We start from the raw sequence: 57,671 nt of genomic DNA on the forward strand, positions 1-57,671 counted from the left end.
ATGCAGATTCTTGGGGTTGTCGACATGGCCGCCCCAGTCCTCCCAGGTTTTGCCGCCGTCACGGGTGCGGAAGATCAGGTTGTAGGCACCGATGACAAAGCCATTGCCGGACTTGTCGAGCCAGATGTCGAAAAACGGCTTGTCAGGTCCGTCCTGCAGCAGGAAGCCTGCCTGGCGCTGCGCCTTCTCGTCGCCACTGGCCTGTGCCTGGGTATAGGCCAGTTGTGCGGCCTGAATGCCATCGAGCTGCTTTTTCCAGCTTAGACCGCCATCTTCAGTGCTGAGTACCACGCCCATGTGGCCGACGGCCCAGCCACGTTTGTCATCGATGAAACGCAGCGCGGTCAGACTGACACTGATGGGTGTGCTGGCCTGGGTCCAGCTTTGTCCATCGTCGTCGGAATAGAGCACGATACCGCGTTCACCGACGGCAACAATGCGCGAGCCGGCGCGCGTCAGGGCGAGCATCGCAGCGAAGGCTGCGCGTTTCGATTGCAAGGCAGGCGCGTTAAGTGCAGCGGGCGCCGCAGTCGTCTGTGTCGCTGTTTGTGTCGCTGTTTGTGCCATCGAAGCGTGCGCCGTAGCGGCGAGCGCCAGGCTGCCGGCTAGCATGCTGGCATGAATAATCGTTTTCATCTTGTGTCCTGTGCTTGACGGAAAGCCCGAAGAAAATCTCTTCGATATTTCCGTCAAGACTGCGTGGCAGGGTTCAACGGGCGCCGAGGTTGGCGAGTTCTTCAGGCGAGAAGAACTTCTCGGTCAGCTGCGGGTTAGGGCTGGCCTGGCGGTTGAGGCCGTTGGCTGCTGCGTTGAGGTAGTAGCCTCCGCCCAGCAGGTTGTACGTACCCCAGTAGACGTTGCCGTAAATGGCGGGAACCTCGGGGGCCTGCACGGTCAGGGTGTAACTCATGCGCCACAGCTGACCTTGTGCATCCCAGCCATCGAGCAGGATGATCTGCCAGCTGTCTTCATCGAAGTAGTACTTGCGCTTGGCCACGACATGACGTTTGCCCGGTGCGAGGGTGGCTTCCACCTCCCAGACCCGATGGAGTTCCCAGCGCACCTCCTGCGGATTGAGGAAGTTCTTGCCGATCAGATCCTCAGGCTTGGCGGAGGCCGCGCGGTTGTTGTTGTAGGGAATCAGCAGCTCCTTCTTGCCGATCAGCTTGTACTGGTGACGATCAAAGGGGCCGAATTGCATGAAGGCCTCGTCGAAAAAGCCCATCCCCGAAGTCACCGAGTCCGGCGTGTCGTACGAAACGGAAGGTGCGCGGCGCACGCGACGCTGGCCGACGAGGTACTGCCAGATGCCGCGAGCATGTGCGGCATCGGTGGTCTCGTGCACCAGGATCGCTTCGCCCGCCTTGGAGGCGGGAGCACTCTGCACATAGCGGCCGTACTGGTAGAAGCCCTTGAAGCTTTCCAGGCTGCCCTTGCGATCGTAATAGGGGAACAGGGAGTTCTGTTCCCCCTCGCTGACCAGGGAAATATTGCCGTCAGCCGTAACCATCCAGCAGCGCGATGGATGACTGGCGGATTCACCCTTCCAGGCGAGGATGTGGTTCCACATCACTTCGTTACCGTTTTGCGGAATCGGGAAGGGAATGCCGCCATAGGCACCGCTGACGCCAAAGCCCTCATCCGTCAGCTTGGCGCGTGTGGCGTTCTGGAAGGTGTTGTCGTAGACCCACTGCGGTGCGGCAGCGCTGCGATGCGTCGGATAAACGTTGAGCTTGAAGTCCGGATACTTCTTGAGCAGGCCTTTGACGCCGTCGCTGAGCTTGTCGACGTACTTGTCCATATTCTTTGCATCGACGCTGTAGAGCAGCTTGTCGTCCGCATAGAAATCGGGGCGCGGCGTGCCCGATTTATAGCCGGCCGGCACTTTGGTGTAGCCACCCGTCCACGCGGGGATGGATCCGTCCTTGTTCGCTGCGCGCTCAGCACCCATCGGCGTCAGCGTGGTCTTGAGTTTTGCCGCCTCGTCCGCACTGACAGCGCCATAGGCAGGCATGCCGATCAGGGTGCCCAGCAAGGCGATGGCAATAGATTCCTGAAATTTCATGATCTTGTCCTCGTTATTCTCAGAAGCTGCGCGACACATTGAAGGTCACGTAGTTGCGGTCCCACATGGTCTGGCTGAAACTGCCACCGCCGATGCTGGTGCCGTGTGCGCCGATCCAGCGGTGGTAGTTGAGGCCGCCCTTCCACACATTGCGGTAGGTGAAGTTGACGCCGGTGTCGATGGAGCCGCCGTTCTCTACCCATCCGACATACACCCGCGAGCGATTGAAGTCGCGTGACCAGACGATGGGGAAGGACAGGTCCAGTCCGTCAAAGACCTGGAAGTAATCTGCCGTGAAGGCCACGGTCAGTCGTGCAGCGCTCTTGTCCGTGGTGCTGTCGATGGCCGCAGCGTTCTTCTTGACGCTCATGACCGTATGCCAGTCCAGCTGGGTGGCCAGGGAGCCACCGTCGCGCAGCAAGGCATTGGGCTGAAAGAGGTGAATGTCCACCAGGCTGGCATGTGCCGTACGCCCGACGGCGTAGGCCGGATTCTTGTCGTTGTCGTAAGTGCTCCAGCCGGCCGGGATGGTCTGTACGATGGCCAGGCCACCGGTCAGAGGCTGGTTGTCGCGTATCGATGTTTCCAGCGAAACGTTGTCACCCCACAGCACGGTGCTGGCGGACGCGCCATAGGTGCGGATGTCCTGCTGATACACCAGGCGATAGCTGCCGCGCACCGGGTCCAGATAAGCCGCCGACGGCGTTTTGTCGTGATAGTTGGCCGCATAGAGGCCCAGTTCCACGTCGACGCTGTCCGGCTTGTAGCGCATCTGCATGCCCCACTGACCGCTGTCGCGTGCGCCCTGGTCAGCGTCGCGCGGGAACAGCCCACCTGCGGGCGTGCTCAGCAGCGCTTGTGCGCCGTCGCCCATGAAGTCGTTGGGTGAGAGGAAACTGCCGGCAGGAAAGAAGGGCGATTTGTGCCACTTCAGCTGGTAGTAGCTGCCGACCGAGAGCTTGTTGTTCAGTTGCAGAGTGCCGGACACTTGTTCGGTCGGCAGAATGAATTCCTTGACCTGCGCACCCGGCACCGTGGCGGCCTTGACGACATCCACCGCACCTTGCGCATTGGCAATGCCGTTGCTGCCGGACATCAGCGTCTCGCCGTACACCACGGCATGACGACCAAGCGTGATACGACCGGGCATGTCGGCCACGTCGCCCTTGAAGAAAATGAAGGCGTCCATCAGACGGCTGTCGCCGCCCACTGCCTTGGTGGTGCCGGGGCTGAAGTCGCTGGCGCCGACGGTGCGATTGTGTGTGATGGTCGTACTGTTGTCGTTGCTGCCTTGATAGACATCGTCATACCAGCCGGCAACACTCAGGCGACCGCCGACATCGTTGCGCGTGACATCCAGCTCGCTGCTCAGGTCGAGGCGACGTGAGGCGATGCCTTTCTTGAAGTTGCGATTGCCGTCGCCCGACGGGCTGGCTGTTTGTTCCGCCAGCTGACCGTTGTCGGGATTGCGTGTGCGGTAGATGGTGCTGAATTTGAGCGTGTTGTCCCAGCGAATCTTGAAATCTGAATCCCCGGTATCGAACTGGAAGGCCTGGCTGGCGGGCATGGCGAAACATGCCGCAAGCGCCAGACCGATGCGGCTTGGTTTGATTCTCAACATGGTTGTCTCCTGTTGGTGTTTATGCTTTTGTAGTTTTGTGTTTCAAGCGCTGATGAGCAGGATCGGTTTGATCGTTCTCCCTGTCTCGCTATCGTGGATAGCCTCGTTGATCTGTTCGAAGGGATAGAAGCGCACCATCCGTTCGAAAGGAAATTGGCCGGCCAGATGCATCTGGATCAGCTGCGGAATGAATTTCTCCGGATCGGCCGAACCTTCAACGATGCCGATCAGCCGCCGCCCGCCGCTCATGAAATGCACCTCGTCCAGACTCAGCTCGGTGCCCATTGCCGAGGCGCCCAGAATCCCGCAGGCGCCGCGTGGCGCGAGACTCAACACGGCATTGCGAATCACCGCTGCAATGCCTGTTGTGTCGAGCGCGTAGTCAAAGCCGTAGCCGCTGATTTCGGTCAAAGCCTTGACCACGTCGTCACGCTGCGGGTTGAAGGTATGGGTCGCGCCAATGCTGCGTGCGAATTCCAGACGTGAATCCTGAGTGTCGACCGCGGCAATGACACTTGCGCCGATGGCCTTGGCGGCCATCAGGGCAGAGAGTCCGACCGAGCCTGCGCCAAACACCACAAAGCGCTTGCCCGGTTTCACTTTCAGCGCGTTGATGACGGCTCCCGCACCGGTCTGGATGCCGCAAGCGAGAGGCCCCAGCAGTTTCAGATCGGCGTCCTTCGATACCTTCACGACATTGCGTTGATGACACAGTGCGTAAGTTGCGAAGGAGGACTGGCCAAAGAAGTTGCCGTGGACGCATTCCCCGTGCTGGCTCAGCGCGCTGCTGCCGTCTTCACGCGTGGCAAAGAAATTGCGCGGAAAGAACTCGTGGCAGTAGGCGGGCTCGTGTTCCTCGCAACTCGGGCAGTGCCCACAGGAGTTGAAGCTCATCACCACATGATCGCCCGGCGCCACCTTGGTCACCGCGGCACCGACGCGCTCCACCACGCCCGCACCCTCATGCCCGAGCACTACGGGCATGGGTGTGGGCAGCAGGCCATCGCGGACCACCATGTCGGTGTGGCAGACGCCTGTTGCCACCACGCGCACCAGAATTTCAGTGTCGCGTGGTGCTTCGAGCTCCAGGCTTTCCAGGCTTAGCGCGCACCCACGGTCACGCGCAACGGCAGCTTTGATCTGCATCAGCGCCCCCGCTTAAAAAGGGTAGGGGTGGGCGGCTGTTTGCACGGTCACCCAACGCAGCTGGGTGAAGTTCTCCCATTGCGTGGTGCCGCCGATATTGCCGCCATTACCCGAACAACCACGTCCGCCAAAGGGGTTGCAGACTTCGTCGTTCACGGTCTGGTCGTTGATATGCAGCATGCCTGAATCGATCCGCTCGCCCAGGCGCATCGCGCGACCGACATCGGCGGTGATAATGCCGGCGGACAGACCGTACTCGGTATCGTTGGCGATGCTGATCGCTTCATCATCGTCAGCAAAGCTGATGATGCTGGCGCAGGGGCCAAAGACCTCTTCGTGATAGACACGCATGCCCGGTTTGACATTCGACAGCACAGTCGGCTTGTAGAACAGGCGCTCATAGGTACCACCGGCTTCGAGCTTGGCACCCGCCTTGATACTGTCGTGAATGATGGCGTGGGCGCGATCGCGCTGGCGTTCGCTGATCAGCGGGCCGAGTGCGACCTGCTCGGTCAGCGGATTGCCGACCGGCAGATGGCTAGCCTTCTCGGCGAGTCGTCGCGTGAATTCAGCGGCGATGCGCTGATGGACCAGGATGCGGCCCGAGGCCATGCAGATCTGACCTTGATGGAGGAAGGCACCCCAAGCGGCATTGCTCGCAGCGATATCAAGATCGGCATCATCGAGAATGATCAGCGGGCTCTTGCCGCCCAGCTCCAGAGACACCTTCTTGAGCTGCTTGCCAGCTTTCTCGGCAATCATGCGACCGACAGCGGTGGAGCCGGTGAAAGCGATCATCCTGACTTCGGGCGCATCACACAGCGCGCTACCGGGTTCAGCGCCGCCGGGCAGAACGTGCAGCACACCTTCGGGCAAGCCGGCTTCTTGCAGGATCGTGGCAATGATCAAGCCACCGCAAATTGGCGTCTGCGGGTCCGGTTTGAGCAATACCGCATTACCAGCGGCCAGTGCCGGGCCGACGGCGCGCATCGACAAGACCATCGGTACGTTGAACGGCGAGATCACACCGACGATGCCGTGTGGAATGCGTTTAGCATAGCTCATGCGGCCTGTCGTACTCGGCAGAACATGGCCCTGGATATCGTGCTGCATGCCGGCGGCGAGATTGAAAATCTCGATGGTTTCGCGGATCTCCAGCTGGCCTTTGGGAATGATCCCGCCGGTCTCACGCACCACCCAGCGCGTCATTTCATCGAAATGCGCTTCGAGCAGCTGCGCAGCACGACGAAAGATCGCGGCACGTTCGCGTGGCGCCGTGTTGGCCCACTGCTTCTGTGCAATCTCTGCCTTGCGGACCGCTGCGGTGACGTCAGCCGCCGAGGCCTGGCCCACTTCTGCGAGCAAGTCTCCGCTTGCTGGTTCGTGTACCGGCAAGATGCCACCCGATGCGGCCACCCACTGGCCGTTGAAGATCTTGCCCTTCCATTGCTCCGGGTTGAGCAGATGCAGTGTCTTTTCTTGCAGCATGAGTATCTCCTGTTGTGGTTATGGTCTTGCAACTTGTGTCCTCATATCGCAATCGCTGTGCCACACCGGCCTCGGGTTCGCTGTGTTGCACTGCACTTCTTTGCTTCGCGAAGCTGGCTGCGGCATTGCGCTGCATGGGGCAGATCAGATCTCGCGGTGCAGCACGAAAACGCGCGCAAGGGGAAGTGCTGATTTTTAAAGTTCGCATTGACGTGTATCAATGCACTTACGAATTTCATGAATTCACTTTGGAGAGCTGTGTGAGCGAGAAGCGTGTTTCCCTGGCGGACGTGTCGCGTGAAACCGGTGCGGTCCTGGCAGCCCGCCACAGGGAGCAGAGTGATGAATCGCCGAGCCTGCGCGACATCACCGAATGTCTGTTTTTTTCACCCGGCGATGGGCGCATCTGGCTCAACGATCAACGCATGGTGCTGATGCGCAACAGCACGCTTGGCGTGATCCGCAAGGAATTGATCGCCACCCTGGGCTTGGCGCGTGCGCGTGGACTGCTGACGCGTGTCGGCTATGCGGCCGGAGCGCGTGACGCTGAGCTGGTGCGCGAGCACTGGCCGGCTGCAGATGCTTTGTCGCAGTTCATGGCCGGTACGCGACTGCATGCGATCGAGGGGATGGTCAAGGTCGAGATGGTGCGTCTGGAAGTCGATGCGCAACGCAGCAGCTATTACGGCGAATTTCTATGGCATAACTCCTGCGAGGTGGACGAGCACGTGGCGGCCTACGGCATCGGCAATGAGCCGGCCTGCTGGAATCTGACCGGTTACGCCATCGGCTATGTCAGCACCCTGTTCGGCAAGCTGATCGTGTTTCGCGAAGTGGAGTGCCGCGCCGCTGGCAGCCGTGTGTGTCGTGTGGTCGGCAAACCGGCTGAAGAGTGGGCCGATGTCGAGGAGGATCTACGCAACCTGAGCGCCGAGAGTTTCGTCAGCAGTGAGGTATTTTCAGCTTCGCTGCGCTCGCCAGCGCAGGCGGCCGAGCTGCCTGCAGCGAGTGATCCCGGCACGGATGGACGTACGCAGATGGTCGGCGTATCGGCTGCGTTCAATGCCGCGTGCCACATGCTCAGGCGCGTCGCACCAACGCAGGCGACGGTGTTGTTCACCGGTGAGTCAGGGGTCGGCAAAGAGCTGTTCGCCAGCATGTTGCACGAGATCAGCAATCGCGCCAGCAAACCCTTTGTCTCGGTCAATTGCGCGGCGATTCCCGAGACGCTGATCGAGTCTGAATTGTTTGGTGTGGATCGCGGCGCCTTCACCGGCGCCACGGTGTCGCGGCCGGGCCGTTTCGAACGCGCAGATGGTGGCACTTTGTTTCTCGACGAAATCGGCACCCTGAGCATGGTGTCGCAGGGAAAGCTGTTGCGTGCCTTGCAGGAGGGTGTCATCGAGCGCGTTGGTGGCGCGCGTGAAATCAAGGTCGATGTGCGTGTGATCGCCGCCACCAATGTCGATCTGCAGGAGGCGGTCAAGCTCCGTCATTTCCGCGACGATCTGTTCTTCCGTCTGAATGTCTATCCGATCCATCTGCCGCCTTTGCGCGAGCGCCGTGACGACATCCCCTTGCTACTGAGCTATTTTCTGCGCCGCTATTGCCAGCGTCATGGTCGTCAGCTAGCTGGCTTTACGCCTCGCACGGTACGTGCGCTGCTCAACTACGCCTATCCAGGCAATGTGCGCGAGCTGCAGAATCTCGTCGAGCGTGGGGTGATCGCGGCCGAGGATGGCGGGCTGATCGACATCACCCATATCTTCCGCAGTGAACAGGTGGCGCTCGACGCGCTGTATTCAGTCGGTCAGGATGGCGCGCTGGACAATGCGGCCGACGCCGTGATGAGCGCGGCGGAGGGCGGGGAGGGCAATCTGAGCTTTCTAGAGCTGTTGCTCAAGCACCGGGGGCAAGATGGTCAGGGTATGTCGCTGGAAATGTTCGAGCAGCGCGTGGTCGAGGAAGCGGTTGCGCACACCCAGGGTAATCTTGCCGCAGCCGCTCGTCTGCTGGGCATGTCGCGCGCCCAGCTGGCTTATCGCATGCAGAAACCATGACGCCAAGTCATGACAGGTCGCGCTGTTCAGCTGAGCAGCGCGGCTTGCTCCTTACGCGAACGTCGCGGCGGCTCAAACAGGCATGCACACGGCATGCGCATCTGCAGGCTGTCACCCAGGCGCTTGCTATGACTGCGCAGCCAGGCAGCCAGCGGATTGCCGCTGTCGCTAGCGGGCAGACCTTGTACCGGTAGTAATAGCTGGCGTCCAAGTGGCCATAGCAAGCGCGCGAGCTGACGGTCCAGATAGTCGCTCAAGCGGGTCCCAGAGGTTTGCCTGTCTGGTGGCGTGGCACAGGACTCGGTGATCTCCACGCGATTCAGAAGCGCCTGAAAATCCGGCAAAGCGTGTTCCACCGCCGGGTCCGTGCCCTGTGTCCGGCGCCAATTCTCCAGCCAGAAAAGATAGGCCGCCTGCTGCAGGGCCGGCGTCAAGCCGTCGAGACCGATCCGTGTGCGCGCACGATGCAGGCCCGTTGCCAGGCACGCCAAGGCATAGCAGGCCTCATCTTCACTGAGGCCCGTGGGCAATCCGCGCAGAATTTGCAGATGAGCGTTTTGCACGGCGCGGGCAAGACGGTCCAGATCCTGTCGTGCCAAGCCGTAATCAAACCAGCGCCAGAAGTGCGCCAGCATGCATTCCTGCTGATTGGCGGGGCCTTCCGCATGCGTGCTGCGAGCGCGCAAGCTCAGCAGCATGCCGCCTTGTGATGGCGGGCGGCGGCAAGGCATTCCTTCGGCATAAGCGAGATTGACGAATAGCTCGTCGCCATCCCTCAAAGCGCCAAGCGCCCACAGCCGCGCCGCATCGCGCTCGGCGGAAAGCCGCGCAATCTCGCGCGATACCCAGTGGTATGCGTGAGCGGCTTCGCGCTGACCGAGCGCCTTGGGTGGAAGCTGCGCTGTCGAGTTGCGATGGGGCATGGCGATCTCCGTCCAGAAGGGGATGTTGCGCCAGCTCAGGCGGCCTGGCGCCTGCTGCCACGATAGGCCGTGTCGATACGAAGATGGCCGTGTGCGGGCCGTGAGACACAGGCGCAGAGGCTGCGATTCTCTGCCTTCTGCTTCTCGCTCAGGAATACGTCGCGGTGATCGATGGGCGCATCGCAGCCCAGCACATCAAGCGCGCACAGGCCGCATTCACCACGGCGACAGTCGGCCATGACATCCACGCCGGCGTGCTCCAGCGCAGCGAGCAGGGTTTGATGGGCGGGAACGTCCAGTGTCAGGCCCAGGCGCGGAATGCTGACGGTGAATGGCGCATTGGCGTAGTGACCACTGCTGGCAAAGGTTTCGTAGCGGAGTTGCCCCAGTGATCGGCCTGCCTTTTGCCACGCGCTGCGCGCTGCTTCCAGCATGGTGATGGGGCCACAGACGTACAGTTCGGCGTCCTTGGGTGTGCTGGCCGCAATTGCGTTCAGATCCATGCGCTGACCGAGATCGCTGATATAGAGCTCGAGTCTCTCGCCCAGCCATTGCCGCAGCGCTTGCGCGAACACCGCCTCGGCCTCACTACGCACCGCGTAATACAGGCGCACCGCCTTGCCTTGTGTCGCCAGAAAATGCGCCATGCTAACAATCGGCGTGATGCCGACCCCGCCTGCAACGAGGGTACAGGCGGGAGCAGTAAAGCCCAGTTCAAACTGGTTGCGCGGCGCGGAGATGACGAGACTGTCACCCGCTTGCAGCGACCACATGTAGCGCGAGCCGCCCATACCCGATTCGATTTTCTTGACCGCGATGCGATAGCTGCCATCGTTACGCCCGAGCTCGATCAGCGAGTAATGACGAAGCTCTTCGCGTCCATCGACGACAACGCGCACCTGGATGTGCGCGCCGGGTGTCCAGGCGCGCGCACCACCTTCCACTGCCAGTTCAAAGAGGCGGATGCTGGGACTCAGATCTTCGGTGTGCACCAGTGTGGCGGTGTACCACTGCGGGCTGTTGTTCATCTTCATTGTCCTTGTGTCGGGGTGCTGCGGATCAGCGACGCGCCGTGCATCTGCTGCCGGGCGGTTTGGTCGGCGAGCACCAGTTCGAGATTCTTGCGTGCACTGCGGGCGTGCTCACGCATCAGAGGTTCGGCACGGGCCGAGGAGCGGCTGAGTAAGGCGTCGAGAATGTCCCAGTGCTGCGCCTGGGCCTGACGCAGTATCTCCAGCGAGCCGGGTAGATGCGATTGCACCTCGACGAATGCCGAAGGCGAGGCGAAGGGCAGGTTGAGGATCTTGTCGAGTGTGTTGTCGAGCATCGCGCTGTCTGCTGCGGCCATGATGAGGGCATGAAATCGCCCATTCAGCGCTGCGTAGCGAGACAGATGTGTGCCGCCGGGGCTGCTCTCGGCGAGCAGACTCTCAATCTGCGCCAGACATTGACGCATCTGTGCCTGCAACTCAGGGCTCACCCCCCGTTCAGCCGCGCGCCGCGCCGCCAGGCCTTCCAGCGTGCCACGAATTTCAATCGAATCGAAAACCTCGTCTTCGCTGAAACTGCGCACCACGAAGCCGGTCGCCGAAGCGGGCTCCAGAAGCCCTTCTTCGGTCAGGCGCAGCAGCGCCGAACGGATCGGCGTGCGTGACACTTGCAGACGTGCCACCAGTGATAACTCGGTCAGGCGTTCGCCTGCCTGCAGCTCGCCACGCAGGATCATTTCGCGAACGCCTTGAACGGCGCGCTCGGTTTGATTGCTTGTGGCTTCGAGCGGGAAGCTGCGGATCTGTGTGTCAGCCGCTAGCTCCTGGATTGCGTCTTGGCGTTTGTTCATCGCGTCACGCTGCGAATCGGAATGATCGGCGCGCTGTCCTTGCTTTCCGCCGCAATCATGCGATCAATCTGGCGTCGTGCCCACATCGCACCGGCATCGATGTTGAGGTTGTAGAACTCGCGGTCCGGGTAATCGAGAATCGCACGTTGCTGCGCTTCGACCACCACTTCATCTTCGCCGAACACGCGCGTCACGCTCTCGCGCAGCCATTGCGTCAGGCCTTGGTCGTGCAGGTTGTAGTTGCGGCAGAAGGCCCAGAAGTAATGGCAAGTGGTGTCGGTTTCCGGCGTGATGGTGTTGAGCACGTAGCCGTTGACGCCTTGCGAGCGGTCGCCTTCCGGCGCACCGGTGCCAGAGGGCGCAACGCCGACATCGATGGCTACCGTGCAGGGAGCCTCGAAGTGAACGATCTGCCAGCGATCACAGCGCTCGACCTTGCCATTCTTCTTGTGCAGCTGATAGGCCCAGAACGGCGGCGGATCGACATCGGCCATCCAGCGCGTGACGACGGCCTCGCGCTCGTCGTGGGTGGCTTCGAACGGCGCCTCGGCCACCGCGCGCTGCCCAATGCTGGAGCCGTGCACAAAGGTCTCGTGGGTCAGATCCATGAGGTTGTCGATGACCAGGCGGTAATCGCATTTGGCATGAATAACCTTGCCGTCGCCAACCCATTCCGGGTCCTGGTTCCAGTGCAGATCGGGCACTTTGGCGGGATCAGCCAAGGCGGGATTGCCCAGCCAGATCCAGATGAAACGGTGCTTTTCAACCACCGGGTAGGCACGCACGCAGGCCGAGGGATTGAGGGTTTCCTGCGAGGGCATGTGCACGCAGCGGCCCGCGGAGTTGTAGATCAGACCGTGATAGCCGCAGACGACGTTATCACCATCCAGATGGCCCATCGAAAGCGGCAGCATGCGATGCCAGCACGCATCTTCCAGCGCCACCACGCTGTCATCGCTGCGGCGGTAGAAAACCAGTTTCTTGTTGCAGATGGTGCGCGGCATCAGCGCACGACGGACCTCAATGTCATACGCAGCGGCGTACCAGGCATTGAGCGGAAAAGTCTGGGGCATGATCATGTCTCCTTGTTGTGTGTATACATTAGTTGCCGTTCAAGCCAAAAAATAAGCCGGGTTTTCCCTCATTAACGCAAATTTGTATACATTCAATGATGCTGCCGTGTCTGGATCACCCGGAGCGATTCAGTACAAAGAGCACAGAACCTTGTTCCAGAAACGCTTGTTCATGCTTCTTCCTGTACAGGCCCAGGCGTGCTGTACAGGCACCTTCAGCTCTGAATCACCGTGAAGGAATGGGCATGAATCTGCATCAGCTGGAGTACTTCATCCGCGTGGCAGAGCTGGGCAGCTTCAGCAAGGCGGCCGTGGTACTGGATGTCGCGCAGCCGGCGCTGTCGCGTCAGGTGCGCTTGCTGGAGGCGGATCTGCGCACCACCTTGTTGCTGCGCAATGGCCGTGGGGTCACGCTCACCGAGATGGGGCGCCTGCTCTACGAACGCGCCGCCGACATCCTGCAAGCCGTCAGCAACATGGGGGAAGAGATTGCAGCCCAGCGCGACGAGCCGGTAGGGCAGGTGGTCATCGGCCTGCCACCGAGTCTTGGCCGTATGCTGGCCGTGCCCCTGGTCGAGGCGTTTCAGCGCGAGCTGCCCAAGGCGCGTTTGAGCATTGTTGAAGGGCTCACCACACATCTGGTGGAATGGCTGGCCAGCGCGCGCGTCGACCTGGCCTTGCTGCATTCGCCTGAGGCCAATCCGGCCATCGATATCGCGCCGGTGATGCGCGAGCGCCTGGGCCTGGTCGCGCCAATCGATTACCGGAGTCCGGCCGGCGCTGAAATTCCGCTGTCGCAGCTGGTCGAGCTGCCTTTGGTGCTGCCCGAACGTGCTCATGTCTTGCGCCGCCTGCTCGAAACCCGTCTGGCACAGGCAGGGCTCAAGCCTGAGGTGCGGCTTGAAGTGTCCAGCGTGCCATCAATCCTCAGTCTGGTAAGTGCCGGTTACGGCTATGCCGTGCTCACACGTTCAGCGCTGGCCGCCAATGGCCAGCAGCATGCCTTCTCGTTTCATCCACTGTCTGAACACGATTTGTGCAGCACGCTGTGCCTGGCCGTGCCAAGTCGAAAACATCCGACGCCCTTGCTGCGACGCAGTCGTGAAGTGCTGGCCGGACTGATGAGCGAACTGCGCGAAAAGCTCGGAGGCGAGGCCGAGCTGTCTCGCTGAGCTATAGCAAGTTGATATAGCAACTAGTGCGCGGATCCCCTTGGTCAGGCATGACACGCCCACCAGAATGAGCCCATTGATTCCGGAGGCTGCATGGACCAACTCGTCACCGAACGCCCTGCATCTACCTTGCGCAAAGCTTCGCGTGGTGGGCAGATCGCCATTCCCTGCTGCTTCATGCGCGGCGGTACCTCGCGTGGTCCGTTCTTCCGCGAAGCCGATCTGCCCGCCGATGTGGCGACGCGTGATCGCGTCCTGCTGGCAGCACTCGGCTCGCCGGACAAGCGCCAGATCGATGGTCTGGGCGGCGCACATCCGCTCACCAGCAAGGTTGGCATCGTGCGTCCGGGCAAGATGCCGGGCGTCGATCTGGACTTCCTGTTTGCCCAGTTGCAACCAGAAAAAGACAGCGTCGACACCACCCCCAATTGCGGCAACATGCTGGCTGCCGTGGTTCCCTTTGCGCTGGAGTGCGGCATGTTGCTGCCACAGGGCGAGTACAGCACCTACCGCGTGCTGACCCTCAACACCGCCATGCAGTGCGACATCACCGTGCACACCCCGCAGGGCAGGATGAACTACGCAGGGCCTGCCCGCATCGACGGCGTGCCGGGTCACTCGGCACCGATCACCATCAACTTTCTCGACACCGCTGGCTCGGTGTGCTCGGGCCTCTTGCCGACAGGCCGGGTGCTCGACGAGATCGACGGCTTGCGCGTGACCTGTATCGACAACGGCATGCCCCTGGTGATCCTGCGCGCAACAGATCTTGGCAAGCGCGGTGATGAAAGCGTCGCTGAGCTGAATGCCGACGAAACACTCAAGGCGCGCATCGAACGGCTGCGTATCGCCTGCGGTCACGCCATGGGTCTGGGGGATGTAAGCAGCAAGAACTACCCGAAGATGACCCTGGTCGGCCCTCCGGCGGCGGGCGGCACGATCAGCACACGCAGCTTCATTCCACACGTTTGCCACGATGCCATTGGCGTGCTGGCGGCCGTGACTGTCGCGACAGCCTGCGTGCTTGAAGGATCAGTAGCCGCCGCTGTTGCGCGCCCGCAAAGCGGGCGTACGCGCAGCGTGTCGGTCGAGCATCCCAGTGGCGAATTCTCGGTCGAACTCGAACTTGATCCTGACGATCCGCAGCACGTGCGGCGCGCTGCCTTGTTGCGTACCGCACGTCTGATCATGCGCGGCGAAGTCATGGTCCCCGACTCAAGCTGGCCGGACGCCTAGCGCGGCGACAAACAAAAAACCAATATCAGGAGACAGATGTATGGACGTGAGTATCCCCAAGCGCACCCAGGTGGCGATCATCGGTGCCGGGCCCGCAGGATTGTTGTTGGGCCAGCTTCTCTATAAAGCCGGTATTGATAACGTCATTATCGAGCGGCAAGCACCCGCCTATGTGCTGGGGCGCATCCGCGCCGGCGTGCTGGAGCAGGTGAGTGTCGATTTGCTCGATGAGGCGGGGGTGGGTGAGCGCATGCATCGCGAAGGCCTGGTGCATGAAGGCTTCGAGATGCTGTGGGAAGGACGCCGCCACCGCATCGACATGAAGCAGCTCACCGGCGGCAAGAAAGTCATGGTCTACGGCCAGACCGAGCTGACCCGGGATCTGATGGAAGCACGCCAGGCCAGCGGCTTGCCGACGATCTACGAAGCCAGCGATGTGGCTTTGCACGATATCGCAGGCACGCATCCGCACGTGAGCTTTGCGTATCAGGGCCAATCTCATCAGCTGGCCTGCGATTTCATCGCCGGGTGCGATGGCTTTCATGGCGTCAGCCGCGCCAGCATTCCGCGCAATGTGATTCGCGAATACGAGAAAGTCTATCCCTTCGGCTGGCTGGGTTTGCTGTCTGACACGCCGCCGGTTTCCGACGAGCTCATCTACGTCAACAGCCCGCGCGGATTTGCGCTCTGTTCGCAGCGCAGCCGCACGCGCAGCCGCTACTACCTGCAGGTGCCACTGACCGAACGCATTGAAAACTGGAGTGACGAGGCATTCTGGCAGGAGCTGCGTCTGCGGCTGGACGATGAGGGACGCGAGCGTCTGATCACCGGCCCGTCACTGGAGAAGAGCATTGCTCCGCTGCGCTCCTTTGTCTCCGAGCCCTTGCGTTTCGGCAGCCTCTTCCTCGCTGGCGACGCAGGCCACATCGTGCCGCCGACGGGCGCCAAGGGACTCAATCTGGCGGCGACCGACGTCAAGTATCTGTCGAACGCCTTCATCGAGTACTACCAACAAGGCAGCCTCGAGGGCATTGATACGTACTCCGAGCGCTGTTTGCGACGAATCTGGAAAGCCGAGCGCTTCTCCTGGTGGTTCACCTCGCTGATGCACAGCTTCCCGGAAGACGGCCCGATCAGCTCGCGCTTCCAGGAGGCCGAGCTGGAGTACGTGCTGCACTCCGAAGCTGCCGCGCGCTCGATTGCCGAGAACTATGTCGGCTTGCCGCTCGATTTTGGCGAGGAGGCCTGAAACGCTGACCTGAGAACGCATACAAGCCGGTCACGCTGAGCTGCCGCAGAGCAGCCGTCGTTGCTGGCCCCAGGCAGGCGCATGTCTGCCCCCAACCCCAGGAGACACATCATGACCCACAACAGCAAGCTTGATGTACAGCAGTTCCTCGACGCGCATCCGGTATCGAATTTCCAGTGGCGACTGTTCGCCTTTTGTTTTGTCATCATGTTGCTCGATGGCTTTGATACCGCTGCCATCGGTTATGTCGCTCCGTCCTTGATCGGCGAGTGGGGCATCAGCAAGGCGGCTTTGTCACCGGTACTCAGCGCAGCCTTGTTCGGTCTGTCGTTTGGCGCATTGATGGCGGGGCCGCTGGCGGATCGCTTTGGTCGCAAACGCCTGATCTGTGCCTCGGTCGCGCTGTTCGGCGGGGCCTGCCTGGTTTCTGCGACAGCAAGTTCGCTGGACGAGCTGGCTGTCCTGCGCTTCATCACGGGTCTCGGTCTGGGCGCAGCCATGCCGAATGCAATTACCTTGATGAGTGAGTTCGTCCCCACGCAGCGCCGCAGCCTGCTGATCAATGCCATGTTCTGTGGCTTTCCGCTCGGCGCAGCGCTGGGCGGCTTCCTGGCGGCCTGGATGATTCCGCATTGGGGCTGGCGCAGCGTGTTTGGTCTCGGCGGTGTTACACCCTTGCTACTCCTTGTTTTCTTGCTGCTGGCCATGCCTGAATCGGTTCGCTACATGGTCACACGCGGCTTCGCGGCAGAGCGTATCCGCGCTGTGCTGCGCAAGGTCTCGGCCAGCCTTCCTGCGGACGCCGAGTTCGTGCAGGCGGAAGCTGCGCCTGCCTCAGCGAAGCAGGGCGGACTCGGGCTGGTGCTGTCGCGCAGCTATCTGCTCGGCACGGTGATGCTGTGGATTGCCTACTTCATGGGCCTGGTCATCTTCTACGCGCTGATCAACTGGATGCCGCTGCTGCTCAAGGACACCGGCATGCCTGCTGCACAAGCCACATTGATCACCGCGCTGTTCCCGCTGGGCGGCATAGGCGCTTTGTTGAGTGGCTGGTTGATGGATAGACACAATGCCAATCGGGTGGTGGCGATTTTCTATGGCATTACCGCGCTATCGGTATTCCTGATCGGTCAGGTCAGCGGACAGACTGCCTTACTGGTCCTCGTGGTACTGGCGGCCGGCGTATTCATGAACACTGCGCAGTCCTCCATGGGCGTGCTGGCTGCGAGTTTCTACCCGACGACCGGGCGCGCCAGTGGCGTGGCATGGATGCTCGGTATCGGTCGCTTCGGCGGGATTGCCGGCTCCTTCCTGGTCGGCATCCTGGCACAACGCCAGTTGCCGCTGAGCGCCGTGTTCTCGGTCATCGCCATCGCCGGCGCATTGGCCGCGCTGGCCCTGGTGATCAAGCAACGTGCCGAGCCGGTACCAAGCCAGCAAGGCAATGCCGGCTTGAGCCCCATCGCGCTCGGTGAGGGCTTGAATGCGCACTGAGCTGCGCAGGACCGATCCGCACAACAACATGTCTCATTACTCCGACAGAACATCATGATCATCGATATCCACGGTCATTACACTACCGCGCCGAAGTCGCTGGAAGCCTGGCGTAATCGTCAGATTGCCGGGCTCAAGGATGCCTCGCTGACACCTTCGGTAGCTGAGTTGCAGATCAGCGACGACGAGTTGCGCGAGAGCATCGAGCAGAACCAGCTGCGCTTGATGAAGGAGCGCGGCGCCGATCTCACCATCTTCAGTCCGCGCGCCAGTTTCATGGCACATCACATCGGCGACTACCAGACTTCCGCGACCTGGTCGGCGATCTGCAACGAGCTGTGCTATCGCGTTGCCGAGCTGTTCCCGGAGCACTTCATCGGAGCGGCGATGCTGCCGCAAAGCCCGGGCGTGGATCCGAAAACCTGCATCGCGGAGCTTGAGCGCTGCGTCAAGGACTTCGGCTTTGTCGGCATCAACCTCAACCCGGACCCGTCCGGCGGGCACTGGACCAGCCCGCCGCTGACCGACCGGCATTGGTATCCGATCTACGAAAAGATGGTCGAGTACGACATCCCCGCGATGATCCATGTGTCGACCAGCTGCAATGCCTGCTTCCACACCACCGGCGCGCACTACATCAATGCCGACACCACGGCGGTGATGCAGCTGATCCAGGGCGATCTGTTCAAGGACTTCCCGAGCCTGCGCTTTGTCATCCCGCACGGCGGCGGTGCCGCGCCTTACCACTGGGGCCGTTACCGGGGGCTCGCGCAGGAGCTCAAGAAGCCGCTGCTCGACGAGCACCTGCTCAACAACATCTTCTTCGATACCTGCGTCTATCACCAGCCGGGCATTGATCTGCTAACCCGCGTGATTCCGGTGAAGAACGTGCTGTTCGCCTCCGAGATGATTGGCGCCGTACGTGGCATCGATCCGCAAACCGGGCACTACTACGACGACACCAAGCGTTACATCGAAAGCGCAGCGCTCACTGCTGAGGAGCGGCACGCGATCTACGAAGGCAATGCACGGCGCGTCTATCCGCGTCTGGATGCGGTGCTGAAATCAAAGGGATTGTGAGGAGTACAAGCATGTACGAACTGGGTGTGGTGTATCGCAATATCCAGCGCTGCGAGCGCAGCACGGCCGATGCGCTGGCGGCTTTCGGCTCGGCCACGGTGCACGAGGCGATGGGCCGCGTCGGCCTGATGAAGCCCTATATGCGGCCGATCTACAGCGGCGCGCAGGTGTCCGGTACGGCTGTCACGGTGCTGCTGCAGCCGGGGGACAACTGGATGATGCATGTCGCGGCTGAACAGATCCAGCCGGGTGACATTGTCATCGCGGCGGTCACCGCCGAGTGTACCGATGGCTACTTTGGCGATCTGCTGGCGACGAGCTTCCAGGCGCGCGGCGCCCGTGGCTTGGTGATTGACGCTGGCGTGCGCGACGTGAAAACGCTGGCAGAGATGGCCTTCCCGGTGTGGAGCAAAGCCATTTCGAGCAAGGGCACGATCAAGGCCACGCTCGGCTCGGTGAACGTTCCGCTGGTCTGCGCAGGCGCCTGGGTGAATCCCGGTGATGTCGTCGTCGCGGATGACGATGGCGTGGTCTGCGTGCCGCGCGCGATGGCGGTTGCGACGCTGGACGCTGCGCGCGCGCGCGAAGCCAACGAAGGCGAAAAGCGCGCCCGGCTGGCCAGCGGTGTGCTGGGTCTCGACATGTACAAGATGCGTGAGCCACTGGCAAAAGCCGGCTTGCGCTACATCGATTGAGGGCGCCATGAGCAAACCCACTACAGGCCACTTCGAGAAAACTGCCGGCTGGCTGGACTGGTATAGCGCACCCAGCAAGCCAGGTTTCCAGCTGCCGCCGGGCAGCGTCGATGCGCATTGCCATGTATTTGGTCCGGGCGCGGAGTTTCCCTATGCTCCGGAGCGCAAATACACGCCCTGCGATGCCAGCAAGCACCAGCTGTTTGCCTTGCGCGATCATTTGGGTTTTGCTCGCAACGTGATCGTGCAAGCGACCTGTCACGGTGCTGATAACCGGGCCTTGGTCGATGCCTGTCGGGCGGCGCAGGGCAGGGCGCGCGGCGTGGCGACCGTCAAACGCAGCGTCACGGATGAGGAACTGCAGACGCTGCACGACGCAGGGGTGCGCGGCGTACGCTTCAATTTCGTCAAGCGCCTGGTCGACTTCACGCCCAAGGACGAGTTGCTGGAAATTGCCAACCGGATTGCCAGGCTCGGCTGGCACGTGGTGATCTACTTTGAAGCCGTGGATCTGCCCGAGCTGTGGGACTTCTTCACTGCGCTGCCGACCATCGTGGTGGTCGATCACATGGGCCGGCCTGATGTCAGCAAGCCTATCGACGGGCCGGAGTTCGCGCTGTTCCTCAAGTTCATGCGCGAACATCCGAACGTGTGGAGCAAGGTCAGCTGCCCGGAGCGACTCTCGGTCGCCGGGCCGCGTGCACTGGGCGGCGAGCAAGCGGCCTATCGCGACGTGGTGCCGTTCGCGCGGCGCGTCGTCGAAGCGTTTCCTGATCGTGTTTTGTGGGGCACCGACTGGCCACACCCCAACCTCAAGGACCACATGCCTGACGACGGCTTGCTGGTCGATTTCATCCCGCACATTGCCCCGACTGCCGCGCTACAGCAGAGCTTGCTCGTGGATAACCCTATGCGCCTTTACTGGCCGGAGGAGGTTTAATGTGCTTCAGCAAGACTGGCTTAGCCAGCATGTTGGCGATCTGGCAACAGGCCACACGCCGCACCTCAAGGAGACAAGCATGCCACTCGAAAAGCCTTATCAGGATGTTCCCGGCACCATCATCTTCGATGCCGACCAATCGCGTCTGGGCTATTGGCTCAACCAGTTCTGCATGTCCTTGATGAAGGCCGAAAATCGCGTCCGCTTCAAGGCCGATGAACGCGCCTATCTGGACGAATGGCCGATGAGCGAGGAGCAGAAACAGGCGGTGCTGGCGCGCGATTTGAACTGGTGCATGCGTACCGGCGGCAACATCTATTTTCTGGCCAAGATCGGTGCGACCGATGGCAAGAGCTTTCAGCAGATGGCCGGCAGCATGACCGGCATGAGCGAAACGGAGTACCGCAACATGATGATCAGCGGTGGTCGCTCAGCCGAGGGCAACCGTTATCTCGGTGAGCAGGGCGATGCTCAAGCGCATCGTCAGCCGCAAGGCAGCGCGGCGCAGAAGGGGGCGGCGTAAATGGCACGCATCACCGCATCCGTCTATACATCGCATGTTCCCGCCATCGGCGCGGCACTCGATCTGGGCAAGACTGAGGAAGACTATTGGAAGCCGGTGTTCGCTGGTTACGAATTCAGCAAACAATGGATTGCCGAGCAGAAACCCGATGTCATTTTTCTGGTCTACAACGATCACGCCACGGCCTTTTCGCTCGATCTGATCCCGACCTTCGCGCTGGGCACCGCAGCCCACTACAAGGTCGCTGACGAAGGCTGGGGGCCGCGACCGGTGCCCGATGTCGAGGGCCATCCGGTTCTGGCCGCGCATATCGCGCAATCGGTGATCCAGGACGATTTTGACCTGACGCTGGTCAATCGTATGGAGGTCGATCACGGACTGACCGTGCCGCTGTCACTGATGTTTGGTCAGCCGCAAGCCTGGCCCTGCAAGGTGATTCCCTTGGCGGTCAACGTCGTGCAATACCCGGTGCCCTCGGGCAGGCGTTGTTTCCAGCTCGGTCAGGCGATCCGCAAAGCGGTCGAATCCTTTGATGAAGATCTCACTGTGCAGATCTGGGGCACCGGTGGCATGAGCCACCAGCTGCAAGGCGCGCGCGCCGGCCTGATCAATCGTGAGTGGGACAATGCCTGGCTCGACGCGCTCATCGCAAACCCCGGCGCCGCAGCGCAGGTTCCTCACATCGATTATGTACGTGAAGCGGGTTCGGAAGGCATCGAACTGGTGATGTGGCTGATTGCGCGCGGCGCCATGGCTGACGTGAGCGGTGGCGCTGCGCCTCGGGTCCGGCACCGTTTCTACCATGTCCCGGCTTCCAATACGGCCGTCGGCCATCTCATTCTGGAGAATTGATATGTCATCTACCATCAAGATCGCCCTGGCCGGTGCCGGCGCCTTTGGCATCAAGCATCTCGATGCCTTGCGCAATATCGCTGGCGTCGAAGTGGTCTCGCTGGTCGGGCGCCGCCTCGACGCCACACAGGAAGTCGCCGACAAGTACGGCATTCCGCACATCGCCAGCGAGCTTGCCGATAGCCTCGCGCTCGCCGAGGTGGATGCGGTGATCCTGTGCACGCCGACGCAGTTGCACGCCGAGCAGACCCTGCAATGCCTGCGCGCGGGTAAGCATGTACAGGTCGAGATTCCGCTGTCTGACAGCTGGCGCGACGCGCAAGCGGTACTCGCCGCCAGCCAGCAAGCCAGCAATCTGGTCGCCATGGTCGGTCACACGCGGCGCTTCAATCCCAGTCATCAATGGGTGCATCAGCGGATCACCGCGGGGCAATTCAAGATTCAACAGATGGACGTGCAGACTTATTTCTTCCGCCGCAGCAACATCAATGCGCTCGGTCAGGCGCGCAGCTGGACCGATCATCTGCTGTGGCACCATGCCGCGCATACCGTGGATCTCTTCGCCTACCAGTGCGGCAGTCCCATCGTGCAGGCCAATGCGATCCAGGGACCGATCCATCCCGAGCTGGGCATCGCGATGGATATGTCGATCCAGCTCAAGGCCGCCAATGGTGCAATCTGCACGCTCTCGCTGTCCTTCAACAACGATGGGCCGCTGGGCACCTTCTTCCGCTACATTGGTGACACCGGCACCTACATCGCGCGCTACGACGATCTCTTCACCGGCAAGGATGAAAAGATCGATGTCTCGGCCGTCGATGTGTCGATGAACGGCATCGAGCTGCAAGACCGCGAGTTCATCGCCGCCATTCGCGAAGGACGCCAGCCGAATGCCTCGGTTGCTCAGGTGCTCGATTGTTATCGCGTGCTGGGCGAACTGGAAAAAACATTGGCCTGAACGCCGCACACACCAACAAGGACTCAACAGGATGCAGACCCGCAAGCTCGGCCCCTTCACCGTCTCCGCCATCGGTTTGGGCTGCATGAACCTCAGCCATGCGTATGGCCATCCTGTGGACGAGGCTGAAGCGACGCGCCTGCTGCTGCGCGCGCTCGATTGCGGTGTGGACTTCCTCGACACCGCTGCGCTTTACGGTTTTGGCGCCAATGAAAGCCTGCTTGGGCGCGCACTCAAGGGCCATCGCCAGCGCTTTGTGCTGGCCAGCAAATGCGGCATGACCGGCGTCAATGGCAAGCGGGTGATCGACGGTCGGCCGGCGACCATCAAGGCCACTTGCGATGCTGCCTTGCAGCGCTTGCAGACCGATGTCATTGATCTGTACTACCTGCATCGCCTCGACTTCGCGGTACCGATCGAGGAGAGCGTCGGCGCACTGGCCGACCTGGTGCAGGCCGGCAAGATCCGCGGCATCGGCTTGTCCGAAGTATCGGCAGTAACGCTGCGCCGCGCGCACGCGGTGCATCCGGTCACGGCCCTGCAAAGCGAGTATTCGCTGTGGTCACGCGAGCCGGAGATCGCGGTACTGGAGGCCTGTTGCGAGCTGGGTGTGGCCTTCGTTGCCTTCAGTCCGCTGGCGCGCGGCTTTCTCGGCGGGCAGCTGGTCAATCCGCAGAAGCAGCTCGAAGCGGGCGATATCCGTCTGTCGATGCCGCGCTTCGAACCGGACAACTACGTGCGTAATCTGCAGCTCTTGCCGGCCTTCCGCAGCCTTGCCGCCGAGCTCGGCGGCACGCCGGCCCAGCTTGCACTGGCGTGGCTTCTCGCCAGCAAACCCGAAATGCTGATGATTCCCGGCACACGCAGCATTGCCCACCTTGAAGAAAATCTGGGCGCTTACCGTCTGCAACTGGACGCAGCGACGGTGGCGCAGCTCGACAGCATGATCCATCCACGTCACATTGCTGGTGAGCGTTACAACCAGGCCACGTTCGCCGAAATCGATAGCGAGCGTTTCAACACGCAGGCCTAGTAGCAATCCGTCGCCGCCAAGGATCCGTACATGAAAAAAGGCCGCAGGCTGCAAGTCATGCTTGCTCCTGCGGCCTTGCCGCGTATCTTATGTCAGCGTGCTAAGCAGGCGATAACTCAGTTACCTGTTCAGTTGCGAACTCAGTTGCGAACTCAGTCAGCGAAAAAGTCGCGCACCTTGTCCATCCAGCCCTTGGCCTTGGGGTTTTGCCTGTCGCCTTCACCCTGGCTGATCACTTCAAACTCACGCAGCAGCTCGCGCTGACGTTCGGTCAGCTTGACCGGCGTCTCGACGACGACATGGCAGTGCAGGTCGCCGGTCTGGTGGCTGCGCAGGTTCTTGATGCCCTTGCCACGCAGGCGGAACACCTTGCCGGTCTGCGTTTCAGCGGGAATCTTGATATTGGCGGCGCCGTCCAGCGTCGGGATCGAGATTTCGCCACCCAGCGCTGCGGTGGCAAAGCTGATCGGCATCTCGCAGTGCAGGTCGTCGCCTTCGCGCTCGAACACCGCATGCTGCTTGATGTGGATCTCGACATAGAGATCGCCAGCCGGGCCGCCATTGACGCCCGCTTCGCCGTGACCGGAGTGACGCAGGCGCATGCCTTCGTCGATACCGGCGGGAATCTTCACTTCCAGGGTCTTCTGCTTCTTGACGCGACCGGCGCCATGACAGTCGTGGCAAGGGTCGGTGATGATGCGGCCGGCGCCATGACACTTCGGGCAGGTCTGCTGCACCGAGAAGAAACCTTGTTGTATGCGCACCTGGCCGGCACCGCCGCAGGTCGGGCAGGTCTTGGGCTGGGTGCCGGGCTTGGCGCCCGAGCCGTGGCAGGTGCCGCAGGATTCCATGACTGGAATGCGGATCGTCTTGTCCACGCCGCGCGCGGCTTCTTCGAGGGTGATTTCGAGGTTGTAGCGCAGGTCGGCGCCGCGATAGACGCGTTGGCCACCACCGCCGCCGCCACGACCGCCGAAGATCTCGTCAAAGATGCCGCCAAAGGCATCGCCGAAATCGCCGAAGCCCTGGGCGCCGCCAAAGCCGCCGCCACCGGCGGAGGGGTCGACACCGGCATGGCCGTGACGGTCATACGCCGCGCGCTTGTTGCCGTCGGAGAGCACTTCGTAGGCTTCCTTGGCTTCCTTGAATTTGTCTTCGGCTTCCTTGTTATCCGGATTGCGGTCCGGATGGTATTTCATCGCCAGCTTGCGATAGGACTTCTTGATGTCCTCATCCGAGGCATCCTTGCTGACGCCGAGTACTTCGTAAAAATCCCGCTTGGCCATATCTCACACTTCAAATTTTGCACGTGATCTGCTGGGGCAGCTACGCACGGTTAGGCTGGAGGCAATCTTCAGATCCATCACAAATCAGCCGCCCCATCATACGACAGCGGGCATCAGACCGTTTTGCGGCCTGATGCCCACCCTCGCACTGCGGCGCGGCTTGCGGCTTGCCGCTTACTTGGCGTCCTTCACCTCGGTGAATTCGGCATCGACCACGTTGTCATCGGCCGGCTTGCTGGCGCCAGCAGCGGCAGCTTGGGCACCGTCGCCAGCGTTCTGCGCGTACATCGCTTCACCCAGCTTTTGCGAGACGGTGGCCAGCGCTTGCGCCTTGGCTTCGATCTCGGCCTTGTCATTGCTCTTGAGCACCTCTTCGGTTTCCTTGAGCGCGGTTTCGATCTTGGCCTTCTCGTCGGCAGCGATCTTGTCGCCGTGTTCGGTGAGCGCCTTCTTCGTCGTGTGCACCAGGGCTTCGGCTTGGTTGCGCGCGTCGATCAGTTCCTTCTGGCGCTTGTCTTCCTCGGCATGCGCAGCGGCATCGTTCACCATCTTCTGGATCTCGTCTTCCGACAGACCGGAGTTGGCCTTGATGGTGATCTTGTTTTCCTTGCCGGTCGCCTTGTCAGCGGCCTTCACGTGCAGGATGCCGTTGGCGTCCACGTCGAAGGAGACTTCGATCTGCGGCGTGCCACGCGGTGCCGGCGGGATGCCTTCGAGGTTGAACTCACCGAGCATTTTGTTGCCAGCGGCCATTTCGCGCTCACCTTGATAGACCTTGATGGTCACTGCCGGCTGGTTGTCGTCCGCGGTCGAGAACACTTGCGAGTGCTTGGTCGGGATCGTGGTGTTGCGCTTGATCATCGGCGTCATCACGCCACCCAGGGTTTCGATGCCAAGGGTCAGCGGCGAGACGTCGAGCAGCAGCACGTCCTTCACGTCGCCTTGCAGCACGCCACCTTGCACAGCGGCGCCGACGGCAACGGCTTCGTCAGGGTTCACGTCCTTGCGCGGCTCCTTGCCGAAGAATTCTTTGACCTTCTCCTGCACCTTGGGCATGCGCGTCTGGCCGCCAACGAGGATCACGTCGTCGATGTCCGACACCGACAGGCCGGCGTCCTTGATGGCCTTGCGGCAGGGCTCGATGGTGGCGTTGACCAGCTCGTCAACCAGCGACTCGAACTTGGCGCGCGTGATCTTCATGGTCAAATGCACCGGAGCGCCGTTGGCCATGGTGATGTAGGGCTCGTTGATTTCGGTTTGCTGACCCGAGGAGAGCTCGATCTTGGCGCGTTCAGCCGCTGCCTTGATACGTTGCAGGGCGATGGCGTCCTTCGAGAGGTCCACGCCGTTGATCTTCTTGAACTCTTCGACGATGTGGTCGATCAGGCGTTGGTCGAAGTCTTCACCACCGAGGAAGGTGTCGCCATTGGTGGCCAGCACTTCGAATTGCTTGTCGCCATCCACATCGGCAATTTCGATGATGGAGATGTCGAAGGTGCCGCCGCCGAGGTCGAACACGGCGATCTTCTGGTCCTTCTTGCCAACCTTGTCGAGGCCGAAAGCCAGTGCCGCCGCGGTCGGCTCGTTGATGATGCGCTTGACGTCCAGACCGGCGATGCGGCCGGCATCCTTGGTCGCTTGACGCTGGCTGTCGTTGAAGTAAGCCGGCACGGTGATGACCGCTTCGGTGACTTCTTCACCGAGGTAGTCTTCAGCGGTCTTCTTCATCTTGCGCAGCACTTCGGCGGAGATTTGCGGCGGCGCCATCTTCTTGCCGCGCACTTCAACCCAGGCGTCGCCGTTGTCGGCCTTGCTGATGGTGTAGGGCATCAGGTTGATGTCCTTCTGCACTTCCTTCTCTTCGAAGCGGCGGCCGATCAGGCGCTTGACGGCGTACAGCGTGTTCTTGGCATTGGTCACGGCCTGACGCTTGGCCGGTGCGCCGCAGAGGATCTCGCCATCTTCCATGTACGCGATGATGGAGGGCGTGGTGCGCGCACCTTCCGAATTCTCGATGACCTTGGGCACGCCGCCTTCCATGATGGCGACACAGCTGTTGGTGGTACCGAGGTCAATCCCGATGATCTTTGCCATTTTCAAAACTCCTAGATTTTTTGTGGCGCAACGCGGTCGCGCCCTGATTCATACCTGTAACGCAAGTAGGGGTGTTTGGCGGAATTTCAAGTTCCCGCTGCCGCGCTTTTATGCAGCGCTGCCGTTGGACACAGCCACCAGGGCCGGACGCAGCACGCGGCCTTCAAGCGTGTAACCCTTCTGGAACACCTGGACCACGGTATTGGCAGGCTGCTCCGAAGGAATCGAGCTGATCGCCTGGTGCTTGTGCGGATCGAACTTCTCGCCTTGCGGATTCACTTCTTGCAGGCCGCTCTTGTCGAAGGCCTTGCCCAGGTTGCGCAGGGTCAGTTCGACACCTTCGCGCAGCGCTTCAGGCGTGGCGCCCTCGACCGACAGGGTTTGCTCCAGGCCGTCCTTGACGACCAGCAGCTCAGCGGCGAACTTTTCAATGGCGAATTTGGCGGCCTTGCTGACGTCTTCAGCGGCGCGGCGACGCACGTTCTCGGTCTCGGCCTTGGCACGCAGCCAGGCATCGTGGTGTTCCTGCGCTTGCAATTCGAGCTGACGGAGTTGCGCTTCAAGGCCGGGGAGGCTGTCCGTGTGAGATTCTGTGCTGTTGGCTGCCACGTCAGCACCCTCGGGGGCGCCATCTGTCGGTTCTTGCGGGCTAGCCGAATCCTGTACGTCCTGCATGAAGTATCCTCGAAAAAGTAGTCAGGACCTGACAGTGGGGTCGGGCACAAGGATTTCAAGTGAATCTGAGACATTTTTTGTCAATCTTCGTACAAAGTACGGATTACACTGCAATCGAAGCCTGAAAAACGTTTCAATACGCAGTCCTAGCTGTTCGCACCGTCCCCAGATACACATATTCCATGGCCACAACCCCAGAGAAGATTGGCAAATACCGCATCTTGCGCGAGCTGGGCAAGGGCGCGACGGCGACCGTGTATCTGGCCGAGAACCCGTTCTACCCGGAGCCGGTTGCGCTCAAGCTGATCTCCTTTCGCGACAAGAACAAGGACGAGGCCAAGTGGAACCGCCGCCTGCTCAAACTGCTGCGCGCGGAAGAGGGCGTCGCACGCAAGCTCGATCACCCCAACATCATCAAGATCTTCGAAGCGGTGATCGAGGAAGAGCAGGCCTATATCGTGATGGAGTACTTCGGCGGCAAGTCGCTGGAGGAATACTGTAGCTTCGACAAGATGCTGCCGCTGCATCGCACGGTGAGCATTGTCTTCAAGTGCTGCATGGCGCTCGATTACGCGTACAAGCAAGGCATCATCCACCGCGACATCAAACCGGCCAACATCCTCATCGACGAGCACGACAACGTGAAGATCACGGACTTCGGCCTGGCGATGAACGTGAACAAAAAGAGCGACCAGGACTCGACCTTCATCATGGGCGTCGGCTCGCCGGCCTATATGTCGCCCGAGCAGATCAAGAGCTATCCACTCAACCAGAAGACCGATCTGTACTCGCTGGGCATCGTGCTGTTTCACCTGCTCACTGGGCGCTTGCCGTACCGCGCCAAGAATCCGGCCCAGCTGGTCTACAAGATCATCAACACCGATCCGCCCTCGGCCAGCCAGCTCAATCCCGAAGTGCCGGAGGCGATGGACGGGGTGATCCGCAAGGCGCTCGAAAAGGATCTCTACTCGCGCTACAAGAATGGCGCCGAGTTCGCCAAGGACCTCACCGCGGTGCGCTACAAGATTCTCGACGAGAACATGCGCACGCATGACGCGTCCCGATTCGCCGCCGTACGCAAACTCAGCTTCTTTACCGAGTTCGACGATGTCGAGATCTGGGAAGTGGTGCGCTTTGCGGTCTGGCGCATGGTCGATCCGCTGACCCAGCTGATGCGTGAAGGCAGCGATGACCAGCGTTTTGGCATTGTCCTCGAAGGTGAAGTCGAGTTATCCATCGCCGGGCGCGTGGTGTCTACGCTGGGGGCGGGCGAATCCTTCGGCGAAACCGCGTATCTGGACGAAGTCGAACACCGCCAGCATGCGAGCGTGGTGACTCTGAGCCTGACGCGCTATCTCGAAATCTCGCCGGCCGCCTTGTCACTGGCCTCCGAAGAATGCATGGAGCACTTCCGCCAGCGCCTCATTTCCACTGTGGCGCGTCGCCTTGCGCGAGCCGAGGCGCAGATCGCCGCCAGTGGCGTTGCCGCAACACGGCCGACCAATGTCACCTCGATCGGCCTGCAGCTGATCGACACCTGAAGCGCACCGCGCAAATCCGTCCGTAGCGTTTTTTCTGCCTTTGGTGCAATGCCTGAACCGAAGCGCTAAAGTTTTGCCAGGCACTGCCGAAAATCCTCAAATCGCCGCCATAACCCTCGAAAGCATCTGGAGGAACGACGTGAGCAGAGGCAGTGTTTACGGAATCAGCCGTGTGGATAATGAAGTCAGCCGTACCCATGGCTGGTTGGTCACTATCCAGCGTCGCGGCGTCATCCATCGCAAGCATTTCTCCGACGGAGTACACGGAGGAAAGCAGAAGTCTTTTGCTGCGGCCAAGACCTATCGCGATGAAGTCATCACCAAAAACCCACCCTTCTCGATGCGCGAGTACTCAAACATCGTCAAGAAGAACAATCGTTCCGGCGTGGTGGGCGTATGTCGTTATTGCGCTTCGGAAACGCGTGATTTGCCCGAAGACAAGCAGCGCTGGTTCTGGGTCGCATCCTGGCCCTTGCCGGACGGGCGTCGCAAACGGGTCAAGTTCTCGGTCAAGAAGTACGGCGAAGAGGGCGCTTTCAAGATGGCACTGAAAGCCCGCAAAGATGCACTGCGCGGTCTCGACGGCGCTTTCGATCCGGGTGCCGTGCGCCGCAAGCCCGCACGCCGCAAGACCGAATCGAGCGAGCTACGCAAAGCCGCCTGATTGCCGCCGCTCAACAGAAAGCCGCTTACCCCGCAGGGTCAGCGGCTTTTCTGCTTGTAGAATTGGCCTATGAACGATGAACAGCTGCTGCGCTACTCCCGCCACATTCTTCTGCCCGAGCTCGATGTAGAGGGGCAACAAGCCATTCTTGACAGCCGTGTCCTGATCGTCGGCGCCGGCGGCCTGGGTTCGCCCGCTGCGATGTATCTCGCTTCGGCCGGCGTCGGCACGATCATCCTGGCCGACGGCGACACCGTGGATCTGACCAATCTGCAGCGCCAGATCCTGCATCGCAATGATTCAGTCGGCCGCTTCAAGGCCGAATCCGGCCGAGATACCCTGGCGACGCTCAACCCCGAGATCATCACCATCGCCTTGCCACAGCGACTGGAAGGCGCACTGCTCGACGCCCACATCAGCGAGGCCGACGTGGTGCTCGACTGTTGCGACAACTTCGCCACCCGCCACGCCATCAACCGCGCCTGCGTCAAACATCGCAAACCCCTGGTATCCGGCGCAGCCGTGCGTTTTGATGGACAGCTCAGCGTCTTCGATCTGCGCCAGGACAGCAATCCCTGCTACCACTGCCTGTTCCCCGATGGTGAAGATGTCGAGGAAACGCGCTGCGCAGTGATGGGCATCTTCGCGCCGCTGACCGGCATCGTCGGCAGTCTGCAAGCGGCCGAAGCGCTCAAGCTCATCGCCGGCTGCGGCGAGCCCCTGATCGGCAAGCTGCTGCTGATCAATGCACTGGACGTGAGCCTGCGCACGATGCGTTACGGCAAGGATGGCGGCTGTACGGTGTGCGGCAACGCCTGATTCAGCTGCGCAAGTGCGTCCACACCATCAGCAAAATCGCCGCACAAATCAGCCAGGCCAGGGTGGCGAGCAGCAAGGTGGCGGTGAGGCTCATGCGTGTGCATAGCAGATACACCGCCAGCAGATAAGCGCCGTAAGGCAGCAGGGAGCACAGGCCGAATAGCGCGGTGACTTGCAGGTCGGCGGCGGAGCGTTCGCTGCCGACGATGTAGTGAGCGATCAGCGCGAAGGTCGGGAACAGCGGCACCAGGCCGGCGATGAAGAAATTCGAGGTGCGCGAGAGCACGGCGATCAGCATCACCGCGGCAGCGCCGAGCGTGGATTTGAACAGCAGGGCGAGCATGACTCAGGCGCGCCGCAGCATCAGGCGCAGGTCAGTGCCGAACAGGCGCTGATCCTCGATCTGCCAGCGCGATGCCTCGGCCAGATGCGGGAGCGCCGGGAAGTCGAGCATGGCGCGTGCGCTGGGGCCGAGAAGGGTTGGCGCGAGATAGACCAGCAATTCGTCGGCGCAGCCCGCGCTGAGTAAGGCGCCATTGAGGATGGCGCCGGCTTCGACATGCACTTCATTGAAGTTACGCTTGGCGAGCGCTGCCACCAGCGCCTGCAGATCGACGCGGCCCTCATGTGCCGGCAGCACCAGAATCTCGGCCCCCGCCGCCAGCAGTGGCGCATGCTGCTTGGCGTCCTGCACCGTGGTCGCGATCAGGCAGCCGGGCGTGCGCAGAATGGCGGCGCCGGGAGGCATGCGCAGCTGGCTGTCGACGATCACCTTGGTCGGCTGGCGCGGCGTTTCAACGGCGCGCACATTGAGTAGGGGATCGTCGGCGAGCACGGTGCCGATGCCGGTCAGGATGGCGCAGCTGCGCGCGCGCCAGTGGTGGCCATCGGCGCGCGCCGCTTCGCCGGTGATCCACTGGCTTTCACCATTGGCCAGCGCGGTGCGGCCATCGAGACTGGCGGCGATTTTCAGGCGCAGCAGCGGGCGCCCTTGGGTCATGCGCTGGACGAAACCGCGATTGAGGGCCAGCGCTTCGTCAGCCAAGAGATTCTCGGTGACGCCGATGCCGGCCGCAGCGATGCGCGCCAGACCTTGGCCCGCCACCAGCGGATTGGGGTCGGACATGGCGCTGACCACATGGCCGACGCCGGCGCGGATCAGCGCATCGCAGCAGGGCGGGGTGCGGCCGAAATGCGCGCAGGGCTCCAGGGTCACATAGACCGTTGCGCCGGCGACCGAATGGCCGCGTGCAGCGGCGTCGTTGAGGGCCTGGATCTCGGCGTGGTTCTGACCGGCGGGCTGGGTCCAGCCCTCGCCGATGATTTCGCCGGCGGCATTGACGATGACGCAGCCCACGCGAGGATTGGGGCTGGTGGTATATAGCCCGCGCTCGGCCAGTTGCAGGGCGCGGCGCATGAAGTCTGGCTTGATCATGGGGAAGCTGGCGGGCGCTTGCGGCGCGCTACGTTAAATGGCTGTCGGGTGGCGGCTGGCTTCAGCTCTTGCGCGTGCGCGGCTTGGCGATGGCTTGCTTGGCATGCGGCGCCAGTTCGCGCAGCACTTCGGCGAACTCCTCGGTGTCTTCGAAGTTGCGATAGACCGAGGCAAAGCGGATGTAGGCGATCTTGTCGAGGCGCTTCAATTCGCGCATCACCGCTTCGCCGACCTTGTCGGAAGGCACTTCGCGTTCGCCCAGGGCGAGCAGGCGGCTTTCGATGCGTTCGATGGCCAGATCGACGCTCTCGGCCGTAACCGGCCGCTTGCGCAGCGCCAGCTTCATGCTGGCGAGCACTTTTTCGCGATCGAACTCGGTACGGCTGCCGTTTTTCTTGACGATCTGCGGGAGCTTGAGCTCGATGCGTTCGTAGGTGGTAAAGCGTTTGTCGCACTCTCCGCAACGGCGACGGCGACGGATGATGTCGCCTTCGTCGTTTTCACGCGTATCCGTCACTTGCGTGGAGGGCGCGTTGCAGAAAGGGCATTTCATGGCTTGATCGCCATGAGGGTAAGGCGTGAGGCGTGAGGCGAGAGGCGCAAAAGCGCTCGCTCGCTGCTGTGCGGCATCGTATCGAGTGAAACGGATGGCGCGTCGCTGGTTTTACTCCTCACACCTCACTCCTTTCTACTCACTGCAAGATATCAAGCGCCGTAGACCGGGAATTTCTTGCACAGTGCGCTGACTTCTTCACGCACCTTGGCCAGCACCGCTTCATCGTTCGGCGCGTCGAGCACGTCGGCAATCAGGTGGGCAACGCGTTCGGCTTCGATCTCGGTGAAGCCGCGCGTGGTCATCGCCGGGCTGCCGATGCGGATGCCGCTGGTCACGAAGGGTTTTTCCGGGTCCTTCGGAATCGCGTTCTTGTTGACCGTGATGTGCGCCTTGCCCAGCGCGGCTTCAGCTTCCTTACCGGTGATCTTCTTGGAGCGCAGATCGAGCAGGAACACATGGCTCTCGGTGCGGCTGGAGACGATGCGCAGACCGCGTTGTTCCGACAGCACGCGAGCCATCACGCGGGCATTGGCCACCACTTGTTCCTGGTAGTTGCGGAACTCCGGCGTTGCCGCTTCCTTGAAAGCCACCGCCTTGGCGGCGATGACGTGCATCAGCGGGCCGCCTTGCAGGCCGGGGAAGATCGCCGAGTTCAGCGCCTTCTCGTGTTCAGCCTTCATCAAGATCACGCCACCACGCGGACCACGCAGGGTCTTGTGGGTGGTCGAGGTCACCACATCGGCGTGGGGCACCGGGTTCGGGTAGATGCCGGCAGCGATCAGGCCGGCGTAGTGGGCCATGTCGACCCAGAAAATCGCGCCGACTTCCTTGGCGATCTTGGCGAAGCGCTCCCAGTCAATGCGCAGCGAGTAGGCCGAGGCGCCGGCGACGATGATGCGCGGCTTGTGTTCACGAGCCAGGGCTTCCATCGCCTCGTAGTCGATCTCTTCCTTTTCGTTGAGACCGTAGGAGACGACGTTGAACCACTTGCCGGACATGTTCAGCGCCATGCCGTGGGTGAGGTGGCCGCCTTCAGCGAGGCTCATGCCCATGATGGTGTCGCCGGGCTTGGCGAAGGCCATCAGCACGGCCTGGTTGGCTTGCGAGCCGGAGTTCGGCTGCACATTGGCCGCTTCAGCGCCGAAGAGCTTCTTCAGGCGATCGATCGCCAGCTGTTCGGCGACGTCGACGTGTTCGCAACCGCCGTAGTAACGCTTGCCGGGGTAACCCTCGGCGTACTTGTTGGTCAGCTGCGAGCCCTGGGCTTCCATGACGGCGGCGCTGACGTAATTTTCGGAGGCGATCAGTTCGATGTGATCTTCCTGACGCGTGTTTTCGGCTTCGATCACCGCAAACAGTTCGGGATCGGCCTTGGCGAGAGTGTTTTGCTTGGAGAACATGTGCGCGTTTTGAGTGCGGTGCGGGATAAAGGCGAATGATAGCAAGCCGGACAGTTTCGGGCGAGCCTTGGCAAGGACGGCGGTCCGACCCGCTGCGGCGTCAGCAAGATAATCTAGGGTTTTCCTGTATAAAAACACGCGTCCAGGCCAGCTCTAAGCCTGATCAAAGCCATATTGCACGCGGCTCTGGAGACAGCTGGCAACAATGCCAGTATTCTTACGCGCTCGCTGAAGAAGTCATGCAATGACTCCGCGAAATATGCAGCCTAGGAGGAAGAATGAGGGGATTGTTGAAGTTGTCGCGCGCCATCGACGCGCTCAATGAGTGGGTCGCCGGTAAGGTGATCTGGCTGGTGCTGGTCGTCACACTGATCAGCGCCGGCAACGCCATCGTACGCAAGCTGTTCAATATCAGCTCGAATGGCTGGCTGGAGATCCAGTGGTATCTGTTTTCGGCGATCTTCCTGCTTTGCGCCGGCTATGCCTTGCTGCGCAATGCGCATGTGCGTATCGATATTGTTGTCGGTCGCTTCGGGCCACGCGTGGCGGCCTGGATCGATATCCTCGGTACCTTGCTGTTCCTGTTCCCGGCGACCGCCCTGGTCATCTATCTCTCCTGGGATGTGTTCCTCGAAGCCTGGCGCAGCGGTGAGCGCTCGGCCAACCAGGGCGGGCTGATCTTCTGGCCGGCGCGCCTGCTGGTGCCGCTGGGGTTCAGCTTGCTGTGGCTGCAGGGCGTCTCCGAGCTGATCAAACGTCTGGGTTTCCTCAGCGGGCATTACGTGCCGCAGGAAGTGCATGACGGCCCGCGTGACGAGGAAGCCCTCGCCGAAGACATCCGCCGCGCCCGTGGCCTGCAGGGGGACGCGCAATGATCGCCTTTCTGACTGAAAACATCGCGCCGATCATGTTCGGCAGCATGGTTCTGCTGCTGCTCCTGGGCTATCCGGTGGCTTTTTCGCTGGCCGCCTGCGGCATCATTTTCGGCGTGCTCGGCATCCAGCTCGACCTCTTGCCGGCCAGCCTGTTCCAGGCCATGCCGGACCGCATCTGGGGGGTGATGAGCAACGATACGATGCTCGCCATTCCGTTCTTTACCTTCATGGGCCTGATCCTTGAGCGCAGCGGCATGGCCGAGGATCTGCTCGAAACCGTCGGCCAGCTGTTCGGCCCGATTCGTGGCGGTCTGGCTTTCGCGGTGGTGCTGGTCGGTGCCATGCTGGCCGCGACCACCGGCGTGGTTGCCGCGTCGGTGATCTCGATGGGGCTGATCTCTCTGCCGATCATGTTGCGCTATGGCTACGACAAGCGGCTGGCGAGCGGGGTGATTACCGCATCCGGCACCCTGGCGCAGATCATTCCGCCGTCCCTGGTGCTGATCGTGATGGCCGACCAGCTCGGCAAGTCGGTCGGCGATATGTACAAGGGCGCTTTCGTGCCCGGCTTCGTACTGACCGGGCTGTACCTGCTGTACGTGTTCGGCGTCACCGTCGTGCGCCCCAAATGGGCACCGGCATTGCCGCCGGAAGCGCGCACGCTTCGCGAGGCCGACGGTAGCGCCGGCTTGCGCTCGTTGGGCGTGCTGCTGGTACTGTCGATTGCAAGTACGCTGGCCTTCCTGCACACCAGCTTGCCAGCTGCCATCATGTCTTTCATGCGCCATGACACGGTGGAGTCACTGGGGCTGGATGAACATATCGTGCTCGGCATGGCGGCCTGGTCGATCATCGCCTACGCCTGCGCGGCCAGTAACCACGCCTTCAAGCTGGGGCTGCTGTCGAACATGGCTGAGCGCTTCACCTTTGTGCTGATTCCGCCGCTGGCGCTGATCTTCCTGGTGCTGGGCACCATCTTCCTGGGCATTGCCACGCCCACCGAGGGCGGCGCGATGGGCGCTTCCGGTGCCTTGCTGATGGCCTTGCTGCGCAAGCGGCTCGACCGCAAGCAACTGCGCCAGGCCATGGAATCGACGGCGCGGCTGACCACCTTCGTGGTCTTCATCCTGATCGGTTCGCGCCTGTTCAGTCTGGCCTTCTACGGCGTCAACGGACATCTGTGGGTCGAGCACCTGCTGGTCAATATGCCCGGCGGCCAGCTCGGCTTCCTGATTTTCGTGAACGTGCTGATCTTTGTGCTGGCCTTCTTTCTCGACTTCTTCGAACTGTCCTTCATCGTCATTCCGTTGCTGGCGCCGGTGGCCGAGAAGCTGGGCATCGACCTGATCTGGTTCGGCGTGCTGCTGGGCATCAACATGCAGACCAGCTTCATGCACCCGCCTTTCGGTTTTGCGCTGTTCTTCCTGCGCTCGGTCGCACCGAAAGCCGTCAAGACCGCGGACATCTACTGGGGGGCCGTGCCCTTCGTGCTGATCCAGATCATCATGGTGGCCCTGGTGATCGCCTTCCCGCAGCTGGTCAGCGCGGGGCTGGACAAAGGGCCTGCGGTCGATCTGGACAAGGTGCAAATCATCTTGCAAGACAGCGACGCGCCGCTCGCGGCGGAAAGTGCGCCGAGCGAGTCTTCCGCTGACGCTTCGGCCCCCAGCGCCGAAGACGCGGGCAACGATGCACTGATGCGCCAGCTCGGCGCCAAGTAGCTGTTTTGATGCAAGACGGGCGCCGGCAGGTGAGGGCGCCCGCGCATGAAAAAGGCCACCCAGGAAAACCTGAGTGGCCTTTTGTTTGTCGCTGCTGGCGAATCAGGCAGTGACAACCGGGATCTTGCCTATCTTTGCTTGCCATTCCTTGGGGCCGGTCTTGTGCACCGAGGTGCCGCCCGAGTCGACTGCGACCGTCACCGGCATGTCCTGTACCTCGAACTCGTAGATGGCTTCCATGCCAAGGTCGGCAAAGCCGACGACCTTGGCGGCCTTGATCGCCTTGGAGACGAGGTAGGCTGCACCACCCACGGCCATCAGATAGACCGACTTGTGCTTCTTGATCGCCTCGATGGCGGCGTCGCCACGTTCGGATTTGCCGATCATGCCGAGCAGCCCTGTTTCGGCAAGCACCTGCTCGGTGAACTTGTCCATCCGCGTCGCGGTGGTCGGGCCGGCGGGGCCGACGACTTCGTCGCGCACCGGATCGACCGGGCCAACGTAGTAGATGAAGCGTCCGCGAAAATCGACTGGCAGAGGCTCACCCTTGTTCAGCATATCGGTCAGTCGCTTGTGAGCAGCGTCGCGGCCGGTGAGCATCTTGCCATTGAGCAGCAGCACGTCGCCCGGCTTCCAGGTGGCGACTTCTTCCGGCGTGACGGTGTCCAGATTGACGCGGCGACCCTTGGACGAATCGTAGGTCAGCTTGGGCCAGTCTTCGAGCGAGGGCGGGTCCAGATACACCGGGCCGCTGCCGTCGAGGACGAAGTGCGCGTGACGCGTGGCGGCGCAGTTCGGGATCATGGCGACCGGCAGATTGGCTGCATGGGTCGGATAGTCGAGCACCTTGACGTCGAGCACCGTGGTCAGGCCGCCCAGGCCCTGGGCGCCAATACCGAGGGCGTTCACCTTCTCGTAGATTTCCAGGCGCAGCTCTTCCGCGCGCGTCTTCGGGCCGCGCTTGATCAGATCGAGGATGTCGATCGGCTCCATCAGCGCTTCCTTGGCCAGCAGCATGGCTTTCTCGGCGGTGCCGCCAATGCCGATGCCCAGCATGCCCGGCGGACACCAGCCGGCACCCATGCTTGGCACGGTCTTGATCACCCAGTCGACGATGGAGTCGGACGGATTGAGCATGGCGAACTTGGACTTGGCTTCCGAGCCGCCGCCCTTGGCAGCGACGGTCACATCCACCGAGTCGCCCGGCACGATGCTGACATTGATGACGGCGGGGGTGTTGTCCTTGGTATTGCTGCGCTTGCCGGCCGGATCAGCCAGCACCGAAGCGCGCAGCTTGTTGTCCGGATGGTTGTAGGCGCGGCGCACGCCCTCGTTGACGGCGTCTTCGAGCGAGCCGGTGAAGCCTTCCCAGCGCACGTTCATGCCGACCTTGAGGAAGACCGTGACGATACCGGTGTCCTGACAGAGCGGGCGGTGGCCTTCAGCACTCATCCGCGAATTGATGAGGATCTGCGCCATCGCGTCCTTGGCGGCGGGGCTTTCCTCCATCTCGTAGGCGCGTGCCAGATTGGTGATGTAATCGACCGGATGGTAGTAGCTGATGTACTGCAGTGCGCCGGCGACACTCTCGATGAGGTCGTCCTGCCGAATGGAACTCATGATGTTTACCTCGGGCTGTCAGGCTGGGCTGTTGTAAGGGATCAGGTTTTATACGAAGTCGGAGCCGCAGCAATGCGGCCGTCCATTATAGCCGCTGCGTGTGCGGATGCCGCAGTGCACAGCACGCTCGGGAGCAGGGGGCTTGTTACAACTGCTGACGATTTCATTCTGCCGCTGTGTCCCGCCAAACGTGGGAACATGCGTTACTTGGATCACGATCCACAACAACAAAAGAGGCACCCATGAAACGCATCCTGCTCGGCGCAGCCCTGATCACTTCAGCTGCCAGCGCATTTGCAGCATCCAATGTTGGCGTCTCCATTACTGTTGGTCAGCCGGGTTTTTACGGCACGATCGATATTGGCGATGCGCCGCGCCCGGTCACCGTCTACGAACGGCCCATCATCATCCGTCCGGTACCGGTAGGCGTGGTTCGCGAACCCATTTATCTGCGCGTTCCGCCTGGCCATGAACGCCACTGGAAGCGTTACTGCGCGCAGTACCGCGCCTGTGACCGGCCGGTCTATTTTGTGCAGGACCGCTGGTATCGCGACCAGTTCATCCCGCATTACCGCGAGCAGCATCGCGATCATGATGCGTACCGGCACGATGATCGACACGATGGTCCGCATGGAGCGCCCGAGCGCCGCGAAGATCGACGTGACGACAGGCGGGATGACAGGCGCGATGATCGCCGTGGTCCGCAAGGCGAGGGGCGCGACCGTCATTGAACGATCCGGCCCGATGCGCTCCAGCCCTCGGGCTTGATCGTATCGGGCAGCCTCAGGGCAGGTCGAGCGGCAATTGCGCTTGTCGCTCGGCCAGCGCGCCGGATTCATCACTGGGCGTCAGACCACTGGCGCGTACGCCCAGCAAGCGCAAACGCTTATCCAGACTGACCCGTTTGAGGCATTCACCGGCGGCGCGACGGATCGCGCCAGCCTCATCAACGGCCAGCGGCAAGGTCAGGTCACGCGTCACCGAGCGGAAGTCCTCATAGCGCAGCTTGATGCCAATGGTGCGCGCCTTGTAGCGCTTGCGGCGCAAGTCTTCAGCGACGCGGCCGCACAGCCAGGTGAAGATTTCGCTGAGCTTGGCGCGATCATGGCGGGCGTGCAGATCGCGCTCGAAGGTTGTCTCGCGACTGATCGAGACCGGCTCGCTGGCAATGCTCAGCGCACGCTCGTCGATACCATGGGCCACCTGATGCAGCCACTGCGCGTAATTGCTGCCAAACACCTTCTGCAGGTTCGCCAATGACGCCTGCGCCAGTTCGCCAATCGTATTGAGGCCCATGGCAGCGAGTTTTTCGGTCGCCTTCGGGCCGATGCCATTGATTTTGCGCACATTCAGCGGCCAGATGCGCGCCGGAATGTCCGCCATCTCCAGCAAGGTGATGCCGTTCGGCTTGTCCAGATCCGAACAGATCTTCGAGAGCAGCTTGTTCGGTGTGATGCCGATCGAACAGTTCAGCCCGGTCGCCTCGAATACCGCACGTTTGATGCGCTGCGCCAGCGGCAAGCTTTCTTCATCAATGTCGCTGAGGTCGATGTAGATCTCGTCGATGCCGCGATCTTCGATACGCGGCGCGATGCTGCGCACGGCGGCCTTGAAGAGGCGTGAATAGTGGCGGTAGGCATCGAAGTCGACCGGCAGCAAGATGGCGTCCGGCGCCAGCTTGGCTGCCTTCATCACACCCATTGCGGAATGCACACCCAGCGCGCGCGCTTCGTAAGTCGAGGTGGTGATCACGCCACGCCCGACGTAATCGCGCAGCCGCGAATAGCGCCGGCTGCCATCCGCCAGCAATTCCGGTTGTTGATCGCGGCGCCCACCAATCACCACCGGCTGACCACGTAAATCCGGATAACGCAGCAGCTCGACCGACGCGTAGAAGGCATCCATGTCGAGGTGGGCAATACGGCGCTGCGGGTTCATAGAGCGGAGCATAAACCAGCCAGGGTTTGACCGCTAAGATCCACAAGCCGAATTCTGTGGTGCTTTCAACAGCCCTTCTTCATGACCTCTCGTTGGCATCTGTCACCTTGCCATGCCAAAGAACCAGCGGTGCGTGCGTGGTCATCATACAGACCTTTAACAAACACCAACGACTACCAAATGGTGGGATTTATAAAACCAAATAAATCTTCTTGCGTACATCAAAAACAATAACACTATTAAAAAATAATTTATTTCCGATCACATTAAGCCAGTCCTGGTTTTTTGATGACGAAGCGTAGATTTCTGAAAGTGGAAAGATCTGCGGTCCTAATTTTATATCAAACCGAACTGATTTGCCGTATATGACTAGGCTCTCTCCCCATGACTGGCCTGTCAATTTTTTATCGGCCTGCTCCAGCGGCACATGCGACATGTCTTTCCATACAGCCCTCGGAACACTGATTTCAAACATGCTGCTTCCGGTGTCAAAAACCGCAGCACCTTTTTTGTTTTCGATCTCAAATGGGAAAACGATCTTGTTTTCTAATTTCCCGTATTTAGTCCAATACGGATGAAAGTGCTTTGAATAGCGACTCTCGAATTGATCCAATGCCGCAGCAGAAAGAATATAAATCCGTTGTCTCGGGTAGTCTATAGCAAAACCTGTATCCCCTAAAAACTCCAACCCCAGCGTCCCCACCAGAGGAATCTCGTCTGTCTCCTTGTCATTGGGATTGAAGTTTTTTTTCGGAAAAAAGCTGACGGTTGTATTAGAAGAAACCCCTTCAAACTGAACGTCCATCGACTTCACTTCCCGATCTTGCGAAACAGATCTTAAAGCTTTTGATTTGAAATCATCGGAGAGAGCATCTTCGTAAATAATATTTCTTGGCGCGCCCGTATCAAATTGAAGCATCATTTTTTTGTTTGATGAGCTAAACGGAATTATGACAGCCAGCTCTTGGCACTCCGCTGCAACACAGGCTGTAATTGCATTAAAGGCCAGAGTTGTTATGGCCAAATAAACCCTTATAGTCTTCACTCACAATATCCTTTAAAAAGAAGTATCACATTATTTTCGCAGCAGAAAATAAAGTAGAGCATTTCCGAGGTCGTGAGCGCATACTTTTAAGAGACTGCATGTTCATGAAAATCCAAGGGCACTAGGTGTGCTCACGTAACACATATACAACTTGGCTGGCGCTTATTATGGGCGGCAAGTTGCGGATTTTAGCTGGCAATCCATGCTTTTTTGTTACTCAGCAAAACAGGATTTCTTCGATGTTGTCGGTCTGGATGACTGGGCTTTAACGCGGGAGTTGTGCGAATTAAATGCCTCAAGTTCGCTAGATACTTCGATGCCTTACACGGGTGAGCAAGTGGATGTATCGTGGCGCAGCAAGCGATAAAGCTCCATACACCGTGCATTCAACCATTCCATCGGACGCGAAAAACCCACTCGATTCGCTGTTGTGACTCACTTCATGAGTCGTCATAATCTTTATTATGTAAAGTTAAGAGTGGGAAAATAATTCTGTCCTGCCTCGATACGTCGGCAAGGACTCCCCTCGCTTCAAATCTTCAGACAAGGGTTGCAGCGTGGCGACTGCCCACGTTTTTTGCGTTCGCAGTCGCGAGGAATACCGCTGCAGCCTTCGAGATTGCCCTTGGGCTGCAACGAGCCTTGCAACTTGTCAGAGCGCTGAGAAAGCTTATTATTCTGTTGAGCACTCTGTTTTTCTTACGCTTGATCGTATGCGTCGTTGATTGATGAGGTCACGATCACAATCACTCTTCGCTGCTGTGCATCAGCTCGGCACGACCCTGATGGCCAGGGCCCAAACCGAGAAAACGTGTGATGGGTTTGAGATTGACCCGTGCGCCAAGCAACAGGCCAAGCCCCATGGCGCCGACCACGAAACAGGATGTGATCAGATTGGTGAAGCTGGCGGAGACCATCGCTTCGGTTGCCTTGGCGCCCACTAGCGAAATGTCGATGGCGCCGCCGAGGGCGCGGAACATCAGCACGCCGGGCATCATCGGTACGGCACCGGCAAAAGCAACAGCAGCGAAAGGCACGCGGATCCGTTCGACAAACATGCTGGCCAGGATGCCGATCACAAAGCAGGCGGCGAGCGTGGACATGGCCAGCCCTGCCCCGTATTCCAGCCCCAGATAACGGATACCGTGACCGAGCATGCCGCACAGGATCGAGGTCCACAGCACCTTCCAGGGCGCGTTGTAGAAAGCGCCAAAACCGCAGGCGGCAATGCCGGCGAGGATCACGTCCGCCCACAGCGGAATGTGCACCGCAGCACTGTCCCAGGGCGGCACGGTGGTCATGCCCAGGGTCAGCCAGCCGCCGAAGAAAATTCCGAGTGAGGCCGAGATCAGGATCGCGGCCGCCAGAGTCAGCCGGGCCAGGCCCGAGGTCATATTGTTCTCGACGATGTCGTGCAGGGAGTTGATGAAATGCGGCCCGGGCACCAGCATCAGTGCCGGTACGATCAGACAGATGCCGGGTGTGCTGGTGAGCCCCGCGCGGATCAGTATCCCGCCACACACAGCGCCAATGAATGCTGCGGTAAAAGGCAATGCAAACAATGACATGTGGCGTTTGGCCAGTTCCTGGCGGGCAAGCAAACCGGCTGCCGACGAGAAGCCGATCACCAGCATTGCATTGCGGTCGGCCGACATCAGCGCGGCCAATGCTGCGGCTGCACAGGCGAAAATGAAGGCCAGAATCCAGCGGTTGTGGCGCCTGGAGGTCTGCTCGACTTCGCGCAACTGACTCAGCGCGCTTGCTGCATCGATCTCCTGCGCGCATAGTGCATCAAGGATCTGATTGACGCGCGCGCTGACGGCGATATTGATGCGCAGCTCGGCCACCTGGATGTGGATGTACAGGCCTTCGCGACCGTGGATGGTGACCTGCCGGTAGGCCGCGACGATCTGTACATCCAGTGCCAGGGCGCGGGCAGCCTGACGCAGGCGCTGCTCGAGCAAGGCGGTTCTCATGTTGTATTGCAAAAGCAGTCGCGCGGCGTGCTCGATTATGCTTAATGCATCATTTTTGCTGCACTCTTGATATGCCATTCTAATGCTACTATAAGTTTGGTTTATGCGTCTAAAATTCAAGCCTGGCGCGCTTTTTCAGCGATTTATGTGCCAGATCCTAATGGACGAATCGGTGCTTCCGTTGATCTAAATCTAAGTTGCGATTTTGAACTGCGCGCACACTGCAGACTTGTAACGCAGTTCTGCACTACACGGTTTTACAAAAGCCGCTTTGATGCAGGTCGATGGCTAAACTGTGCTGCGTTACATAGTGTGTAACGGTATACCGGTACGTGCTACATCCCTAACAGTTGATAGCTGCAATCATAAACGGAGGCGGATCATGGCTGAACGCGATGCGATCCCAGTAGGTGAACCTGTAGTGAATGCCTGGCGTGATTTCCAGGACGGACAATGGCAAAAGTCGGTGGATGTCAGTGACTTCATCCACAAGAACGTCACACCTTACCTGGGTGAAGCAGATTTCCTGGCACCGGCAACGGCGCGCACCACGGCACTGTGGAACAAGCTCACGGAACTGTTCGAGGCCGAACGCGCACGTGGCGTGCTGGATGTATCGCAGATCCCCTCCTCGATCACGGCGCATGAGCCGGGCTACATTGATCGCGACAGTGAGGTGATCGTCGGCCTGCAAACCGATGCCCCGCTCAAGCGCGCGATTTTCCCGAACGGCGGCTGGCGCATGGTGGAGAACAGCCTGAAGGCCTACGACTTCCCGGTCGATGGCAAGGTCAAGGAAATCTTCACCAAGTACCGCAAGACGCACAATGCCGGCGTGTTCGACGCTTACACCGAAGACGTGCTCAAGGCACGCCGCTCGCACATCGTCACCGGCCTGCCCGACGCATACGGCCGTGGCCGCATCATCGGTGACTATCGCCGCGTTGCCCTGTACGGCGTTGCCAAGCTGATCGAAGCGAAAAAAGCCGAGAAAGCCAGCATCACCGAAAAGCACTCGACGGACGAAATCATCCGCGACCGCGAAGAGCTCTCCGAGCAGATCTACGCGTTCAGCGAACTGGTGCAGATGGCCAAGGCCTACGGCTTTGACATCTCGCGTCCGGCTGCCAATGCACGCGAAGCCGTGCAATGGACCTACTTTGCCTACCTCGCCGCCGTCAAGGAACAGAACGGTGCCGCAATGTCGCTGGGCCGTACTTCGACCTTCCTCGACATCTACTTCGAACGCGATCTGCGCGAAGGCACGCTGACCGAAGCACAAGCGCAAGAGATCATCGACGACTTCGTGATCAAACTGCGTATCGTCCGCTTCCTGCGCACGCCGGAATACGACGCGCTGTTCTCGGGCGACCCGACCTGGGTGACCGAATCGCTGGGCGGCATGGCTGATGACGGCCGTACCCTGGTGACCAAGACCAGCTTCCGCTACCTGCAAACGCTCTATAACCTGGGACCGGCACCGGAACCCAACCTGACCGTGTTCTGGTCGCCTAGCCTGCCGATGGGCTTCAAGAAGTTCTGTGCCCAAGTGTCGATCGACACCAGCTCGATCCAGTACGAATCCGACGATCTGATGCGTCCGGCCTGGGGTGACGACACCGCCATCGCCTGCTGCGTGTCAGCAATGCGCGTCGGCAAGCAGATGCAGCTCTTTGGCGCCCGTGTGAATCTGGCCAAGTGCATGCTCTACGCCATCAATGGCGGCCGCGACGAAATCACCGGCGAGCAAGTCATGCCGGCATTCGCTCCGGTGCAAGGCGATGTGCTGGACTTCGATGCGGTGATGAAGAACTTCGACATCGCCATGAACTGGCTGGCACGCACCTACGTCAATGCCATGAATGTGATTCACTACATGCATGACAAGTACGCTTACGAGCGTATCGAAATGGCGCTGCACGACTACAACCCGCTGCGCACCATGGCTTTCGGTATCGCCGGTATGTCGGTGGTGGCTGACTCGCTCTCTGCCATCAAGTACGCCAAGGTCAAGCCGATCCGCAACGAAACCGGCCTGATCGTCGATTACCAGACCGAGGGTAACTTCCCGAAGTTCGGCAATAACGACGACAGCGTGGACCAATACGCAGTCTGGCTGGCCGAAACCTTCATGAACAAGCTGCGCACGCATCCGACCTATCGCAACGCAACGCACACGCAGTCGGTGCTGACCATCACCTCCAACGTGGTGTATGGCAAGAACACCGGCAACACGCCGGATGGCCGCCGCGCTGGCGAACCGTTCGCACCGGGTGCCAACCCGATGCACGGCCGCGACAAGCTGGGCTTCATGGCTTCGGCCATGTCGGTCTCGAAGATCCCGTACGAGCATTGCCAGGACGGTATCTCGATGACTTCCAGCATCGTCCCGGGCGCCCTGGGTGCAACGCGTGAAGACCAGGTCACCAACGTGGCACACTCGCTCGATGGCTTCTTCGGCATCACGGGGTTCCACGTCAATGTTAATGTGCTCAACCGCGATACCTTGTTCGATGCCATGGAGCATCCGGAAAAGTATCCGCAGCTGACCATTCGCGTGTCGGGTTACGCGGTGAACTTCATCAAGCTCACCAAGGAACAGCAGCTGGATGTGATCAACCGTACTTTCCACGGCGAAGTGTAAGCTTCAGCTGTTGAAGGCATAGGTCCCGCGGCGCTTGTCCGGCATTGTCCGGACAAGCGCCGCGCCACGTATACGAGGCCATGAGGCATGACTGAAAAACAAAGCCTGAGCAAAGGGCGCTTCACACTGCAATCAACAGATGAGCACGTGCAACTGGACGAAAACGAGATCGACCGTCTCTCGCACGAGGGCCGCTGGGGCTTCCTGCACTCGCAGGAAACCGGCTCGGCCATCGACGGGCCGGGCGTGCGCGTCGTCTACTGGACGACCGGCTGCGAGTTCCGCTGCCAGTACTGCCACAACCCGGATACCTGGAAGCTCAAACACGGCAAGCTGGTCTGCGTCGATGACATCCTTACCGATCTGAAAAAGTACGCCACCTTCGTCAAGCTCGCCGGCGGCGGCATCACCATGTCCGGCGGCGAGCCACTGGTGCAGCATCGTTTCGTGATGAACATCCTGCGCGGCGCCAAGGAGATGGGCCTGCACACCACGCTCGACACCAACGGCTTTCTGGGCGAGCGACTGACGGATGAAGAGCTGCAGGACATCGATCTGGTCCTGCTCGACATCAAGAGCTGGGACCCGGAGACGCATCTGCGCGTCACCGCCAAACCGGTGGAGCCAGTGCTCGAATTCGCACGCCGCCTCGCACGCCTGGGCCGTCCGGCCTGGCTGCGCTACGTGCTGGTGCCCGGCCTCACCGATGCGCCAGACAATGTCGAGGGCGTAGCAAGCTTCGTGGCCTCCCTGGGTAACTTCGAGCGTGTCGATGTACTGCCCTTCCACCAGCTGGGCAAATTCAAATGGGAAGCCTTGGGCATGAAGTACGAACTGCCCGACACCCCTGCCCCCGACAAAGCGCTGCTGGAATCGACCCGCGAGATCTTCCGCCGCCACGGACTGGTGACGACCTGAATCCGCCCCTCACCCAAATCATTCAACAAGCCTCGCTCAAGCGGGGCTTTTTCATGCGCTGGCGCTTTGTGGGTGCAATCTGCGCTAGGCATTGCAGGGCGGCGGCGCCTAACAAAATCTATCAAATCTTTACCCGTTACCCTGATCAAGCATCCTGAGTGAGGGCCGATACCTTTATCAGAGATCACCAAACGGATGACAATCATGACCACAACAACAGCAATCAACGGCTCCACCTATCCGAACGGCGTAGTCAGCAGCACACTGAGCAAAACCACCACGCCGATCAGCGAAGTTACCGAGGCGCTGGACGCCGCAGGTTCGGTGATCGACAAGATCAGCGCTGCGGGCAAAGCCGCCTACGCGGCTTCGGCGGAGAGCCTGAGCGCAGTCGGCGACACCATCTCTGATGCCTTCGAAAGTGTGGAAGATGCGGTGAGCAGCGGCGCTGAATCCATTGAGGATGCTGCCACGGCGGTCGGTGATAGCATCTCCAGCGTATTCGAAGCGGGGGCTGACGCCCTCAGCAGCGCAGTCGACACCGTTGAGGATGGCGTCAGCACCCTGGCTGACTATGTCAGCAGCGCGGTGGACACGGTAGAAGAAGGGGCCAGCACGGTGGCCGGCTACGTCAGCAGCGGCGCCAAATCGCTGGGCAGCTTGCTCAATCTTTCAGCCTGAACACAGCAGGTTTCCAGATGTGAAAAAGCCGCATCCAGCGGGATGCGGCTTTTTTTTCGTCCTGACTCAGCGACGCAGTCAGGCGGCAGCCACTGCCGACGCCGGCATCGCATTGCTGTCAGCCGGCATGGTGCCGTAGAGCAGATAGTCGATCAGTTCAGCCACCGAGCGGATCGCTTCACCAAAAGGCAGGCGACCTGCTCCACGGAAGAACAGGCCCTTGTCGACTTCGCCACGCAGCGCAGCGGCAAGCTTGAGGTCGATGCAGAACTGGCCGATCTTGCCGATACCATCGCGCAGACCGCACTGTGTCAGGCAGTCCATGCGTTGGGTGCAGCGGCGCGGATCGGCGGCTGCGCGTTGCTGCAGATCGCTTTCGCGACGGATGTACTGTGTCATCCAGGGCGTCGCCACGGCACGCGCCGGCAAGCCGGCAACACTCATGAATTCGGCGATGTCCTTGCTCTTCGCTTCGGCCAGCACGCGCTTGAATTCCGGATGCGCGTCACCTTCCTGAGTCACGGCGAAGGCGGTACCCAGCTGCACGCCGGACGCGCCATGGTTCAGCCAGTGGCGCACTTTTTCATGACTATCTACGCCGCCCGCAACGATCAGCGGCGGCGCATCGCGACCGAGCTGCATTTCGTTGAACAGGGCATGGCATTCGCTGAGCACACGTTCAAAGTCAAAACGCGAGTCCTTCAGGTCTTCGATGCGATTGGCGCCAAGGTGACCGCCGGCATAGCCCGGATGTTCGATGACCACGGCGTCGGCCTTGCGGCCCTTGCGCAACCACTTTTTGAGCACCAGGCCGATGCCGCGCGAATCGGAGAGAATGGGGATCAGGCCGACCTTGGGAAAGTTGGCGGTCAGATCGGGCAGATCCAGCGGCAGGCCGGCACCCATCACGATGGCGTCAGCACCGCTTTCGCAGGATTGGCGGACCAGATTGGCGTAGTCGCGCACGGCCTTCATCACATTCACAGCGATCAGGCCCTTGCCTTCGGCGCCCTTGCGCGCAGCCTGGATCTCGCGATCCAGCGCGGTCAGATTGACGCGGTCGATGATCTCGTGGTCACGGCAACGATGCGTTTGCTCAAGCAGATCGGGATGATGATGGCGCAAATCGATGCTGGCGATGGTGCCAACGGCGTTCTCATGCGCGACGGCACCGGCGAGGCGATGCGCTGAAATTCCGACACCCATACCGCCCTGTACGATGGGCAGCAGCTGTCGGCCAAGCAAGTTGAGGGGTTTGAACCACATAGTTATTATCCTTTTGAAAGCCTGCTGACAGGCTACGGGCCTTCAGCTCGGGCTGTTTTGATCATCGTCAATGAGGCCGGCAGCGACGCTTGCGGCGACGCATCAAAGACAGAACACGCCTTGCTCCGGATGGCCAAAGGCCAGCATGGCGATGGCGTAGCCGGCGGACACGCAGAGCGCAGCACCTGCCGCGCGGGTGCCCAGGCGATCCCAGCGCCCGCCTTGTTGATTGGCCGGACGCTGGGCGTAGCGCGCAAACCACCACTGACCAAAGGCCAGTTGCACGCCGGAAGGAATGGCGAAAGCCAGAGCAATCGCCGCACCATTGAGCGGACTGCCGGCAAACAAGGACAGCGTCCAGGCCGAATACAGCGGTCCACACGGAATCAAAGCCCAGCTCAAACCCAGGGCCAGGCCGCCACGTGCGCTGAGTGCCGGCGCCGTGCTGGCCACGCCGCCCACGGCTGCATTGGCAGGCACGAAACGCAAGGGCGCGACCGCGGCTTCACCGCGCACACTGGCCTGCAAGCGGCGCATCCAGCGTCCCATGCCCTGCCCTGCGGCGATCACGAAGGCAGGCTGGCGCGCAGTGAGCAGCAAACACAGGCCGACGACGAACAGCGCGGCATTGGCCATGGTCCATAGCGGGCGCAGTGCATTGATCCAGGTGCTGAGCAGCTGGAACATACCGGCGGCACCGCCGAGCAAGGCGCCCATCAAGGCATAGCCGCTGACCCGACCGGCGTGGAAGGACAGCAAACGCAGGCCGCGTGTGCTGCGTGAATCGCCCGAACCCAGACACCAGGCGCTGCCGGCGCCGCACATGGCGATGCAGTGGCCACCACTGGCCAGGCCCAGCATCAGTGCGGAGAACAGCAGCGCCAGACTCATAGGATGCGCGAGAAGCGGTTGCGCTCTTGCGAAGACTGCAGATAACGGTCGAACACCATGGCGATGGCGCGCACGAAGTACCAGCCGCGCTCGGTGACCTGCAACCATTCCGGCGTGCACTCGACCAGGCCCAGCTCTTCGTAGCGGCGCATTTCGGCCATCTCGCTGGCGAAGACGGTGTGGAAGTCGATCAGGTGCGCAATCTCCATCGCCTCGATGGAGACGCGGCCCTGGCACATCAGCGCCATGATCACCGCTCGGCGCGTGATGTCCTCGGCCGAGAGCTCGATGCCCTTGATTACCGGCAAGCGGTCCTGATCGAGGTAGTCGCGGTATTCGGCGATGGTCTTGGCGTTCTGGCTGTAGGTCGGGCCGATCTTGCTGATCGCCGACACGCCGAGGCCGATCAAGTCGCCATCGGGCTGGTCGGTATAGCCCTGGAAATTGCGATGCAGGCGGCCCTGACGCTTGGCCACCGAGAGACTGTCGTCGGGCAGCGCAAAGTGGTCCATGCCGATATACACGTAGCCGTCGGCCAGCAGGCCGCGGATCGCGCTGCGGATCATGCGCAGCTTGGCATCGGCATCCGGCAGCTCGCTCTCGAGGATGCGCCGCTGCGGCTTGAAGCGCGCCGGCAGGTGGGCGTAGGCGTAGAGCGCGATGCGATCCGGCCGCAGCTCGCGCAGCGTCTGCAAGGTGCGCGTGAAGGATTCGTCGCTCTGCTTCGGCAGACCGTAGATGAGGTCGATGTTGACCGAGCGGAAGCCCAGCTCGCGCGAAGTTTTGACCAGCTCGAAGACCTGCTCGGTGGACTGCACGCGGTGCACGGCGTGCTGCACATCGCTATCAAAATCCTGCACACCGAAGCTGACGCGGTTGAAGCCGAGTGCAGCCAGCGCTTCCATGCGCGTGCGATTGACGGTGCGCGGATCGACCTCGATTGAGCGCTCGCCGCCAGCTTCGAGATTGAAGGTGGTGTTGAGCATGGCGACTAGTTGGCCCAGCTCTTCATCGCTGAGGAAGGTCGGCGAGCCACCGCCGAGGTGCAGGTGCGAGACCGGAATGCGTGTCTTGAAAATGCGCCGGTAGTGATCGATCTCGCGTTGCAGGTCCTGCAGGTAGGCCGCACCACGTGCGTGGTCGTGGGTAATGATTTTGTTGCAAGCGCAGTAGTGGCACAGCGACTCGCAAAAGGGAATGTGGATGTAGATCGACAGCGGCGTGACACGCGTACCCAGATCACGCACACGCAACCAGCTCTCCAGCGAGCTGTTGTCGAAGGCTTCGATGAAACGGTCGGCGGTCGGATACGAGGTGTAACGCGGACCGTTGATGTCGAAGCGTTGCAACAAATCGATGGGTAATTCAGCAGAGGGCGTCATGGCGGACGTTTCCATGTTGCGGGTTTCCTTCATAGGTACTCACGGCGTAGCAAGAGGGCGAGCGCCTGATTCATTTACAGTGGCTTAATCGCGACACGGCGTGATTGATTGGCGTCAAGGCCGGCGCAACGCAGGCCCTGCGGCAAGCGCGTATTGGCGATACATCAAAGCCTGTGCTTGCGCGCAGCGACTTTTTGCCCAGCCCTGCGCGCTCAGCTCAATGCCCGGCGCCTTGCTTGAGTCCAGGAACCGTAGGCCGCGCCGGATGCATGCTGGCCGGCAGATGATGTGTGGCGGCGTATTCCGGCGCCAGATCATCGGCGGTCTTGAAAGCGATCACCGCCGTCGCAATGCCGGCGACCACAACGACCAGGGGGCCGATGAACACCAGCCAGCAATAGCCCTGACGCCACCAGGGGCCTTCGTCCTTGCGTTCAGCCACTACGGGCTGTTGGATGTTGCCGTTTGACGTAGTCATAAAGGCTCCTCTCTGTTGATTGTTGGTGCCTGTGCCTGTTTACATGGGCATCAGGAAAGCCGCGCGTTCTTCAATTTCCGCGCCCTTCTGTCCGTCCGGAACGATCGCGCGGATATGGAATTTGATCGCATGCGAACCGGGCGGTACGCTGTCCGGCGGCACTTGCAGACGTACCGCGACGGCGCGGCTGTCCGTGGCGGGGACCGAGATATCGGCCTCGGAGGTCAGGCTCAGGCCGGGCAGACCGCTGACATCGAAGTGGTAACGCTGCGCCTGCTCGGTGGTGTTCATCAGCCGCAGGGTGTAGGTGTTCTCGACGTAGCCGCGCTCAACCACGCGAGCCAGGGCGCCACGGTCACGGATGATGTCGGCCTTGAAGGGCTTGCGCAGCCAGATCAGGCTGAACATCAAGGCGCTGCTGAGCAGCACCAGAATGATCGAATAGAGCATCACGCGTGGCCGCATCAGGCGACGCAGGATGCTCAGCGTCGAATTGCTGCGCTCGGCCATCGCCCGTTCGGTGGAATAACGGATCAGACCACGCGGCGAGCCGATCTTGTCCATCACCGTATCGCAGACATCGATACAGGCGGCACAGCCGATACAGCCCACCTGCAGGCCGTCGCGGATATCGATACCGGTCGGACAGACCTGCACACAGAGGCTGCATTCGACACAGTCACCCGCCGGCGCCAGGCCTTCCTGCTTGCGCGCACGCGGGCGGCGCGGCTCACCGCGCACCTGGTCGTAGGTGATGATCAAGGTGTCCTTGTCGAACATGGCACCCTGAAAGCGCGCATAAGGACACATCAGCTTGCAGATCTGCTCGCGCAGATAACCGGCATTGCTGTAAGTCGCAAAACCGTAGAACAGCACCCAGAAGGTCTCCCAGGGACCGAGCGAGAACGCGGCAAGCTCGCTGGCCAGCACACGAATCGGCGTGAAATAGCCGACGAAGGTGTAGCCGGTCCACAGAGAGAGGCCGATCCAGCCCAGTTGCTTGCCCCCCTTGCGTGCCAGCTTGCGCAGCGACCAGGGGGCCGCATCGAGTTTGATGCGCGCCTGACGGTCACCCTCGAAGAACTTTTCGATCCACAAGAACAGCTCGGTATAGACCGTCTGCGGACAGGCATAACCGCACCACAGGCGGCCGGCCACGGCAGTGAACAGGAACAGCGACAGCGCGCAGACGATCAACAGGCCGGTGAGGTAGATGAAGTCCTGCGGCCACAGCACCAGGCCGAACAGGTAGAACTTGCGCGCAGCGAGGTCGAAGACGACGGCCTGGCGATCATTCCAGCTCATCCATGGCAGACCATAAAAAACGATCTGGGTGATCCAGACAAAGACCCAGCGCCAAGTGGCAAAGCGCCCCTTGACGGAGCGCGGATAGATTTTCGGCTGCGATTCGTACAGGGACGTCTGCTGCGGCGTGGCCGCTGCAGACGCTTCAATGGGAATCACCTTTGGTTCTTTATCGTTCGCCATTAAATGACCTGCAGCAGCTTTACACGTATTGCGGAGGCAGCAATCAAGGAGCCTTGTTCGACAAGTGCCAGACGTAGGCGCTCAGGATATTGATTTGCCCGGCCGACAACTTGCCTTCCTGCGCCGGCATCATGCCATTGTGGCCGCCGTTGATTGCGGCAATCACTTTGTCCAGACCGAAACCATAGAGCCAGATGCCGTCGGTGAGGTTCGGTGCGCCAACCGCCTGATTGCCCTTGCCTTCCGGACCGTGACAGGCGGCGCAGACGACAAACTTCTCGCGCCCCAGATTGGCCTTGAGCGGATCGCCACCGCTTTGCGACAGCGACAGCACGTAGTTGGCCAGATTGGTCACGTCGTCAGCGCTGCCGACGGCTGCGGCCATCGAGGGCATCACGCCATTGCGACCCTTGGTGATGGTCTCATGAATCTTCTCCGGCGTGCCGCCATACAGCCAGTCATTGTCGGTCAGGTTGGGGAAGCCCTTGTTGCCGCGTGCATCCGAACCATGGCATTGCGCGCAATTATTGAGGAACAGGCGCTCACCCACGGCCATCGCGTCGGGGTTGGCAGCCAGCTGCTCGGTCGTCAGGCTGGCAAACTTGGCATAGAGCGGCGCGACAGCGGCATCGGTTGCCTGCTTTTCAGCTTCGTACTGTTTGACCGAAGTCCAGCCGAATTGCCCCTGGAAGCTGCCCAAGCCCGGGTAGAACACCAGATACACCAGCGAGAAGACGATGGTGATGATGAACAGGCCCGCCCACCAGCCCGGCAAGGGATTGTTGAGTTCCTCGAGGGTTTCATCCCACACGTGGCCGGTGGTGCCCACGGCCAGGCGCGGATCTTCGCCTTCCTTGAGCGGACGGTTCGGCGTGGTCTTGCCACGGCTCATCACCCACAGCAGCCAGGCGCAGGCGACGATGCTGAGGATGACGGCGATGCCGACGTAGTAACTCCAGAAATCGCTGACAAAATCGCTCATCGTTGCTGTCCTTCGGCAGAAGTTTGGGTATCACCGACTGGCATCTCGTCCAGTGCGAAAGGAAGCATGGATGCTTCTTGGAACTGCGCGGCGTTAGCCGGGCGGAACGCCCACCAGATCAAGCCGATGAAGATGAAGAACGACATCACCGTGCTGACGGAACGGAGTGTATTGATATCCATTCTGGATTCTCTTTAGTTGCTGTACTGGATGCTGATCACTTGACTGCCGTGCCGAGCACTTGCAGGTAGGCAATCAGGGCGTCGAGTTCGGTGTGCTGGCCAATCGATTCCGGCACCTGGGCGATATCCGCATCGGTGTAGGGCACGCCCAGGGTACGCATCGCACGCACACTTGCTGCCACGGCCTTCGGATCAACCTTGTTCTCGCTCAGCCAGGGGTAAGCGGGCATGTTCGATTCCGGCACCAGATCGCGCGGATTGTTCAGGTGGATGCGATGCCATTCATCGGTGTAACGACCACCAACGCGTGCCAGATCAGGCCCGGTACGCTTGCTGCCCCACTGGAAGGGGTGATCCCACACCGATTCGCCAGCCACCGAATAGTGGCCATAGCGCAGGGTTTCCGCCTGCAGCGGACGAATCATCTGCGAGTGGCAGCCGTAGCAGCCTTCGCGCAGGAATACGTCGCGGCCAGCCAGTTGCAGCGGGGTGTAAGGCTTGAGGCCCGGCACCGGCTCGGTGGTGGAGTGCTGGAAGAACAGCGGCACGATTTCAACCAGACCACCGACCGTGATCACCAGCAGGATGAGGGCAATCATCAACCAGTTATTGGTTTCGATTTTTTCGTGAGTAAAGCTCATGTCAGGAATCCCGGAATGTGTAGGCGATCAGGCGTGGGCCAATGTTTTCGGAACAGGAATCGGCGCGTCGACTGCGCGGCCAGCGCGCACCGTCATCACCATATTCCACACCATCACGAGCATGCCTGTGAGGTACATCAGGCCGCCACACAAACGCACGACGTAGAACGGGAAGCTCGCTTTAACACTCTCGACGAAGGTATAGGTCAGCGTGCCGTCGGCGTTGATCGCGCGCCACATCAAGCCCTGCATCACGCCGGAGATCCACATCGCGGAGATGTAGAGCACCACACCGATGGTGGCAATCCAGAAGTGCAGTTCGATGGCCTTGATGCTGTACATCTTGTCGCGACCGAACATGCGCGGAATCAGGTAGTACAGGCTGCCGATACTGACGAAGCCGACCCAGCCTAGCGCGCCGGAGTGCACGTGGCCCACCGTCCAGTCGGTGTAGTGCGACAAGGCGTTGACCGTCTTGATCGCCATCATCGGGCCTTCAAAGGTCGACATGCCGTAGAAGGACAGCGAGACGATCAGGAAGCGCAGGATCGGGTCATCACGCAGCTTGTGCCAGGCGCCGGAGATGGTCAGCACGCCGTTGAGCATGCCGCCCCAGGACGGTGCCAGCAGGATCAGCGAGAACAGCATGCCGACCGACTGCACCCAGTCAGGCAGCGCGGTGTAATGCAGGTGGTGAGGACCCGCCCACATGTAGGTGAAGATCAGCGCCCAGAAGTGGACGATGGACAGGCGATACGAATAGACCGGACGCTCGGCTTGCTTGGGGATGAAGTAGTACATCATCCCGAGGAAGCCGGCGGTGAGGAAGAAGCCCACCGCGTTGTGGCCATACCACCACTGCACCATTGCATCCTGCGCGCCCGAGTAAGCCGAATAGGACTTCAGCATCGACACTGGCAGCGCGGCGCTATTGACGATATGCAACAGTGCCACGGCGAGGATGAAGGCGCCGTAGAACCAGTTGGCCACATAGATGTGCTTGACGCGGCGCTTGGCAATCGTACCGAAGAAGACGATTGCATAGGCCACCCAGACGACAGCAATGGCAATGTCAATCGGCCATTCCAGCTCGGCGTATTCCTTACCCTGAGTGTAACCCAGCGGCAAGGTAAGTGCCGCAGCCACGATGATCAGCTGCCAGCCCCAGAAGGTGAATTCCGCCAGCTTGCCGAGGAACAGACGCACCTGACAGGTTCGCTGCACCACGTAGTACGAGGTCGCCATCAGCGCACAGCCACCAAATGCAAAAATCACCGCATTGGTATGCAAGGGACGCAAGCGGCCATAAGTCAGCCAGGGAATACCGAAGTTGAGTTCGGGCCAAGTGAGCTGGGAGGCGATGATTACGCCGACCAGCATGCCAACGACCCCCCAGATTACCGACGCGACCGAGAACAACCGGACAACGCGATAGTTGAAGTGCTCTGCGCTATTGATGTTTGTCATGGAAAAACCTATCAGGTGACTCGCTGGCAGTTTGTCGGCATGCAGCCCGCGATAACTTGATGTATATCAAACAACGCAAGCTCCGAAGCACAAAAGCACCCGGCATACGGGAATCTACTGAGGTCCGCGTGGTCAATGGCGCAGCGCACAAGGCGGGTCGTTCCGCGGCATTGACATGACAGCGCCCTTGCGGCGCGGCGTCACACTCAGCGGTCGTCGTCGTCGAGCAGCTCGCGACCGGGCGATTCGAGGTCTTCAAACTGCCCTTCCTGCAAGGCCCAGTAGAAGATCACCACGATGATGAAGACCAGCACGACTGACAGCGGTACGAGCAGAAGCAGGATATCCAAGATGTATTGTCGCTCTCGATCAGTATGTGCGGATTCGCAATTCAGCGCGCCAGGCGCAGTGCATTGAGCACCACCAGCAAGGAGCTGGCCGCCATGCCCAAGCCTGCGAGCCAGGGCGGCAGCCAGCCGAGCATGGCCAGCGGCACGCAGAGTGCATTGTAAGCGGCTGCCCAGCACAGATTCTGTTTGATGATGGCTTGCGTGCGGCGCGCCAGCGCAATGGCCAGCGGCAAATCGCCGAGGCGGTTGGAGAGCAGCACCAGATCGGCGTCCGACTGGCTCAGCGGCGCGCCGCTACCCATCACCACCGAAACATCGGCGCGCGACAGCACCGGCCCGTCGTTGATACCGTCGCCGACCATGATCACGCGCTGTGCGTCACGGCCCGCCCCACCCTGCTGCCAGGCCGCCAGCGCCGCCAGCTTGCTCTCCGGCGTCTGTTCGCTGAGCACTTCGCTGATGCCGGCCTGGGCGGCGATGGCGGCTGCGCTGTGCGAGCGGTCGCCCGACAACATCGCAAGCTGCAAGCCCTGAACGCGCAAAGCCTGCAGCGCAGCGACCGCATCCTCGCGCAGCCGTTCGCCGAAATGGAGTACGGCGATAGGCCCGTTCTGGTCGGCCAACAGGCTGCTGACATCGATGCTGTCCTCGATACGGAAATCTGGCCAGGCGAAACTGGCGCGGCCGAGCCGGTAGCGCTCACCCTCGAACCAGGCTTCGACGCCCTGGCCGCGTTCTTCGTGCAGGGATTCGAGCTTGAGCGGCGCCGCTTCGGTCGCCACGGCGCGCTGCAAGGCCCGTGCAATCGGATGCAGGGATTGCGCGTCGAGCGCCGCCGCCAGCGCCAGTGCGCGCTGCGCATCAAAGCCTTCGCGCACGACCTGGACCGACTTGAGCAAGACCTGCTCATGGCTCAGCGTGCCCGTCTTGTCGAAAACCACGCGCTGCGCTTCGGCCATCGCCTCGAGCGCCGCCGGATGTGCCACCAGCACACCTTCGCGGGCCAGCCGACCACTGGCAGCGAGAATCGCCGCCGGCGTCGCCAGCGACAAGGCGCAGGGACAGGTCACCACCAGTACCGCCACTGCCACCCAGATTGCGCGTGCCGGTTCGATCAGCCGCCACACGCCGGCGGCGAGCGCTGCCAGCACCAGCACGGCGAGCAGGAAATGCGCTGCATAGCGGTCGGCCAGCGCCGCCAGACGGGG

52 protein-coding genes (2 of these 52 running past the window's edge) are annotated in these 57,671 nt (G+C 60.9%); 21 read left to right on the top strand and 31 right to left on the bottom strand.

What is annotated here, in order from left to right:
* From ABDB84_RS12585 to ABDB84_RS12605, 5 genes are all read right to left on the bottom strand, one after another.
* On the bottom strand, positions 1-636 hold the 5' portion of the coding sequence (locus tag ABDB84_RS12585) for a WD40/YVTN/BNR-like repeat-containing protein (protein WP_345920090.1). The gene continues 444 nt to the left of window position 1, outside the view; 636 of the gene's 1,080 nt are visible here — the first part of the coding sequence; it begins with the start codon at positions 634-636; its stop codon lies beyond the left edge, outside the window.
* Between the two features lie 73 nt (positions 637-709).
* Positions 710-2,065, bottom strand: coding sequence for a DUF1329 domain-containing protein (locus tag ABDB84_RS12590; protein WP_345920091.1), 1,356 nt, complete (start codon positions 2,063-2,065; stop codon positions 710-712).
* Between the two features lie 19 nt (positions 2,066-2,084).
* On the bottom strand, positions 2,085-3,686 hold the full coding sequence (locus tag ABDB84_RS12595; RefSeq protein ID WP_345920092.1) for a DUF1302 domain-containing protein: 1,602 nt from the start codon (positions 3,684-3,686) through the stop codon (positions 2,085-2,087).
* Positions 3,687-3,728: 42 nt separating this feature from the next.
* Positions 3,729-4,832 carry an NAD(P)-dependent alcohol dehydrogenase gene (locus ABDB84_RS12600; RefSeq protein ID WP_345920093.1) on the bottom strand — a complete coding sequence of 368 codons (1,104 nt, stop codon included), beginning with the start codon at positions 4,830-4,832 and terminating at the stop codon, positions 3,729-3,731.
* A 12-nt stretch (positions 4,833-4,844) separates the two neighbouring features.
* On the bottom strand, positions 4,845-6,320 hold the full coding sequence (locus tag ABDB84_RS12605) for a benzaldehyde dehydrogenase (protein WP_345920094.1): 1,476 nt from the start codon (positions 6,318-6,320) through the stop codon (positions 4,845-4,847).
* 260 nt (positions 6,321-6,580) lie between these two features.
* On the opposite strand from ABDB84_RS12605, the gene ABDB84_RS12610 reads away from it, so the two are divergent.
* Positions 6,581-8,380 carry a sigma 54-interacting transcriptional regulator gene (locus ABDB84_RS12610; RefSeq protein WP_345920095.1) on the top strand — a complete coding sequence of 600 codons (1,800 nt, stop codon included), beginning with the start codon at positions 6,581-6,583 and terminating at the stop codon, positions 8,378-8,380.
* A gap of 26 nt (positions 8,381-8,406) precedes the next feature.
* On the opposite strand, the gene ABDB84_RS12615 is transcribed toward ABDB84_RS12610, so the two are convergent.
* From ABDB84_RS12615 to ABDB84_RS12630, 4 genes are read right to left on the bottom strand one after another with little or no spacing between them, the layout of a single operon-like run.
* Complete coding sequence (locus tag ABDB84_RS12615) at positions 8,407-9,303, bottom strand: hypothetical protein (RefSeq protein ID WP_345920096.1); 897 nt, start codon at positions 9,301-9,303, stop codon at positions 8,407-8,409.
* A 35-nt stretch (positions 9,304-9,338) separates the two neighbouring features.
* Complete coding sequence (locus ABDB84_RS12620) at positions 9,339-10,331, bottom strand: PDR/VanB family oxidoreductase (RefSeq protein WP_345920097.1); 993 nt, start codon at positions 10,329-10,331, stop codon at positions 9,339-9,341.
* A 2-nt stretch (positions 10,332-10,333) separates the two neighbouring features.
* The gene (locus tag ABDB84_RS12625) at positions 10,334-11,143 is read right to left on the bottom strand and encodes a GntR family transcriptional regulator (protein WP_345920098.1); all 810 of its coding nucleotides are present in this window, start codon (positions 11,141-11,143) and stop codon (positions 10,334-10,336) included.
* Positions 11,140-12,216: an aromatic ring-hydroxylating dioxygenase subunit alpha gene (locus ABDB84_RS12630; protein ID WP_345920099.1), complete on the bottom strand. Its 1,077-nt coding sequence runs from the start codon at positions 12,214-12,216 to the stop codon at positions 11,140-11,142. Before ABDB84_RS12630 ends, ABDB84_RS12625 begins: the two co-directional genes overlap by 4 nt.
* 245 nt (positions 12,217-12,461) lie before the next feature.
* Between ABDB84_RS12630 and ABDB84_RS12635 the strand changes: the two genes are divergently transcribed.
* The 11 genes from ABDB84_RS12635 (at position 12,462) to ABDB84_RS12685 (ending at position 23,448) form a co-directional block, all read left to right on the top strand.
* Positions 12,462-13,388 (top strand): LysR family transcriptional regulator, encoded by a 927-nt coding sequence (locus ABDB84_RS12635; RefSeq protein WP_345920100.1) that lies wholly within the window; start codon positions 12,462-12,464, stop codon positions 13,386-13,388.
* 93 nt (positions 13,389-13,481) lie between these two features.
* Positions 13,482-14,624 (top strand): 4-oxalomesaconate tautomerase, encoded by a 1,143-nt coding sequence (locus tag ABDB84_RS12640; RefSeq protein WP_345920101.1) that lies wholly within the window; start codon positions 13,482-13,484, stop codon positions 14,622-14,624.
* A 40-nt stretch (positions 14,625-14,664) separates the two neighbouring features.
* Positions 14,665-15,873 carry a 4-hydroxybenzoate 3-monooxygenase gene (gene pobA / locus ABDB84_RS12645; protein WP_345920102.1) on the top strand — a complete coding sequence of 403 codons (1,209 nt, stop codon included), beginning with the start codon at positions 14,665-14,667 and terminating at the stop codon, positions 15,871-15,873.
* Between the two features lie 111 nt (positions 15,874-15,984).
* Positions 15,985-17,367 carry an MFS transporter gene (locus tag ABDB84_RS12650; RefSeq protein ID WP_345920103.1) on the top strand — a complete coding sequence of 461 codons (1,383 nt, stop codon included), beginning with the start codon at positions 15,985-15,987 and terminating at the stop codon, positions 17,365-17,367.
* Between the two features lie 54 nt (positions 17,368-17,421).
* A complete protein-coding gene (locus ABDB84_RS12655) occupies positions 17,422-18,447 on the top strand; it encodes an amidohydrolase family protein (RefSeq protein ID WP_345920104.1) in 1,026 nt (341 codons plus the stop codon).
* A gap of 11 nt (positions 18,448-18,458) precedes the next feature.
* Positions 18,459-19,142 (top strand): 4-carboxy-4-hydroxy-2-oxoadipate aldolase/oxaloacetate decarboxylase, encoded by a 684-nt coding sequence (ligK, locus tag ABDB84_RS12660; RefSeq protein ID WP_345920105.1) that lies wholly within the window; start codon positions 18,459-18,461, stop codon positions 19,140-19,142.
* A 7-nt stretch (positions 19,143-19,149) separates the two neighbouring features.
* Positions 19,150-20,082 (top strand): amidohydrolase family protein, encoded by a 933-nt coding sequence (locus ABDB84_RS12665; RefSeq protein WP_345920106.1) that lies wholly within the window; start codon positions 19,150-19,152, stop codon positions 20,080-20,082.
* Positions 20,083-20,161: 79 nt separating this feature from the next.
* Complete coding sequence (gene ligA / locus ABDB84_RS12670) at positions 20,162-20,605, top strand: protocatechuate 4,5-dioxygenase subunit alpha (protein WP_345920107.1); 444 nt, start codon at positions 20,162-20,164, stop codon at positions 20,603-20,605.
* On the top strand, positions 20,606-21,457 hold the full coding sequence (locus tag ABDB84_RS12675) for a class III extradiol dioxygenase subunit beta (RefSeq protein ID WP_345920108.1): 852 nt from the start codon (positions 20,606-20,608) through the stop codon (positions 21,455-21,457).
* A gap of 1 nt (position 21,458) precedes the next feature.
* Positions 21,459-22,415, top strand: a complete 957-nt coding sequence (locus ABDB84_RS12680; RefSeq protein ID WP_345920109.1) for a Gfo/Idh/MocA family oxidoreductase — start codon at positions 21,459-21,461, stop codon at positions 22,413-22,415.
* Between the two features lie 31 nt (positions 22,416-22,446).
* Positions 22,447-23,448, top strand: a complete 1,002-nt coding sequence (locus ABDB84_RS12685; protein WP_345920110.1) for an aldo/keto reductase — start codon at positions 22,447-22,449, stop codon at positions 23,446-23,448.
* A 152-nt stretch (positions 23,449-23,600) separates the two neighbouring features.
* Here the strand turns inward: ABDB84_RS12685 and dnaJ are convergent, their stop codons facing one another.
* The 3 genes from dnaJ to grpE all read right to left on the bottom strand — a co-directional run bounded on the left by dnaJ (position 23,601) and on the right by grpE (position 27,503).
* The gene (dnaJ, locus tag ABDB84_RS12690) at positions 23,601-24,734 is read right to left on the bottom strand and encodes a molecular chaperone DnaJ (protein WP_345920111.1); all 1,134 of its coding nucleotides are present in this window, start codon (positions 24,732-24,734) and stop codon (positions 23,601-23,603) included.
* Between the two features lie 174 nt (positions 24,735-24,908).
* Positions 24,909-26,828, bottom strand: coding sequence for a molecular chaperone DnaK (gene dnaK, locus ABDB84_RS12695; protein ID WP_345920112.1), 1,920 nt, complete (start codon positions 26,826-26,828; stop codon positions 24,909-24,911).
* Between the two features lie 108 nt (positions 26,829-26,936).
* The gene (grpE, locus tag ABDB84_RS12700) at positions 26,937-27,503 is read right to left on the bottom strand and encodes a nucleotide exchange factor GrpE (RefSeq protein WP_345920113.1); all 567 of its coding nucleotides are present in this window, start codon (positions 27,501-27,503) and stop codon (positions 26,937-26,939) included.
* A 182-nt stretch (positions 27,504-27,685) separates the two neighbouring features.
* Here grpE and ABDB84_RS12705 point away from each other — a divergent pair, with 182 nt between their 5' ends.
* The 3 genes from ABDB84_RS12705 to ABDB84_RS12715 all read left to right on the top strand — a co-directional run bounded on the left by ABDB84_RS12705 (position 27,686) and on the right by ABDB84_RS12715 (position 30,527).
* Positions 27,686-29,044, top strand: a complete 1,359-nt coding sequence (locus ABDB84_RS12705) for a serine/threonine-protein kinase (RefSeq protein WP_345920114.1) — start codon at positions 27,686-27,688, stop codon at positions 29,042-29,044.
* A 172-nt stretch (positions 29,045-29,216) separates the two neighbouring features.
* A complete protein-coding gene (locus ABDB84_RS12710) occupies positions 29,217-29,708 on the top strand; it encodes an AP2 domain-containing protein (protein WP_345920115.1) in 492 nt (163 codons plus the stop codon).
* Between the two features lie 69 nt (positions 29,709-29,777).
* Positions 29,778-30,527: a HesA/MoeB/ThiF family protein gene (locus tag ABDB84_RS12715; protein WP_345920116.1), complete on the top strand. Its 750-nt coding sequence runs from the start codon at positions 29,778-29,780 to the stop codon at positions 30,525-30,527.
* Between the two features lies 1 nt (position 30,528).
* Here the strand turns inward: ABDB84_RS12715 and ABDB84_RS12720 are convergent, their stop codons facing one another.
* From ABDB84_RS12720 to glyA, 4 genes are all read right to left on the bottom strand, one after another.
* Entirely contained in the window at positions 30,529-30,870 is a 342-nt protein-coding gene (locus tag ABDB84_RS12720) for a GlpM family protein (RefSeq protein WP_345920117.1), read from the bottom strand.
* 3 nt (positions 30,871-30,873) lie between these two features.
* Entirely contained in the window at positions 30,874-31,962 is a 1,089-nt protein-coding gene (ribD, locus tag ABDB84_RS12725) for a bifunctional diaminohydroxyphosphoribosylaminopyrimidine deaminase/5-amino-6-(5-phosphoribosylamino)uracil reductase RibD (RefSeq protein ID WP_345920118.1), read from the bottom strand.
* Positions 31,963-32,023: 61 nt separating this feature from the next.
* Entirely contained in the window at positions 32,024-32,515 is a 492-nt protein-coding gene (gene nrdR / locus ABDB84_RS12730; protein WP_345920119.1) for a transcriptional regulator NrdR, read from the bottom strand.
* 152 nt (positions 32,516-32,667) lie between these two features.
* Entirely contained in the window at positions 32,668-33,918 is a 1,251-nt protein-coding gene (gene glyA, locus ABDB84_RS12735; RefSeq protein WP_345920120.1) for a serine hydroxymethyltransferase, read from the bottom strand.
* A gap of 290 nt (positions 33,919-34,208) precedes the next feature.
* Here glyA and ABDB84_RS12740 point away from each other — a divergent pair, with 290 nt between their 5' ends.
* Together ABDB84_RS12740 and ABDB84_RS12745 are read left to right on the top strand one after the other, a co-directional pair.
* On the top strand, positions 34,209-34,793 hold the full coding sequence (locus tag ABDB84_RS12740; RefSeq protein ID WP_345920121.1) for a TRAP transporter small permease subunit: 585 nt from the start codon (positions 34,209-34,211) through the stop codon (positions 34,791-34,793).
* Positions 34,790-36,514, top strand: a complete 1,725-nt coding sequence (locus ABDB84_RS12745; RefSeq protein ID WP_345920122.1) for a TRAP transporter large permease — start codon at positions 34,790-34,792, stop codon at positions 36,512-36,514. The genes ABDB84_RS12740 and ABDB84_RS12745 overlap by 4 nt, the downstream gene beginning before the upstream one ends.
* 102 nt (positions 36,515-36,616) lie before the next feature.
* Here ABDB84_RS12745 and ABDB84_RS12750 read toward each other — a convergent pair whose 3' ends face one another.
* Positions 36,617-38,134, bottom strand: a complete 1,518-nt coding sequence (locus ABDB84_RS12750; RefSeq protein ID WP_428715092.1) for a fumarate hydratase — start codon at positions 38,132-38,134, stop codon at positions 36,617-36,619.
* Between the two features lie 242 nt (positions 38,135-38,376).
* On the opposite strand from ABDB84_RS12750, the gene ABDB84_RS12755 reads away from it, so the two are divergent.
* Complete coding sequence (locus ABDB84_RS12755; RefSeq protein ID WP_345920123.1) at positions 38,377-38,865, top strand: hypothetical protein; 489 nt, start codon at positions 38,377-38,379, stop codon at positions 38,863-38,865.
* 52 nt (positions 38,866-38,917) lie between these two features.
* Here ABDB84_RS12755 and dinB read toward each other — a convergent pair whose 3' ends face one another.
* The 3 genes from dinB to ABDB84_RS12770 form a co-directional block, all read right to left on the bottom strand.
* Positions 38,918-40,084 carry a DNA polymerase IV gene (gene dinB, locus ABDB84_RS12760; protein WP_345920124.1) on the bottom strand — a complete coding sequence of 389 codons (1,167 nt, stop codon included), beginning with the start codon at positions 40,082-40,084 and terminating at the stop codon, positions 38,918-38,920.
* Positions 40,085-40,262: 178 nt separating this feature from the next.
* Positions 40,263-41,117 carry a hypothetical protein gene (locus tag ABDB84_RS12765; RefSeq protein WP_345920125.1) on the bottom strand — a complete coding sequence of 285 codons (855 nt, stop codon included), beginning with the start codon at positions 41,115-41,117 and terminating at the stop codon, positions 40,263-40,265.
* 746 nt (positions 41,118-41,863) lie between these two features.
* The gene (locus ABDB84_RS12770) at positions 41,864-43,171 is read right to left on the bottom strand and encodes a threonine/serine exporter family protein (protein ID WP_345920126.1); all 1,308 of its coding nucleotides are present in this window, start codon (positions 43,169-43,171) and stop codon (positions 41,864-41,866) included.
* 304 nt (positions 43,172-43,475) lie between these two features.
* Between ABDB84_RS12770 and pflB the strand changes: the two genes are divergently transcribed.
* The 3 genes from pflB to ABDB84_RS12785 all read left to right on the top strand — a co-directional run bounded on the left by pflB (position 43,476) and on the right by ABDB84_RS12785 (position 47,336).
* Positions 43,476-45,737: a formate C-acetyltransferase gene (pflB, locus tag ABDB84_RS12775; protein WP_345920127.1), complete on the top strand. Its 2,262-nt coding sequence runs from the start codon at positions 43,476-43,478 to the stop codon at positions 45,735-45,737.
* A gap of 87 nt (positions 45,738-45,824) precedes the next feature.
* On the top strand, positions 45,825-46,655 hold the full coding sequence (pflA, locus tag ABDB84_RS12780; protein WP_345920128.1) for a pyruvate formate-lyase-activating protein: 831 nt from the start codon (positions 45,825-45,827) through the stop codon (positions 46,653-46,655).
* Positions 46,656-46,859: 204 nt separating this feature from the next.
* Positions 46,860-47,336: a hypothetical protein gene (locus ABDB84_RS12785; protein ID WP_345920129.1), complete on the top strand. Its 477-nt coding sequence runs from the start codon at positions 46,860-46,862 to the stop codon at positions 47,334-47,336.
* A 78-nt stretch (positions 47,337-47,414) separates the two neighbouring features.
* On the opposite strand, the gene ABDB84_RS12790 is transcribed toward ABDB84_RS12785, so the two are convergent.
* From ABDB84_RS12790 to ABDB84_RS12840, 11 genes are all read right to left on the bottom strand, one after another.
* On the bottom strand, positions 47,415-48,602 hold the full coding sequence (locus ABDB84_RS12790) for an NAD(P)H-dependent flavin oxidoreductase (RefSeq protein ID WP_345920130.1): 1,188 nt from the start codon (positions 48,600-48,602) through the stop codon (positions 47,415-47,417).
* A 102-nt stretch (positions 48,603-48,704) separates the two neighbouring features.
* Positions 48,705-49,493, bottom strand: coding sequence for a sulfite exporter TauE/SafE family protein (locus tag ABDB84_RS12795; RefSeq protein WP_345920131.1), 789 nt, complete (start codon positions 49,491-49,493; stop codon positions 48,705-48,707).
* A complete protein-coding gene (hemN, locus tag ABDB84_RS12800; RefSeq protein ID WP_345920132.1) occupies positions 49,490-50,890 on the bottom strand; it encodes an oxygen-independent coproporphyrinogen III oxidase in 1,401 nt (466 codons plus the stop codon). Before hemN ends, ABDB84_RS12795 begins: the two co-directional genes overlap by 4 nt.
* A gap of 202 nt (positions 50,891-51,092) precedes the next feature.
* Positions 51,093-51,353, bottom strand: coding sequence for a hypothetical protein (locus ABDB84_RS12805; protein ID WP_345920133.1), 261 nt, complete (start codon positions 51,351-51,353; stop codon positions 51,093-51,095).
* Positions 51,354-51,392: 39 nt separating this feature from the next.
* Positions 51,393-52,817, bottom strand: a complete 1,425-nt coding sequence (ccoG, locus tag ABDB84_RS12810; protein WP_345920134.1) for a cytochrome c oxidase accessory protein CcoG — start codon at positions 52,815-52,817, stop codon at positions 51,393-51,395.
* A gap of 67 nt (positions 52,818-52,884) precedes the next feature.
* Entirely contained in the window at positions 52,885-53,823 is a 939-nt protein-coding gene (gene ccoP / locus ABDB84_RS12815) for a cytochrome-c oxidase, cbb3-type subunit III (protein ID WP_345920135.1), read from the bottom strand.
* Complete coding sequence (locus ABDB84_RS12820) at positions 53,820-54,005, bottom strand: cbb3-type cytochrome oxidase subunit 3 (protein ID WP_345920136.1); 186 nt, start codon at positions 54,003-54,005, stop codon at positions 53,820-53,822. The genes ccoP and ABDB84_RS12820 overlap by 4 nt, the downstream gene beginning before the upstream one ends.
* Before the next feature lie 35 nt (positions 54,006-54,040).
* Complete coding sequence (ccoO, locus tag ABDB84_RS12825; RefSeq protein ID WP_345920137.1) at positions 54,041-54,646, bottom strand: cytochrome-c oxidase, cbb3-type subunit II; 606 nt, start codon at positions 54,644-54,646, stop codon at positions 54,041-54,043.
* A 27-nt stretch (positions 54,647-54,673) separates the two neighbouring features.
* Entirely contained in the window at positions 54,674-56,104 is a 1,431-nt protein-coding gene (ccoN, locus tag ABDB84_RS12830; protein ID WP_428715093.1) for a cytochrome-c oxidase, cbb3-type subunit I, read from the bottom strand.
* Positions 56,105-56,319: 215 nt separating this feature from the next.
* Positions 56,320-56,463, bottom strand: a complete 144-nt coding sequence (ccoS, locus tag ABDB84_RS12835; protein WP_345920139.1) for a cbb3-type cytochrome oxidase assembly protein CcoS — start codon at positions 56,461-56,463, stop codon at positions 56,320-56,322.
* Positions 56,464-56,504: 41 nt separating this feature from the next.
* Positions 56,505-57,671: the 3' portion of a heavy metal translocating P-type ATPase gene (locus ABDB84_RS12840; protein WP_345920140.1), read on the bottom strand. It continues 1,125 nt past the right edge of the window; the window shows 1,167 of its 2,292 coding nt (coding positions 1,126-2,292); its start codon lies beyond the right edge, outside the window; it ends in the stop codon at positions 56,505-56,507.

The organism is Uliginosibacterium sediminicola (genome assembly GCF_039631295.1).
In the GTDB taxonomy this organism is placed as follows: Bacteria; Pseudomonadota; Gammaproteobacteria; order Burkholderiales; family Rhodocyclaceae; genus Viridibacterium; species Viridibacterium sediminicola.

Bases quoted from the DNA above. Each gene is read 5' to 3' on its own strand.
- ABDB84_RS12625 (WP_345920098.1), bottom strand. From the start codon at position 11,143: ATGAACAAACGCCAAGACGCAATCCAGGAGCTAGCGGCTGACACACAG.
- ABDB84_RS12805 (WP_345920133.1), bottom strand. From the start codon at position 51,353: ATGACTACGTCAAACGGCAACATCCAACAGCCCGTAGTGGCTGAACGC.
- ABDB84_RS12600 (WP_345920093.1), bottom strand. From the start codon at position 4,832: ATGCAGATCAAAGCTGCCGTTGCGCGTGACCGTGGGTGCGCGCTAAGC.
- ABDB84_RS12595 (WP_345920092.1), bottom strand. From the start codon at position 3,686: ATGTTGAGAATCAAACCAAGCCGCATCGGTCTGGCGCTTGCGGCATGT.
- hemN (WP_345920132.1), bottom strand. From the start codon at position 50,890: ATGGAAACGTCCGCCATGACGCCCTCTGCTGAATTACCCATCGATTTG.
- ABDB84_RS12685 (WP_345920110.1), top strand. From the start codon at position 22,447: ATGCAGACCCGCAAGCTCGGCCCCTTCACCGTCTCCGCCATCGGTTTG.
- ABDB84_RS12590 (WP_345920091.1), bottom strand. From the start codon at position 2,065: ATGAAATTTCAGGAATCTATTGCCATCGCCTTGCTGGGCACCCTGATC.
- ABDB84_RS12750 (WP_428715092.1), bottom strand. From the start codon at position 38,134: ATGAGTTCCATTCGGCAGGACGACCTCATCGAGAGTGTCGCCGGCGCA.
- ccoO (WP_345920137.1), bottom strand. From the start codon at position 54,646: ATGAGCTTTACTCACGAAAAAATCGAAACCAATAACTGGTTGATGATT.
- ABDB84_RS12745 (WP_345920122.1), top strand. From the start codon at position 34,790: ATGATCGCCTTTCTGACTGAAAACATCGCGCCGATCATGTTCGGCAGC.
- ABDB84_RS12715 (WP_345920116.1), top strand. From the start codon at position 29,778: ATGAACGATGAACAGCTGCTGCGCTACTCCCGCCACATTCTTCTGCCC.
- ABDB84_RS12790 (WP_345920130.1), bottom strand. From the start codon at position 48,602: ATGTGGTTCAAACCCCTCAACTTGCTTGGCCGACAGCTGCTGCCCATC.
- ABDB84_RS12655 (WP_345920104.1), top strand. From the start codon at position 17,422: ATGATCATCGATATCCACGGTCATTACACTACCGCGCCGAAGTCGCTG.
- ABDB84_RS12720 (WP_345920117.1), bottom strand. From the start codon at position 30,870: ATGCTCGCCCTGCTGTTCAAATCCACGCTCGGCGCTGCCGCGGTGATG.
- ccoP (WP_345920135.1), bottom strand. From the start codon at position 53,823: ATGAGCGATTTTGTCAGCGATTTCTGGAGTTACTACGTCGGCATCGCC.
- ABDB84_RS12635 (WP_345920100.1), top strand. From the start codon at position 12,462: ATGAATCTGCATCAGCTGGAGTACTTCATCCGCGTGGCAGAGCTGGGC.
- ligA (WP_345920107.1), top strand. From the start codon at position 20,162: ATGCCACTCGAAAAGCCTTATCAGGATGTTCCCGGCACCATCATCTTC.
- nrdR (WP_345920119.1), bottom strand. From the start codon at position 32,515: ATGAAATGCCCTTTCTGCAACGCGCCCTCCACGCAAGTGACGGATACG.
- ligK (WP_345920105.1), top strand. From the start codon at position 18,459: ATGTACGAACTGGGTGTGGTGTATCGCAATATCCAGCGCTGCGAGCGC.
- ABDB84_RS12755 (WP_345920123.1), top strand. From the start codon at position 38,377: ATGAAACGCATCCTGCTCGGCGCAGCCCTGATCACTTCAGCTGCCAGC.
- pobA (WP_345920102.1), top strand. From the start codon at position 14,665: ATGGACGTGAGTATCCCCAAGCGCACCCAGGTGGCGATCATCGGTGCC.
- dnaJ (WP_345920111.1), bottom strand. From the start codon at position 24,734: ATGGCCAAGCGGGATTTTTACGAAGTACTCGGCGTCAGCAAGGATGCC.
- ABDB84_RS12630 (WP_345920099.1), bottom strand. From the start codon at position 12,216: ATGCCCCAGACTTTTCCGCTCAATGCCTGGTACGCCGCTGCGTATGAC.
- ABDB84_RS12820 (WP_345920136.1), bottom strand. From the start codon at position 54,005: ATGGATATCAATACACTCCGTTCCGTCAGCACGGTGATGTCGTTCTTC.
- ABDB84_RS12605 (WP_345920094.1), bottom strand. From the start codon at position 6,320: ATGCTGCAAGAAAAGACACTGCATCTGCTCAACCCGGAGCAATGGAAG.
- ABDB84_RS12640 (WP_345920101.1), top strand. From the start codon at position 13,482: ATGGACCAACTCGTCACCGAACGCCCTGCATCTACCTTGCGCAAAGCT.
- ABDB84_RS12665 (WP_345920106.1), top strand. From the start codon at position 19,150: ATGAGCAAACCCACTACAGGCCACTTCGAGAAAACTGCCGGCTGGCTG.
- ABDB84_RS12795 (WP_345920131.1), bottom strand. From the start codon at position 49,493: ATGAGTCTGGCGCTGCTGTTCTCCGCACTGATGCTGGGCCTGGCCAGT.
- ABDB84_RS12620 (WP_345920097.1), bottom strand. From the start codon at position 10,331: ATGAACAACAGCCCGCAGTGGTACACCGCCACACTGGTGCACACCGAA.
- ABDB84_RS12680 (WP_345920109.1), top strand. From the start codon at position 21,459: ATGTCATCTACCATCAAGATCGCCCTGGCCGGTGCCGGCGCCTTTGGC.
- ABDB84_RS12705 (WP_345920114.1), top strand. From the start codon at position 27,686: ATGGCCACAACCCCAGAGAAGATTGGCAAATACCGCATCTTGCGCGAG.
- ABDB84_RS12650 (WP_345920103.1), top strand. From the start codon at position 15,985: ATGACCCACAACAGCAAGCTTGATGTACAGCAGTTCCTCGACGCGCAT.
- dnaK (WP_345920112.1), bottom strand. From the start codon at position 26,828: ATGGCAAAGATCATCGGGATTGACCTCGGTACCACCAACAGCTGTGTC.
- ABDB84_RS12675 (WP_345920108.1), top strand. From the start codon at position 20,606: ATGGCACGCATCACCGCATCCGTCTATACATCGCATGTTCCCGCCATC.
- glyA (WP_345920120.1), bottom strand. From the start codon at position 33,918: ATGTTCTCCAAGCAAAACACTCTCGCCAAGGCCGATCCCGAACTGTTT.
- pflB (WP_345920127.1), top strand. From the start codon at position 43,476: ATGGCTGAACGCGATGCGATCCCAGTAGGTGAACCTGTAGTGAATGCC.
- ABDB84_RS12785 (WP_345920129.1), top strand. From the start codon at position 46,860: ATGACCACAACAACAGCAATCAACGGCTCCACCTATCCGAACGGCGTA.
- ABDB84_RS12770 (WP_345920126.1), bottom strand. From the start codon at position 43,171: ATGGCATATCAAGAGTGCAGCAAAAATGATGCATTAAGCATAATCGAG.
- ABDB84_RS12615 (WP_345920096.1), bottom strand. From the start codon at position 9,303: ATGCCCCATCGCAACTCGACAGCGCAGCTTCCACCCAAGGCGCTCGGT.
- grpE (WP_345920113.1), bottom strand. From the start codon at position 27,503: ATGCAGGACGTACAGGATTCGGCTAGCCCGCAAGAACCGACAGATGGC.
- pflA (WP_345920128.1), top strand. From the start codon at position 45,825: ATGACTGAAAAACAAAGCCTGAGCAAAGGGCGCTTCACACTGCAATCA.
- dinB (WP_345920124.1), bottom strand. From the start codon at position 40,084: ATGCTCCGCTCTATGAACCCGCAGCGCCGTATTGCCCACCTCGACATG.
- ribD (WP_345920118.1), bottom strand. From the start codon at position 31,962: ATGATCAAGCCAGACTTCATGCGCCGCGCCCTGCAACTGGCCGAGCGC.